General features: G+C 63.4%; 52 protein-coding genes, 1 other RNA gene and 1 pseudogene (1 of these 54 only partly in view). 36 read left to right on the forward strand and 18 right to left on the reverse strand.

The genetic code is table 11. The features are described from left to right. The 3 genes from FJ978_RS30190 to FJ978_RS30200 form a co-directional block, all read right to left on the reverse strand. On the reverse strand, positions 1-372 hold a 372-nt coding region (locus tag FJ978_RS30190), incomplete at its 3' end, for an isoprenylcysteine carboxylmethyltransferase family protein (protein WP_140576392.1). 105 nt (positions 373-477) lie between these two features. Beyond that, positions 478-876, reverse strand: a complete 399-nt coding sequence (locus FJ978_RS30195) for a glyoxalase/bleomycin resistance/extradiol dioxygenase family protein (protein WP_140576393.1) — start codon at positions 874-876, stop codon at positions 478-480. 19 nt (positions 877-895) lie between these two features. Further along, positions 896-1,318: a tautomerase family protein gene (locus tag FJ978_RS30200; protein WP_140576395.1), complete on the reverse strand. Its 423-nt coding sequence runs from the start codon at positions 1,316-1,318 to the stop codon at positions 896-898. A gap of 125 nt (positions 1,319-1,443) precedes the next feature. On the opposite strand from FJ978_RS30200, the gene FJ978_RS30205 reads away from it, so the two are divergent. Together FJ978_RS30205 and FJ978_RS30210 are read left to right on the forward strand one after the other, a co-directional pair. Beyond that, positions 1,444-2,085 (forward strand): TetR/AcrR family transcriptional regulator, encoded by a 642-nt coding sequence (locus FJ978_RS30205; RefSeq protein ID WP_140576397.1) that lies wholly within the window; start codon positions 1,444-1,446, stop codon positions 2,083-2,085. Positions 2,086-2,089: 4 nt separating this feature from the next. Beyond that, entirely contained in the window at positions 2,090-2,707 is a 618-nt protein-coding gene (locus FJ978_RS30210; RefSeq protein ID WP_140576398.1) for an MOSC domain-containing protein, read from the forward strand. A 50-nt stretch (positions 2,708-2,757) separates the two neighbouring features. On the opposite strand, the gene FJ978_RS30215 is transcribed toward FJ978_RS30210, so the two are convergent. The 4 genes from FJ978_RS30215 to tsaA all read right to left on the reverse strand — a co-directional run bounded on the left by FJ978_RS30215 (position 2,758) and on the right by tsaA (position 5,672). Beyond that, a complete protein-coding gene (locus FJ978_RS30215; protein ID WP_140576400.1) occupies positions 2,758-3,600 on the reverse strand; it encodes an SDR family oxidoreductase in 843 nt (280 codons plus the stop codon). 132 nt (positions 3,601-3,732) lie between these two features. Further along, positions 3,733-4,695 carry a D-amino acid aminotransferase gene (locus FJ978_RS30220; protein ID WP_140576401.1) on the reverse strand — a complete coding sequence of 321 codons (963 nt, stop codon included), beginning with the start codon at positions 4,693-4,695 and terminating at the stop codon, positions 3,733-3,735. 126 nt (positions 4,696-4,821) lie between these two features. Beyond that, positions 4,822-5,136, reverse strand: coding sequence for a DUF2293 domain-containing protein (locus tag FJ978_RS30225; RefSeq protein WP_140576403.1), 315 nt, complete (start codon positions 5,134-5,136; stop codon positions 4,822-4,824). Next, positions 5,133-5,672 (reverse strand): tRNA (N6-threonylcarbamoyladenosine(37)-N6)-methyltransferase TrmO, encoded by a 540-nt coding sequence (gene tsaA, locus FJ978_RS30230; protein ID WP_140576404.1) that lies wholly within the window; start codon positions 5,670-5,672, stop codon positions 5,133-5,135. The genes FJ978_RS30225 and tsaA overlap by 4 nt, the downstream gene beginning before the upstream one ends. 189 nt (positions 5,673-5,861) lie before the next feature. Between tsaA and FJ978_RS30235 the strand changes: the two genes are divergently transcribed. Continuing rightward, positions 5,862-6,884 carry a metalloregulator ArsR/SmtB family transcription factor gene (locus tag FJ978_RS30235; RefSeq protein ID WP_140576406.1) on the forward strand — a complete coding sequence of 341 codons (1,023 nt, stop codon included), beginning with the start codon at positions 5,862-5,864 and terminating at the stop codon, positions 6,882-6,884. Beyond that, positions 6,884-7,801, forward strand: coding sequence for a methylenetetrahydrofolate reductase [NAD(P)H] (gene metF / locus FJ978_RS30240; RefSeq protein ID WP_140576407.1), 918 nt, complete (start codon positions 6,884-6,886; stop codon positions 7,799-7,801). Before FJ978_RS30235 ends, metF begins: the two co-directional genes overlap by 1 nt. A gap of 370 nt (positions 7,802-8,171) precedes the next feature. On the opposite strand, the gene FJ978_RS30245 is transcribed toward metF, so the two are convergent. Further along, positions 8,172-9,101, reverse strand: coding sequence for a DMT family transporter (locus FJ978_RS30245; protein WP_140576409.1), 930 nt, complete (start codon positions 9,099-9,101; stop codon positions 8,172-8,174). Between the two features lie 223 nt (positions 9,102-9,324). Here FJ978_RS30245 and FJ978_RS30250 point away from each other — a divergent pair, with 223 nt between their 5' ends. Continuing rightward, positions 9,325-10,545, forward strand: a complete 1,221-nt coding sequence (locus FJ978_RS30250; protein WP_140576411.1) for an alanine racemase — start codon at positions 9,325-9,327, stop codon at positions 10,543-10,545. Positions 10,546-10,600: 55 nt separating this feature from the next. On the opposite strand, the gene FJ978_RS30255 is transcribed toward FJ978_RS30250, so the two are convergent. Both FJ978_RS30255 and FJ978_RS30260 read right to left on the reverse strand, forming a co-directional pair. Continuing rightward, entirely contained in the window at positions 10,601-11,779 is a 1,179-nt protein-coding gene (locus tag FJ978_RS30255) for a lytic murein transglycosylase (RefSeq protein ID WP_140576412.1), read from the reverse strand. 163 nt (positions 11,780-11,942) lie between these two features. Next, a complete protein-coding gene (locus FJ978_RS30260; protein WP_140576414.1) occupies positions 11,943-12,737 on the reverse strand; it encodes a GH25 family lysozyme in 795 nt (264 codons plus the stop codon). A 282-nt stretch (positions 12,738-13,019) separates the two neighbouring features. Here FJ978_RS30260 and FJ978_RS30265 point away from each other — a divergent pair, with 282 nt between their 5' ends. Beyond that, positions 13,020-14,399: a serine hydrolase gene (locus FJ978_RS30265; RefSeq protein WP_140576415.1), complete on the forward strand. Its 1,380-nt coding sequence runs from the start codon at positions 13,020-13,022 to the stop codon at positions 14,397-14,399. Positions 14,400-14,435: 36 nt separating this feature from the next. Here FJ978_RS30265 and FJ978_RS30270 read toward each other — a convergent pair whose 3' ends face one another. From FJ978_RS30270 to FJ978_RS30290, 5 genes are all read right to left on the reverse strand, one after another. Then, on the reverse strand, positions 14,436-14,744 hold the full coding sequence (locus FJ978_RS30270; RefSeq protein WP_013894649.1) for a HigA family addiction module antitoxin: 309 nt from the start codon (positions 14,742-14,744) through the stop codon (positions 14,436-14,438). An 8-nt stretch (positions 14,745-14,752) separates the two neighbouring features. Next, positions 14,753-15,049: a type II toxin-antitoxin system RelE/ParE family toxin gene (locus FJ978_RS30275; protein ID WP_140576417.1), complete on the reverse strand. Its 297-nt coding sequence runs from the start codon at positions 15,047-15,049 to the stop codon at positions 14,753-14,755. Between the two features lie 119 nt (positions 15,050-15,168). Beyond that, complete coding sequence (locus FJ978_RS30280; protein ID WP_140576418.1) at positions 15,169-15,852, reverse strand: class I SAM-dependent methyltransferase; 684 nt, start codon at positions 15,850-15,852, stop codon at positions 15,169-15,171. Beyond that, positions 15,849-17,147 carry a DUF3419 family protein gene (locus FJ978_RS30285; RefSeq protein WP_140576420.1) on the reverse strand — a complete coding sequence of 433 codons (1,299 nt, stop codon included), beginning with the start codon at positions 17,145-17,147 and terminating at the stop codon, positions 15,849-15,851. The genes FJ978_RS30280 and FJ978_RS30285 overlap by 4 nt, the downstream gene beginning before the upstream one ends. A gap of 133 nt (positions 17,148-17,280) precedes the next feature. Beyond that, complete coding sequence (locus FJ978_RS30290; RefSeq protein WP_140576421.1) at positions 17,281-18,114, reverse strand: C1 family peptidase; 834 nt, start codon at positions 18,112-18,114, stop codon at positions 17,281-17,283. Positions 18,115-18,345: 231 nt separating this feature from the next. Between FJ978_RS30290 and FJ978_RS30295 the strand changes: the two genes are divergently transcribed. Continuing rightward, the gene (locus FJ978_RS30295; RefSeq protein ID WP_140576423.1) at positions 18,346-19,497 is read left to right on the forward strand and encodes a hypothetical protein; all 1,152 of its coding nucleotides are present in this window, start codon (positions 18,346-18,348) and stop codon (positions 19,495-19,497) included. A gap of 28 nt (positions 19,498-19,525) precedes the next feature. On the opposite strand, the gene FJ978_RS30300 is transcribed toward FJ978_RS30295, so the two are convergent. Continuing rightward, a complete protein-coding gene (locus FJ978_RS30300; RefSeq protein WP_140576459.1) occupies positions 19,526-23,275 on the reverse strand; it encodes a hydantoinase B/oxoprolinase family protein in 3,750 nt (1,249 codons plus the stop codon). 180 nt (positions 23,276-23,455) lie between these two features. Between FJ978_RS30300 and FJ978_RS30305 the strand changes: the two genes are divergently transcribed. The 6 genes from FJ978_RS30305 to FJ978_RS30330 all read left to right on the forward strand — a co-directional run bounded on the left by FJ978_RS30305 (position 23,456) and on the right by FJ978_RS30330 (position 27,238). Beyond that, positions 23,456-23,665: a hypothetical protein gene (locus FJ978_RS30305; protein WP_013894655.1), complete on the forward strand. Its 210-nt coding sequence runs from the start codon at positions 23,456-23,458 to the stop codon at positions 23,663-23,665. 161 nt (positions 23,666-23,826) lie between these two features. Then, on the forward strand, positions 23,827-24,546 hold the full coding sequence (locus FJ978_RS30310) for a DnaJ family molecular chaperone (RefSeq protein ID WP_023778030.1): 720 nt from the start codon (positions 23,827-23,829) through the stop codon (positions 24,544-24,546). Further along, positions 24,543-25,298 (forward strand): N-acetylmuramoyl-L-alanine amidase, encoded by a 756-nt coding sequence (locus tag FJ978_RS30315; protein WP_013894657.1) that lies wholly within the window; start codon positions 24,543-24,545, stop codon positions 25,296-25,298. The genes FJ978_RS30310 and FJ978_RS30315 overlap by 4 nt, the downstream gene beginning before the upstream one ends. 212 nt (positions 25,299-25,510) lie before the next feature. Further along, positions 25,511-26,230 carry a lytic transglycosylase domain-containing protein gene (locus FJ978_RS30320; protein WP_140576461.1) on the forward strand — a complete coding sequence of 240 codons (720 nt, stop codon included), beginning with the start codon at positions 25,511-25,513 and terminating at the stop codon, positions 26,228-26,230. Positions 26,231-26,309: 79 nt separating this feature from the next. Beyond that, positions 26,310-26,709: RNase P RNA component class A (gene rnpB, locus FJ978_RS30325), an RNA gene on the forward strand. A gap of 166 nt (positions 26,710-26,875) precedes the next feature. Beyond that, positions 26,876-27,238 carry a type II toxin-antitoxin system ParD family antitoxin gene (locus tag FJ978_RS30330; protein ID WP_246678231.1) on the forward strand — a complete coding sequence of 121 codons (363 nt, stop codon included), beginning with the start codon at positions 26,876-26,878 and terminating at the stop codon, positions 27,236-27,238. Positions 27,239-27,464: 226 nt separating this feature from the next. Here the strand turns inward: FJ978_RS30330 and FJ978_RS30335 are convergent. Continuing rightward, positions 27,465-28,579, reverse strand: a pseudogene (locus FJ978_RS30335) (cystathionine gamma-lyase). A 409-nt stretch (positions 28,580-28,988) separates the two neighbouring features. Here FJ978_RS30335 and mraZ point away from each other — a divergent pair. From mraZ to FJ978_RS30455, 23 genes are all read left to right on the forward strand, one after another. Continuing rightward, positions 28,989-29,447, forward strand: a complete 459-nt coding sequence (gene mraZ, locus FJ978_RS30340; RefSeq protein ID WP_023765136.1) for a division/cell wall cluster transcriptional repressor MraZ — start codon at positions 28,989-28,991, stop codon at positions 29,445-29,447. Continuing rightward, entirely contained in the window at positions 29,444-30,460 is a 1,017-nt protein-coding gene (rsmH, locus tag FJ978_RS30345; protein ID WP_140576424.1) for a 16S rRNA (cytosine(1402)-N(4))-methyltransferase RsmH, read from the forward strand. The genes mraZ and rsmH overlap by 4 nt, the downstream gene beginning before the upstream one ends. A 4-nt stretch (positions 30,461-30,464) precedes the next feature. Beyond that, the gene (locus tag FJ978_RS30350; protein ID WP_013894663.1) at positions 30,465-30,860 is read left to right on the forward strand and encodes a hypothetical protein; all 396 of its coding nucleotides are present in this window, start codon (positions 30,465-30,467) and stop codon (positions 30,858-30,860) included. Further along, a complete protein-coding gene (locus FJ978_RS30355) occupies positions 30,857-32,566 on the forward strand; it encodes a penicillin-binding protein 2 (RefSeq protein ID WP_013894664.1) in 1,710 nt (569 codons plus the stop codon). Before FJ978_RS30350 ends, FJ978_RS30355 begins: the two co-directional genes overlap by 4 nt. Before the next feature lie 54 nt (positions 32,567-32,620). Next, positions 32,621-34,075 (forward strand): UDP-N-acetylmuramoyl-L-alanyl-D-glutamate--2,6-diaminopimelate ligase, encoded by a 1,455-nt coding sequence (locus tag FJ978_RS30360; protein ID WP_140576426.1) that lies wholly within the window; start codon positions 32,621-32,623, stop codon positions 34,073-34,075. Then, entirely contained in the window at positions 34,072-35,505 is a 1,434-nt protein-coding gene (locus tag FJ978_RS30365; protein ID WP_140576427.1) for a UDP-N-acetylmuramoylalanyl-D-glutamyl-2,6-diaminopimelate--D-alanyl-D-alanine ligase, read from the forward strand. Before FJ978_RS30360 ends, FJ978_RS30365 begins: the two co-directional genes overlap by 4 nt. A 23-nt stretch (positions 35,506-35,528) precedes the next feature. After that, positions 35,529-36,611 (forward strand): phospho-N-acetylmuramoyl-pentapeptide-transferase, encoded by a 1,083-nt coding sequence (gene mraY / locus FJ978_RS30370; protein WP_013894667.1) that lies wholly within the window; start codon positions 35,529-35,531, stop codon positions 36,609-36,611. A gap of 7 nt (positions 36,612-36,618) precedes the next feature. Next, positions 36,619-38,019: a UDP-N-acetylmuramoyl-L-alanine--D-glutamate ligase gene (gene murD, locus FJ978_RS30375; RefSeq protein ID WP_140576429.1), complete on the forward strand. Its 1,401-nt coding sequence runs from the start codon at positions 36,619-36,621 to the stop codon at positions 38,017-38,019. Further along, positions 38,019-39,170 (forward strand): putative lipid II flippase FtsW, encoded by a 1,152-nt coding sequence (gene ftsW, locus FJ978_RS30380; protein ID WP_013894669.1) that lies wholly within the window; start codon positions 38,019-38,021, stop codon positions 39,168-39,170. Before murD ends, ftsW begins: the two co-directional genes overlap by 1 nt. A gap of 1 nt (position 39,171) precedes the next feature. Continuing rightward, the gene (murG, locus tag FJ978_RS30385) at positions 39,172-40,299 is read left to right on the forward strand and encodes an undecaprenyldiphospho-muramoylpentapeptide beta-N-acetylglucosaminyltransferase (RefSeq protein ID WP_140576431.1); all 1,128 of its coding nucleotides are present in this window, start codon (positions 39,172-39,174) and stop codon (positions 40,297-40,299) included. Continuing rightward, positions 40,296-41,702 carry a UDP-N-acetylmuramate--L-alanine ligase gene (gene murC, locus FJ978_RS30390; RefSeq protein WP_013894671.1) on the forward strand — a complete coding sequence of 469 codons (1,407 nt, stop codon included), beginning with the start codon at positions 40,296-40,298 and terminating at the stop codon, positions 41,700-41,702. The genes murG and murC overlap by 4 nt, the downstream gene beginning before the upstream one ends. After that, positions 41,699-42,664, forward strand: coding sequence for a UDP-N-acetylmuramate dehydrogenase (gene murB, locus FJ978_RS30395; RefSeq protein ID WP_140576432.1), 966 nt, complete (start codon positions 41,699-41,701; stop codon positions 42,662-42,664). Before murC ends, murB begins: the two co-directional genes overlap by 4 nt. A 303-nt stretch (positions 42,665-42,967) precedes the next feature. Continuing rightward, positions 42,968-43,894, forward strand: a complete 927-nt coding sequence (locus tag FJ978_RS30400; protein WP_140576434.1) for a D-alanine--D-alanine ligase — start codon at positions 42,968-42,970, stop codon at positions 43,892-43,894. Beyond that, a complete protein-coding gene (locus FJ978_RS30405) occupies positions 43,882-44,823 on the forward strand; it encodes a cell division protein FtsQ/DivIB (protein ID WP_140576436.1) in 942 nt (313 codons plus the stop codon). Before FJ978_RS30400 ends, FJ978_RS30405 begins: the two co-directional genes overlap by 13 nt. Further along, positions 44,820-46,127 carry a cell division protein FtsA gene (gene ftsA, locus FJ978_RS30410; RefSeq protein WP_013894675.1) on the forward strand — a complete coding sequence of 436 codons (1,308 nt, stop codon included), beginning with the start codon at positions 44,820-44,822 and terminating at the stop codon, positions 46,125-46,127. Before FJ978_RS30405 ends, ftsA begins: the two co-directional genes overlap by 4 nt. A 66-nt stretch (positions 46,128-46,193) precedes the next feature. Further along, positions 46,194-47,882 carry a cell division protein FtsZ gene (ftsZ, locus tag FJ978_RS30415; RefSeq protein WP_140576438.1) on the forward strand — a complete coding sequence of 563 codons (1,689 nt, stop codon included), beginning with the start codon at positions 46,194-46,196 and terminating at the stop codon, positions 47,880-47,882. 280 nt (positions 47,883-48,162) lie between these two features. Further along, positions 48,163-49,113 (forward strand): UDP-3-O-acyl-N-acetylglucosamine deacetylase, encoded by a 951-nt coding sequence (gene lpxC, locus FJ978_RS30420; protein ID WP_140576439.1) that lies wholly within the window; start codon positions 48,163-48,165, stop codon positions 49,111-49,113. A gap of 252 nt (positions 49,114-49,365) precedes the next feature. Further along, on the forward strand, positions 49,366-50,235 hold the full coding sequence (locus FJ978_RS30425; RefSeq protein WP_140576441.1) for an outer membrane protein assembly factor BamD: 870 nt from the start codon (positions 49,366-49,368) through the stop codon (positions 50,233-50,235). Between the two features lie 217 nt (positions 50,236-50,452). Continuing rightward, positions 50,453-52,126: a DNA repair protein RecN gene (gene recN, locus FJ978_RS30430; protein WP_140576442.1), complete on the forward strand. Its 1,674-nt coding sequence runs from the start codon at positions 50,453-50,455 to the stop codon at positions 52,124-52,126. Positions 52,127-52,260: 134 nt separating this feature from the next. Then, entirely contained in the window at positions 52,261-54,465 is a 2,205-nt protein-coding gene (gene ligA / locus FJ978_RS30435) for an NAD-dependent DNA ligase LigA (RefSeq protein WP_140576444.1), read from the forward strand. Beyond that, a complete protein-coding gene (locus tag FJ978_RS30440; RefSeq protein ID WP_140576446.1) occupies positions 54,465-55,157 on the forward strand; it encodes a TIGR02453 family protein in 693 nt (230 codons plus the stop codon). Before ligA ends, FJ978_RS30440 begins: the two co-directional genes overlap by 1 nt. 270 nt (positions 55,158-55,427) lie before the next feature. Then, positions 55,428-56,156: an AzlC family ABC transporter permease gene (locus tag FJ978_RS30450; RefSeq protein ID WP_140576447.1), complete on the forward strand. Its 729-nt coding sequence runs from the start codon at positions 55,428-55,430 to the stop codon at positions 56,154-56,156. Further along, positions 56,153-56,449: an AzlD family protein gene (locus FJ978_RS30455; RefSeq protein WP_140495242.1), complete on the forward strand. Its 297-nt coding sequence runs from the start codon at positions 56,153-56,155 to the stop codon at positions 56,447-56,449. Before FJ978_RS30450 ends, FJ978_RS30455 begins: the two co-directional genes overlap by 4 nt. A gap of 90 nt (positions 56,450-56,539) precedes the next feature. Here FJ978_RS30455 and FJ978_RS30460 read toward each other — a convergent pair whose 3' ends face one another. After that, positions 56,540-56,832, reverse strand: partial view of an aminopeptidase P family protein gene (locus tag FJ978_RS30460; RefSeq protein ID WP_140576449.1) — the 3' end only. Its footprint extends 1,552 nt past the window's final position; only the last 293 of its 1,845 coding nucleotides appear in the window; its start codon lies beyond the right edge, outside the window — the gene reads right to left on this strand; the stop codon is at positions 56,540-56,542.

Here is a 56,832-nt window from a genome sequence, read left to right on the forward strand (position 1 = left end):
GGTGTAGATCGGGTGGCGAACGAGGCCGTAAGGCCCGGTGTCGATGACGCGGTGCTCGGCCTTGGCGGTGACCGTTCCCGACCACAGCCGGCCAAGGTGCAGCCGCGCCCACCATGAGAAGGCGAGGCCGATGGCGATCAGCGCGACGCAGGTCCAGGCCACGGCAAGGTTGGGGAACCACAGGCGAAAACGGCCGACATAGTTATGCGCCGGAATGAACAGCAGGATTGTGCCGAATATCAGCACCGCGCGGTACGGCGCCTCCGCCTGAAAGCCGGCGCGCTTCATTGCCGGGGCGGCCCAGAGCGCCGCAGCGGCCCACGATACCGCCCAGATCAACCAAAGCAGCGCGATTGCCGTGCCGGGGCGCATCACGAACCTCCGTCAATTTATCTGGACGTTACCATGAGGCCGGCTCGGCGCGGCAGCAATACGGCGCTGGTTCCATTTCCAGTAAGAAGATCGTGATCCTCGCCCTCATTCGCCCGAACAGCTGAACATCCACTGCACGCCAAAGGCGTCGACCAGCATGCTGAAAAAGGTTCCCCAATATTGCCTTGCCAGGGGCACGGTGATCCGTCCGCCTACGGCCATGCGGGCGAACAGCTCCCGCATGACGGCCAGGTCATCGAACTCCAGCATCATGGCGGAGCCTTTCATCGGCTCCGCATCGTCATTGTCGGAGGCATGGAACAGGACACCCGGACCTTCAAACCGCGCATGCAGAATTTTTCCGCGCATAGCTTCGGTCCGCACCGGCATGTCGTTGTCGCCCCAGCGCAGCAGGATCGTCCCCCGGCCAAAACCGCATTGTTCGTAGAAGGCCAATGCCGGTTCGCAGCCGGTGGTGAAGAACAGCGAAGGGGAGAGCCGCATCCTACCGCTCCTTGCCAGATCAGTGCGCGGCGGCGGTGGCGGCTGCGATGAGCGCGTCGCCTGAGTATTGCCTGTCACCAATGCCCCAGCCGCCGTCGGGCGCGTTGACGATGTTGATCCAGGTGTTTTCAGGTCTGTGGTCCGGCACGCAGAGCTCGGCGACAATCACGGCGGCGGCGAGGATGAAGTCCTTGCGGGCTTCGACCGAGCCAAGGCCGATGTTCGGCAATTTCAGTTCGACCATGACGACCGGCCGATTGGCGCCACCGGCATAGATGTGGTGAGGCGGTAAAATGTGGACCGTGCCGCCGACGATCGCGGTGAAGAAAGAATTGCCGGTGGCACCGGAGGCTTCGATGAGGGCGGCGCTGAGGCGTGGCAGGATTTGGCGCTCTCCGGCCGGGGTCAGTACGCCTTCGGGGGCGGTCACGGTGATTGGCATTCGGCTCTCCTCGTCCTCGGGTTGCACGGCCTTGCCAGTCGGATTGTCTTCCCGGCTTGCCATGTTTCGTATCGATTGGTACGTTATGCGTCGGAGGCGAGTCAACAGGTTTCGTATCGATCGCTATGGATAATTTGGAAAAGCCGCGCGGCGGCAGGCCGCGTGCGTTCAATGCCGATCAGGCACTGGATGCGGCGATGCACCTGTTCTGGGAGCATGGCTATGAGGCGACGTCGCTGGCCATGCTGCGCGAGGCGATGGGGCTGACGCCGCCGCAGATTTACAACGCCTTCACCGACAAGGAGACCTTGTTCCGCAAGGCGCTGACGCGCTACCACCAGACCGAGATCGGCTTTGCGCTGGATGCGCTGAGCGCGCCGGTGCCGACGCGGGAGGCGATCCGGCGGTTGCTGCTCGGCGCGGCGGAGGCCTATTCCAGGCCCGGCAAACCCGGCGGATGCCTGTTCGTCAGCGGTGCGTTGGCGGCCTCGCCGCAGGCGCAAGCCATTGCGGATGAACTCAAGGCCTATCGCAAGGCGAGCGAAGCGGCGATCGCGGAACGATTGGCCAAGGGCAGGGCGATGGGCGACTTTCCTGAAGCTCTCTCGGTCGAGGGCTTTGCCAAATACCTCGCCGGTGTCATGAACGGCATGTCGATCCAGGCGCGGGATGGCGCGTCGGTCGAAGAGTTGCGTATTTTGGCCCAAACCGCTCTTGCGGCTCTGCCGGCCGAAGGGCAAAACCAGGGCGTGTCATCCAAGGACTGAAGCCATGCTGGATCTCTTCCCCGAGGCCGAAAAGCCGGTCGAAATCATCCCGGCAAAGAAGCTTTCCGCACACGCGGCCGCTCTCTATGTCGCGCCGTCAGATCATTTCGAGACGCGTCCGGTGGAGGAGTTGCGGCTGGGCTTCGACGGCATATCGGGTGATTTCCACGCAGGCGCGACGCGACGCTCGGGCGGCCGCGAGCCTTGGTATCCACGCGGCACCGAAATGCGCAACGAACGGCAGCTGTCGATCGTGGCCGTGGACGAACTCGCCATCGTCGCCGAACGGATGGGCTTGGCCCAGATCAAGCCGGAATGGATCGGCGCCAATCTGGTGATCGAAGGCGTGCCGCATCTGTCGATGCTGCCGGCCGGCACGCTGCTGTTCTTCAAGGGCGGCGTGACCCTCAAGGTCGACGCACAGAACGGACCATGCCGCATCGCCGGCCGGTCGATCGCCGAACATGCCGGGATGGCCGACATCGAAGCCGGTGTGCTGTTGTTCCCGAAGGCGGCCAAGCGCCTGCGCGGCGTGGTCGCCTGGGTGGAAAAGCCCGGGACGATCAGGGCCGGCGAAGAGATTTCGGCGCGGGTGCCGGAGCAGTGGATCTATCCCACCTAGATCGGGAACGGTGCGGCTGCGCAGCCCTTGGCCGCGCAGCCGAGGCCCTGTCAGGCAGCCTTGCGGTTCTTCTTGGCGCCTTGCGCCATGATGGAAACCTCATCCCACTTTTCCCAGGTGGCGAGGCGGTTGGCGTATTCCTGGCGGATCATCGGCAGGCCGCCGTCGCCGAAGAATACCCTGAGCGGCGGCTCGGCGGCGTCGACGATGGCCAGCATCGCCGGGCCTGTCGCCTCGGGATCGCCGGCGACCGAGTTGGCGCGGCGCTCGGCCATCCTGGCGCGGGCGGGCGCATAGGCTTCGATCGCCTGGGAGACCTTGGCCGACGGGCCGGCCCAGTCGGTGGAAAAACCACCCGGCTCGACCAGCGTGACATGGATGCCGAATTCCGCGACCTCGATGCTCAGCGATTGGCTGAAGGCTTCCAGTGCCCATTTCGACGCGTGGTAAAGGCCGAGCGAGGCAAAGGCGTTGACGCCGCCGATCGACGAGATCTGGATGATGTGGCCGGACCGCTGCGCCCGCATGATCGGCAGTGCGGCCTGCGTGACCCAGAGCGCGCCGAACACGTTGGTTTCGATCTGGTCGCGAGCTTCCTGCTCGCTGACTTCCTCGATGGCGCCGAAATGGCCGTAGCCGGCGTTGTTGATGACGACGTCAAGCCGGCCAAAGCGCTTGTGCGCTTCGGCAATCGCGGCATCGACGGCTTTCTTGTCGGTGACATCGAGCTTTATCGCAGCGATGTTGTCGCCATATTCCTCGACGAGATCGGCGAGCGTGCCGGCATCGCGGGCCGTAGCGGCAACGCGGTCGCCACGTGCCAACGCGGCCTCGGCCCAGACGCGGCCAAAGCCCTTCGACGATCCGGTGATGAACCAAACCTTGTTTGTCATGATGTGGAATCCTTGCCCCTGCGGGCGCAATTTTCTGATGAAAGCGGAGGCTTCTCCGCTTTCGGGCATATACGGCCTATCCCGCGATTTTCCAGAGGCGAGGGGGAACTTTTTTGAATGAGACGTCTGGCGTCAGCGATAATTCACCGCACTCGACCACGCCGGATCGTCGTGCTTTTGCCAATAGAGCGCCATCAGCCGGCTGGTGACCGGTCCGACTTTGCCGCCGGCGATCGCTGCGCCGTCGATCTCCGTCACCGGCATGATGCCGCCGGCGGTCGAGGTGATGAAGACCTCGTCGGCTTCGCGCAGCGCGGCGACGCTGACATCGGCGGCCGTCGCGGCAAGGCCTGACTCGGCACAGAGATCGAATACGGTGCGCCTCGTTATGCCCGGCAACACGCCGATGGCCGGCGTCGACAATTTGCCGTCCTTGACGCAGAAGACGTTGAAGCCCGGGCCTTCGGCGACGTTGCCGTTGAAGTCGAGAACCAATGCGGTCTCTGCGCCGCGGTCATAGGCATCGTAGAGGCCGCGCACCAGGTCGAGCCAGTGGTAATTCTTGATCGCTGGGTCGATCGAGACCGGCGGAATGCGCACCTTGTCGCTGATGGCGACGCGCAGGCCGCGCCGCAACTGCTCGGCATTGGCGACGGAGCCGAACGGCACGGCGAACGCCATGAAGCGGTTGATCGCCTGGCGCGGGTCGCGGCTGAAGCTCGGCGAGGCGCCGCGCGTGCACAGCATTTCGACATAGGCGGCGCGATGGCCCGACAAGGCCACGCAATCGTGCAGGATCTCGGCCACGCCGTCGCGGTCGAAGGGTATCGTCATGCGCAGTTTTTCCAGCCCGCCGAAGAAACGGTCGAGATGCAGATCAAGGCGAAAGAAGCGGCCGTCCCAGACATGCACGGTGTCATAGGTGGCGTCGGAATGCAGGAACCCCCAGTCCAGCACCGATATCTTGGCTTGCGACATCGGCAGATACTGGCCGTCGAGGAAGGCGATGCCGTCGGGATAGGAATGCGGGTCAACGTGATGCTCGCTGACCGTGGGCAGCGGCTTCGCACCCTGTTTTGCCGTGGTCTGGTCCATCGGGGCCTCCTCTCGCGCAACGGATCAGCAGGCTATCGGCGCCAGGGAGAAGGCATAGAGCCACCTGCCCGGCGCTGTTTGTCCTTCAGGACGATCCGGCCGTGCTGACGAGGTGGTTGCGACGTGTCATTCTTCGTCGTCGTCGGCGTCAAGCAGCCGTGTCGCGCGCCAGCGGGTCAGCACCACGTTGGTCTGCTCGATGACGAAGAAACGCGCCGAGTCGCGGTCATAGCCGTCGGTCAGCAGTTTCTCGTAATCGGTGTGCATATGGCGGATATGGGCAATCGCGGCCAGCCACACCGCGATCGACGGCGGCAAGGTTTTCATATGCACCGAGCCGGCATCCGTGCGGATCTTTTCCATGTCGGCATAGGGCGCCAGCGGCAGAAGCGCTGTCAGCGCCTTGGCGATGGCGCGGCGGCGGCCTGTCGGCGCGGTCATCGCTGACTCCGATCGGATTCCTCTCGCCCCTCAACGGTCGCCTCGGCAATGGCATCGGTCGAGGCGAAGTAAGGCTTGATGTCGAGAACCGGCGTGCCGTCGAGCACGTCGATGGCGTCGAGATCGACGCGCCCGGTGGTGATGTCGAGTCCCACGAGCCGCGCCACATGCAGGCCGATCGGATTCGGGCGGGCAGGGGAGCGCAGGCCGAATATGCCTTTGGCTTCAGCCGCATGGCGCGGTTTCTGCACGATCAGATTCCGCGGCGCGTGATGCAGCCAGGACAGGATGACGACGTGACTGGCCCGCTCCAGGCCGCGCAGGCCTTCGCGATAAGGCGCATCGATGGTGAGCATGGCGGGCTGCCCGGTCTCACGCGCAGCGCGCATGTTCTTCGGGCAGCTTTCCCGCGTCGTCCATGGCGAGGCGATGCGGCCGATGAAGACGACGCCGGCATCGGGCGGCATTGTTGCCGGATCATGGTCCAGCCTCCGCTCGCCTTCTCGTGTCTCGAACATCTCACGCGGTCCGGTCATTCTACCATCTCTTGCTGGTGCATGTCATCGCCCCAAAACCGTTGCGCACTTTTGGGAGATATGCGCCGGGAAATCACGCATGCGGCATTTTCTTGTCCGGAAGCGACATAGCGCTTGCAAGGTTTTGAAAATCGACATAAACATATGTTTATATCTTTTTCAAAGTGAATAGCTGAAAAGAATACGCTGATGCACGTCTCACTCGACACCATGGTGGACACATTGAAGGCGGCGGCCGAATCCAGCCGCCTGCGCATACTGGCATTGTTGTCGCGCGGCGACCTCACGGTTTCCGATCTTACCGAAATTCTCGGCCAGTCGCAGCCGCGTGTCTCCCGGCACCTGAAGCTGTTGCTGGAGGCAGGGCTGATCGGCCGCTACCAGGAAGGCTCGTGGGCCTTCTTTCGCCTGTCGGATGCGGATTCCGCGCGTGACTTCGTCATGGGGCTGGTATCGGGCATTCGCGGTGCCGATCCGCAGGTCGAGCGCGATCTGGAGCGGCTGGCCTCGGTCAAGCGCAAGCGGCAGGATCGCGCCACTGAGTATTTCTCGGTGAACGCGGCGAGCTGGGACCATATCCGCTCGCTGCACGTGCCGGACCGCGCCGTCGAGGCCGCCATGCTGAAGCTGGTCGGCAAGCGGCCGTTCCAGTCGATGCTCGATCTCGGCACCGGCACCGGGCGGCTGCTCGAAATCTTCTCGCCGCTCTACCGGCGCGGCATCGGCATCGACATGTCGCGCGAGATGCTGACGGTGGCGCGCGCCAATCTCGACAAGGCCGGCGTTTCGAACGCGCAGGTGCGGCAGGGCGACATCTTTTCGCCGCCGGTCGAGCGCGACGCCTTCGATCTCGTCACCATCCATCAGGTGCTGCATTACCTCGACGATCCGGCCCGCGCCATCCACGAGGCGGCGCGGCTGTTGCGCCCAGCTGGCAGGCTGGTCATCGTCGACTTTGCACCGCACACGCTGGAGTTCCTGCGCGAAGAGCATGCCCACATGCGGCTCGGCTTCTCCGACCGGCAGATCGGCGAGTGGTTTGCCGAGGCCGGCCTCGACCTCGAGGACGCCCAGGAGTTCGAGCCGCGCGGCGGCAACGAGGCCAGGCTCACGGTAAAACTCTGGCTTGGCCGCGACCGGCGCCTGCTGATCGCCGATCCCGCCAATGACAGTCAGCAGACCAAAGTGACCTCGATAGGGGAAATCGCCTGATGAACCAGTTCCGTTTTTCCCGCCGCCCCGACATTGGCGACAAGGTCCGGGTTTCGTTCGAATTCTTCCCGCCTAAGTCCGACGAGATGGAGGCAAGGCTCTGGGACACGGTCACGCGGCTGGAACCGCTGAAGCCGAAATTCGTCTCGGTGACCTATGGCGCCGGCGGTTCGACGCGCGAGCGGACCGCGCGCACCATCAGCCGCATCCTGCAGGAAACCAGCTTGACGCCGGCCGCGCACATGACCTGCGTGGACGCTGCCCGCCATGAGGTCGATGCGGTCATCCAGGAATTCGCCGACATGGGCGTGAAGCGCTTCGTCGCCTTGCGCGGCGATCCGGCCGCAGGTGTCGGCACCGCCTACCGTCCGCATGCGGACGGCTATGCCAACGGGGCTGAGCTGGTCGGCGCGCTGAAGGGCGCCGGCGACTTCGACATCTCGGTCTCGGCCTATCCGGAAAAGCATCCGGAAAGCCCTGACTTTGCCACCGACATCGACATGCTGAAGCGCAAGGTCGACAATGGCGCGACGCGGGCGATCACCCAGTTCTTCTTCGACAACGATCTCTATGAACGCTATGTCGAGCGCGCGCGCCGCGCCGGCATCTACATCCCGATCGTTCCCGGGATCTTGCCAGTGCACAATTTCACCCAGGTCGCTAATTTCTCGGCGCGCTGCGGTGCGCTGGTGCCGGCATGGCTGGCCGAGCGCTTCGACGGCCTGCAGAACGACCCGCAGACGCATGCGCTGGTGGCGTCAGCCGTGGCCGCCGAACAGGTGCTGGACCTGGTCGAGCGCGGGGTGGGCGACTTCCATTTCTACACCATGAACCGGGCCGACCTGGTGTTCGCGATCTGCCACATGATCGGCATCCGTTCGCATGAGGCCGAGGTGGCGGGGTCGGCCGCGGCATAGGCACGCTGAATAGCAAAAGGCCGGGTAAAAACCCGGCCTTTCGAATTGTCTGGACTATTTGGTGCTGGTCTTCCCCGGTTTGGCGGGTTCAGGGAAGGACGCCCATAATGAGGGCGCCGATGAAAGCAAACGCAGCACAGATCATCAATGCGTTGATTGGCCTCGTAAGTCCCATGACATAGCCTCCTCTTAAAGAGCTATGAGTGGGAGTCTAGGTTCATTTGTGCCACAGGCAAGCGGAAAATGTGCTGCATTGCGACGTAATTGTGGAATTTGCGACCCCGGTTTTGCCGTTAGGCTTTGAAACTCCTGCGCAAAAACCCGCTTCAGGCCTGTGAATAAATTGTGGCGACGGCGTGTCGTTGCTGTGTCATGGCAGCGCTACCCTTTTGACAAATAGCCGCCCATCGATGGTGACAAGGCCAAGTGCGATCAGCACTACACCGCCGATCTCGAACAGTTCGAGCCGTTCGCCGAGGAACATGAAACCGAGCAGCATGGCGCTGGCCGGCACGATGAGCGTGACCAGCGAGGCGTTGGTGGCCCCGGCCGAGGCGACGAGGTTGAAATAGAGGATGTAGGCGAAGGCGGTGGACAGCAGCGCCAGCGCAAAGACGGCTGTCCATACGGGCGGCGAGGCCGAGAACAGGCCGACCGGGCCATGGGCGAAGAGCACGATCGGGATCATGATGATGGTCGAGGCGGTCATCTGTCCGGTGGCGATGACCGGCGAGGGCACGCCCTTGAAGCGGCGTGCGACCATCAGAGCGATGCCATAGGACAGCGAAGCGCCGATCAGCGCGAATTTGGCCCAGACCGGGCCGCCGAGCCCGGCGAGCAGGCCCGGTCCGATCATCACCGCGGTGCCGGCAACGCCAAGCGCAATGCCGGCAAGCTTGTTCCAGGAGAGCTTCTCGTCCGATGTCAGCGCATTGGCGAGGATCAGCGTCCAGAACGGCGTGGTGGCATTGAGCACCGAGGCGACACCGGCGCCAAGCTTCGTCTGGCCGGCAAAGATCAGCGAGAAGGGGATGACGTTGTTGGTGAAGGCCAGCATGAAGAACAGGCCGGCGTGAGGCAGGGCGAGGCGGAAGGAGGGGCCGCGCAGGCCGAGATAAAGCTGCAGCGCGATCGCGGCGATGGCGACGCGAAACAGCACCAGCACCAGCGGGTGAAGTTCCGCCACCGCTATGCGGGCGAAGAAGAACGAGCCGCCCCAGATCGCACCGAGCAGCAGCAATTGCCCCCAGTCGGTTAGCGTCATCGGTCCGCGTGGCGGTGCTGTCGCGGCCATTGCCATGTGAATCATCCTCCTCCAAGACGGGCTGAAATGCCGGTCTGAATCCCGACCGGTCAGGCAGATGGCATATCGGGTTCGGCGGCAAGGGCCACCCGAAACCTGATCGATGGCAAACGCTGCCCCAAAACTAGAGTCGCTGCGCCGGGCGCACGAGACACAGAATTGTTTTCATTGGCCGCTAGCTTGGATTAATTGTGCGCAGGCCGAAGTCGAGGATTCGTCAATGCAACGATTCGAGAATGCCCGCGAGGCGGCTCTGGCGCTTCGCCCGGACGATCCGGTCTATTGCTTCCGCCCGCAGGTGCTCAAGGCCGACGCCAGGCAGTTCATGGGCATGTTTCCCGGCAAGACCGCCTATGCGGTCAAGACCAATGGCGAACAGATCGTGCTGAAGACCCTGGTCGAGGCTGGTGTCACTGCCTTCGACGTCGCTTCGCCGGGCGAATTCGCCGCCGTGCGCGCCGTCTCGCCTGATGCCGAGATGCTCTATATGCACCCGGTCAAGGCGCAATCGGACATCAAGCTGGCGCTGGAGAAATACGGCATCCGCGTCATCTCGCTCGACCATGAGGACGAGATCACCAAGCTGACGCGCGTGGTGCGGGCGCTCGATATCGATCCGGGTGCGATCAGCGTGTTCGTGCGCATCCAGACGAAAGGATCGGCTGCTTACGAATTGTCGAAGAAGTTCGGCGCCGGACCGGCTTATGCGGTCGAGCTCGCCGAGCGGCTGAACCGCACCGGCTACCGGGTTGGGCTTTGCTTCCACGTCGGCAGCCAGATCGAGGACCCCGACACCTATGAACGGGCGCTGGCCTCGGCCGACTGGGTGCGCAACCGGCTGACCTTCGATATTGCCGGGCTGGATGTCGGCGGCGGCTTTCCCGCTGAATACGGCCATGATCCCAACCGCAAGCAGATCGAGATGCCGTCGCTCGGCCAGATCATGTCGCGGCTTTCCGGCGACCTGAAGGAATACCAGTTCGACCAGATTCCATTGGTGGCGGAGCCAGGCAGGGTGATCGTGGCGCGCTGCCTGTCGCTGATCGTGCGGGTGCTGTTGCGCAAGGGCAAGCGGCTCTACATCAATGACGGCATCTGGGCGTCGTTGTCGGATTCATGGACCGGCAAGATCACGCTGCCGGCCCGCTTCATTCCCGATCCGGCGATCCGCTCGCGCAATGGCGAGGAAAAGAACATCGTGCCGTTCAAGGTCTGCGGCGCGACCTGCGATTCCGTCGATATCCTGTCCCGGCCATTCTGGCTGCCGGAAACCGTCGACACCGGCGACTGGATCGAGATCGGCCATATCGGCGCCTACTCGCTGTCGCTCCGGACCCGCTTCAACGGGTTCTATCCCGACACATTCGTCGAGGTGACGACGCCGTTCGACGAGGGCGACGCGCCGCAGGGCTTTGCCAGTTTGGAGACGATGGCGGATTAGCGAATAGGGAATAGTGAGTAGCGAATAGGGCATTATCTTCCTCGCTACTCGCCATTCACAACTTTCCCAAGAGCTCCGGTGTCGGCCAGCCGTCCACGGGCATTCCCAGCCGCATCTGCTCCTTGCGGACGGCTTCGCGGGTGTTGGTGCCGAGGATGCCGTCGACCGTGCCGACATCGTAGCCCCTCGCTTCGAGCTTGGTTTGCAATGCCTTCATCTGATCATTGTCGAGGCCTGGTTCAGGATTGCGCGGATCAAGCGGAGGTGCGCCGGCGAGCCTTGCCGCGAGGTTGGCCGCGGTCAGCGCATAGGTGAAGGACTGGTTCCATTCGAGATAGACGTCGAAATTGTCGTAGGTGAGGAAGGCCGGGCCCTTGCGGCCCATGGGCAAGGCGAGGCCAGCCTTGAGACCCTTGTCGACGAGCGGCGAGCCGTCGGGATTGGTGATGCCCCACTGCGCCCACTGTGTCAGCGGCAATTTGTTGGTGCGCCCGGTCTGGTCCCACGGCATCTCGTCGGGCACGCGCACTTCCTGGATCCAGGGTTCGTCACGCTTCCAGCCGCGCGACAGCACCTTGTTGGCCGTGGTCATGATCACGTCGGGCGCGCTGCCGCGCAGGTCGATCTTGCCGTCGCCATCGCCATCGACGCCGCGGGCCAGATAGTCCGAAGGCAGGATTTGGGTCTGGCCGATCTCGCCGGCCCAGGCGCCGGTGACATCGGCCGGCAATACGCCGCGATCAATCAGTTCCAGCAGCGGCACGAGCTGCTGCCGGAACAGTTGCGGGCGGCGGCAATCATGCGACAGTGTGACCAGCGCGCTCAGCGTGTGGAAATCGCCCTGCACGGCGCCGAAGTCCGTCTCCAGTGCCCAGAAGGCGGTGATGACCGGCGCCTGGACGCCGAACTGCTGGTCGGCGCGGGCGAAGACATCGGCGTATTTCTTCATGTTCGCCGCACCTTGCTTCAGCCGGTAGGCCGAGATCATGCGGTTGGAGAATTGGACGAAGGTCTGGGTGAAGACGCCCTGGGCGCGGTCGCGCGCCAGCGCCCTCTCGTCGAAGTTGGCATCTTCAAGCGCATCTAGGCCGACAGGGCCGACGCCTGCCGCCTTGGCCTCGGCCGCGACGCCCTGTTTCCAGGTTTCGAAGTCGCCGCCGCATTCCTGCGCCACCGCCGGCAAGGCCATGGCGCACAGGAACAGCGCCGCGAGGGCTCGAGAACGCAGTCGCATCGGCTTCCTTTCGAAACGAAGAGGGGTAATGTGGTGGCTTGCCGGTAAGCCCAACGCCCTGAATTACCGGCGGTTGCACTCATTACCGCTGGCTGTGTCGAAAAGCAGGCGGCAGGCCCGGTGTCAACGGTTCTTCTGCCGCAGCCCGTTATAGAAGGTGATATCAGCGGGTGTTCTGCCGCAGCCACTTGTTCCAGGCGGCTTCGCTGCCGTTGAACACGTTGATGTCGGACTTGCCGGTCATGCCGGGAACGATGCCCGTGCCGGTGTACTGCCAGAAGGTGAAGGGGTGGCTGCCGTACTTCTCGCGCGGGTGGCCGGCGACGGAGCGCAGCCAGTAGGGATAGCCGCGGAAGGTCGACAGTTCGTTGTCGTCGAAGAAATCGACCGAGGTGTAGATGATCGGCTTCTTGCCGTAGTGCCGCTCGACGATTTCGAGGAAGGTGCTCATCTCCGCGCGCACCGTGGCCGCGTCCGGGCGCAGCCTGCAGGTCGGCGATTTCGGGTTCCATTCCATGTCAAGGACCGGCGGCATCGAGGAGCGGTCGACGGGGACATTCTGGATGAACCAGCGCGCCTGGACGGCCGCCGGCGTGCAGAAGTAGAAGAAATGATAGGCCGCGCGTGGGACGCCCGCGGCTCTGGTGCGCGCCCAATGCTCGTTGAAATATTCGTCGAAGCGGTCTCCGCCCTCGGTCGCCTTGATGAAGGCGAAGGAAATGCCGCTCGCCCTGGCTGCCGGCCAGTCGACCGAGGCCTGATACTTGGAGACGTCGGTGCCATGAACGGCATAATTCCACGGCGCCCCGCTGTCCCATTCATGCGGCTTGGAATCGCCGAAGCGCGGCGCGCGTACGGCGACCGTCGCGCTGCTGGATGGCGACAGTGGCGAGAGATCGTCCACGGTCGAGCAGGCGCCAAGCAGCGTCAGCATGAAAAGAGCCGCAAGACGGCGCATCACAACTTCCAAGCCGGATTCAGCCGGTCGCTGATGGGTCTGTGAATCGATGGCCGGTTTGGCCCCCTCCGAGCGATCGCCCCACAGCATCGCCCAGCATATCCATTTTCGTGCATATCGTTGTCCCAAAATCGCTGCGCAGCTTTGGGCGACACGCATCCATGTGATCGCCGATCATGGTTGATAATCGGTTGACGGCGCTCGACATGAGCTCCGATTTTGCGGAAGCAATGGCGGCAAATCGATGACATAAGGTTCGGGCGACAGCCTGGGAGGAAACAAATGCGGATCGTCGTCAAGATCGTCAAATGGCTGCTTGGCCTGAGCGTGCTGGCGGTCGCCGCTTTGTTTGCCTGGCTTTATATCGCGCCGCCGGAATTGATCCGCGTCGGCTCGGGCTATTCGGCCAAGATCGTCTGCTCCAATGTCTTCATAGCCGGGCGCGACCCCAACGAGGTGCTTGCCGTCGACGTGCAGGCGCCGGGCCATCCACTGCTGCGGCTGATGCGGGTTTCGGTCGACAAGAACCGCGGTACCGTTTCCGCTGGTTTGCTCGGCTTCCTCGGCAAGAGCGTCGCCGTCGCCCGCGACGGGCTGGGCTGCGCCTCCGTTCCGGACGGCGATGTCGGCAAGGCGCGGCGCACGGCCGTCCATGTCGAGCCCGCCGCGACCAGCCGGGACACGCTGTGGCCGGAGGGCGAGCGGGTCGACGCTTCACAGGATCCAGTGCTTAGCAAGCTGCTCGACGATGCGGCGCTGACCGGCGCCGGCATGCGGGCGATCGTGGTGGTCAAGAACGGCCGCGTCGTCGCCGAACGCTATGGCGAGGGGTTTTCCGCCAAGACGCCGTTGCTCGGCTGGTCGATGACCAAGACGGTGAATGCCGCCATCATCGGCACGCTGATCAAGGACGGCAAGATGACCATCGACAACAAGGGCCTGTTCGCGCCGTGGAAGACAGATGGCCGCGCCGCGATCAGCCTTGCCGACATGATGGCGATGTCGAGCGGGCTGGAATTCAACGAGGATTACGGCGACGTCGCCGATGTCACGCGCATGCTCTATCTCGAACCCGACATGGCAAGCTTTGCCGAATCCAAGCCGCTGACTGGCGAAGTCGGCAAGGTGTTTTCCTATTCGAGCGGCACGGCGGTGATGCTGTCGCGGCTCTGGCAGGACGCGATCGGCGACAAGGCCAAGGCGCTGACACTGCCGCGCAGCGCGCTGTTCGAGCCGCTCGGCATGCACAGTGCGGTGCTCGAAACCGATGAGCAGGGCACATTCGTCGGCTCGTCCTATCTCTACGCCACCGCGCATGACTGGGCGCGCTTCGGCCAGTTCCTGCTGCAGGGCGGCGTCTGGAACGGTAACCAGATCCTGCCGGCCGGCTTCGTCGACTGGATGCGCGAACCAGCACCGGCGTCCAATGTCTACGGCAAGGGCCAGTTGTGGATCGAAGCACCCGGCGACGAGGAGAAGCCTGGCGCTGGTGTCGCAGCGGGCCTGCCCAAGGACACTTACTGGATGCAAGGTCATGACGGGCAGACCGTCACCATCATCCCGTCCGAGCAGTTGGTGGTGGTACGGCTCGGCCTGACGCCTGCCAAGCTCGGCTACCGCCCGCGGACGATGGTGGGAGCGCTGGTAAAGGCATTGCATTAGAACGCGGCGGGGCCGCCGGTCGCCTCAAAGTCCTGTCTATGCAGCCGTCGCCAAAGGCTTGGCGCGATCGACACGCGCGCGCTCGTCGGGCGAATTCATAACCGCCCAAAGATCGCTGCGGCGTTGGACGTTCAACCAGAAGTCCGGACTGTTGCCAAACACCCGCGCCAAAATGAGCGCAGTCGCCGCCGTCACACTGCGGCGGTCGTTGCACAATTCGTTCACGTGCTTGCGTTGAACGCCCATCGCGTCGGCCAAGGCTGCCTGTGTCAGGCCGAGCGGCTGCATGAATTCTTCCGAGAGAATTTCACCAACCGTTGCCGGCTTGCGTGCAGTCATCAACATGTCTCACCTCACTTATAACCGTGGTCGTCCAGATAGATGTCCGACGCCTCACCGCGGCCGCCATCCCAGCGGAAGACCAGCCGCCATTGCTTGTTGACGCGGATGGAATGGAAGCCTTCGAGATTGCCGCGCAACTTCTCGAAATGATTGCTTGGTGGCACACGCAAATCCTGATCGACCATCGCGTCGTCAATCATCTGGAGCTTGCGGAACAAGCGGCTTTCGAGGTCGGACGGAAGATTGCGGGAGTGGGTATCTTCTACGAAAAAAGCCCGCAGCCATCCGTCCCTAAAGCCGACGATCATCACATGCTTTCAGCAGCATGGAGATAATGTACCACTCCTTGGGTCATCAGGCAATCTATCTTGCTGAGCGCGGTGGCTATCGTCTCACTGAGGGGATTGATCCCGATGGCTGCTATTTTTCAAATGGCGATCTTGATCACAGCCAGCCACGCGTAGCCGCGATAAAGGGTGCGAAAATGGAAGCTTGCATCGGTTCGCCGGGATTCCGATTCCAGCACCTCGCGCAACGACTCACGTGGCGTGACGTGGAATTTTCTGAGCCAGCCGCGCAGCAACGTCCGGAACCAGCCGGGTAGGCCTTCCTGCTGGCCGAAGTCGACGATATGCAGCGAACCGTTGGGGGCAAGCGCTGCCAGTGCCGCAGACACCGTCTTCTCCCAGCCGGGGATCATCGACAGCGAATAGGACACGAAGACGCGGTCGAAGCGTTCGGTGCCGAAGAGCGCGCCGGCATCGAAATCGGTCGCGTCGCCTCTTGCCAGCGTGACGCGGCTGGACAGGCCTTTGCGGTCGATCGCCTTGCCGGCCGTCTCCAGCATCTCGGCCGAAATGTCGAGGCCGAAGAAGCGGGCATCGGGATAGCGACGGGCGGCCAGGATGATGTTGCGCCCGGTGCCGCAGCCGAGTTCCAGCACGCTGCCGCCTGCTGGAACATCCAGCCCTGAAATCAGCCGGTCGCGGCCGAGAAGGTAATATTTGCGGGTCAGGTCGTAGATGTGGCGCTGCCAGCGGTAGACGCCGTCCATCAGTTCGGCATGGTTGGCCTTGAATTCGGGGCTGGCCGGCAGTTCCGTCGTGCTCATGCCTGACGCTTCACATAGAGGTGGAAGCCGCCATAGATGGCCGAGCGGTCGCGGGCCGAGAAGTCGCGCGATGCCTCGTTCTGGTAGTCCCATTGGTCGAGCAACGAAGTGGAGACGCGGCCCGGCAACAGGCTGGGCTCGGCGGCGGTGCGGAAGATGACGCGGGCGCCGGTGGAGGCGGTGCGGGTGATTTCCGACCACAGTGCATTGAGCTGGTCGTCGGTCATCCAGTCCTGGGCGTCGAGCAGGATGAAGCGGTCGACGGTGCCGGCATCCTTGCCGGCCAGGAACTCGATCAGATTGGCATGGTGGATGGCGACGCGATCGATGTTGCCGCGGATGGTGTCGTAGTTATGCTTTTCCAGATAGGCGGGCAGGGCGGCTTCGCCGGGCTCGGGATAGCGGCGGGCGAAAGCCTGCCAGGCGAAATAATTGTTTTCCAAGGGAAAATCGCAGGCGAGTTTTTCCAGCCGGGCCTTCAGCACGCTGGCCATTGTGCCGTCGCCGGAGGTGATCAGGGAATCGTACTGCGCCGGCGGAATGCCGAGGCCGAACAGGGAGGCCTTGCGCGAGGTCGCCCATTTCAGAAGCTTCCTGTCGAAGACCGGCGCCAGTTCCTCGTTGAAGAAGCGGCGCTGTTCGCCGATGTTGCGGGCCTGCATGATGCCCGCTGGGTCGACGCCGAAGAATTTCGCCGTGCGGTGGCCCATGGCGATGAACAGACCGAGCAGGCCGGTCTGGTAGAAATTGCGGTCGAAGACACTGATGCGCCTGATGCCGCGCCAGTTGCGGCGCTCCCAATAGTGACGGCTGACGGGGTCAAGATGCGGCGCGATGAAGCGGTCGTAGGCTTCCGAATTGTGGCGGGTGTCGGCGGCGCCGAAGAAGCGGAACAGATCGCCTTGCGAGGGCAGACGACGCACCGCCTCCAGCTTCATGCGGTTCAGCGCGATGTGGGCAGCGTTGAGGTCGACGGCGTCGACCCTTGCCGGCGAGCGGGTGAGGTAGGCCAGAATGTTACAGCCGCCCGAGGCGATGGTGACGACGCGGTGGCCCTGGCCAAGCTGCATGGCCTCCATGTCGACATCGGGGTCTTCCCAGATCTGCGGATAGACGAGGCCGGAAAACAGGAAGGCGAACAGCCGCTCGGAAATGCCGGCTTTCGAAAGCGGGCGGTTCTGGTAGACGGCCTTTCCAACTTCCTTGCCGCGGCGAAAAACCAGATCCGAGGAGACGTCCGTCATGGCCAAGTGATTCCCCATTTGCTTTGCCGCAAGCGGGTAACCCAGGGTCATGACAGGCCGGTGACAGTCGGTTGACGGGGGTTCAGGCCTTCAAATCCGATGAGGGGCGAAGCCGACGCGGCGCAGGTCCCGTTATCTCGTTGAGATAAAGCTCTTTGCTCTATGGGCAGCGTCGGGGGGATAACTACGCTTTTACAGCGTTAATTACCCAGAAATCCGAAGCCATGCTTCCATCGGTCAGATAAGCATATGGCATGAAGAAGTAGCCCTTCTTGCCGACACTGGCTCCCCAGGAATTTCTGATTTTGAAAAGGCTGGTTGCATTGTCGTATCCGACACACATCACGGCATGGCCACCGATTGCGCTATCGTTCGCGCCGGGCAGGGGAATGGTCGCCGGCCTGGGATTTTGAGAATACCAGCTGTCAAATACGGTGAATCCGAAGACAAACGGATATCCTGCCGCAAGGCAACCTCTCAGCTGATTGAGGATTGGGGTCAGCCGTTGATAGCTGGTAATGACATACTTGCTGGCGTCGTCATAGCAAGCCTTCTTGGGCGGGGTCGCCGGCTTTGAATTCTTGGGAAAAGGGCCGCCGTCGTAAGCGGCGGGCGTGTCGTCGTATGGCCATTCCGCTTCCGGGCAGGCTCCCTGTTTTTGCAGGGTTCTTATCCCGTCCCTGATCTGCGCTCCCGCGTCATTCGCGACATGACCTTCGATCTTGCGCTCGTTGTAGTAGATAAAGAGTCGCGACGGCACGAAATCGGGCATCTGCTTGCTCTTCAATCGGTCAAACTGCACCGCACCGGCCAGCGCGTTGGCTGTACAGGATCCAATGCGGCCCTGATCATAGATCGGAAACTCTGGCTTGAGGTCCACTGCTGCTGGAAGTGCCTTCAATACAGGGAGTGGGGCGCTGTATAGTTGATCTCTCGGATCTGGAAGATCCCTTACCCACCCGAGGCCGCTGATTTTTCTTTCTGTCGGAGCCGTAGTTGACGTGACGTTCTTGGCCATGGAAATCTCCCCCTCCTGCCGTTCAAAATAATACGCTACATCGAAACGATATTTACTTCTATAGTAACCAGTTGCCTGCGGTGGTATGTTGCTGTGGCTATGTGATAGAAATAATCATTATTTACAATAAAATATTGGCGCGCCTTAATGGTCCTATAGAGGCGATCACTTGCTTGTGATTTGTCATTTTTCTTCATAGATGCATCCTTATTTCAAGAGGGGATAAATGTCATGATCGCTGACCGTTCTTGGGTTCAGAGAAATCTTGGATTCGATCCACTCCGTGATCCACCGCCAGCGACAACTTTCGCTGTTCCATCTATCGCGAAGTCGAAGGGTACAGAGGATTTTCAGCGAGAGATCATAGAGTTCGACTCTGAATCTTCGTCGGGGCTGCAATTTCTTGCGTTTACAAAATCCACCGGCCTATCCCGATACAAGGACATTCCATGGCCGCAAGGGTTGGCTCCGCAGACAGCCGGCAACGCAGGCGGTAGCAGCGGCGGTCCTTTGCCCAAAGCGGATGTCCTGGTGGTGACCTGGACCGTCGATGAAGGCCACGCCTTGAGCCGGGTACTTACCCCGGGCAAGGACAGCCGCGACGACTATCTTTCCTATACTCATCGATTTGCGGAAATTTCCAAGAACATGCGGCCTGGGTGCCCAGCCCTTCAAGCCAAGCGTCTCGGGGCCTATTGGACGACAACCATCGGCGGGAAATCCGTCGTGGTTTTTAAGTCCGATTCCCATATGTCACAAGACGGTCCGAAGGTACCGAATATCGAAGTCTGGCGGCAGATCATCGAAGAAGTCGCACCCAAGCTGGTGATCACGACCGGAACTGCGGGCGGTATCGGTAAGCAATTCGAGGTCGGTGATGTCGTGGTGAGTGCGCTGGTTCGCTTCGATTGTCTTGCCAAATTCAAGAAGGAGCCGTTTGCGGGCCTTCATTATGCAAGCGCTGTTGCCGATACCAAATACTTCGCCAAGGCACGGCAGCTGTTCAAAACCAACGCATCGCAGCTGCCGCAAGACAACACCCGGGTGCCCAAGATTTTTGTTGCCGCGCCAAGCGCGCTGAAATCGTGCGTGGTCACGACCGATTTCTTTGGCTTTGACACCTCCGATAATCATTACCACCTCCAGGGCCTTGGAGCTGTTTCGGAAATGGGTGACGCCATCCTTGGATTGGTCGCTTCGGAAATGGGCCCCGCGGCGCCGCGCTGGCTCGCGATCCGGAATGTTTCCGACCCTCAGATCAAGGCGGACGGTTTGACGCTCAAACAACAAGCCACTATGGCCGCGCAAATCTACAAAGGTTTCGGACGGTGGAGTTCGATCTGCAGCGCGGTCACCTGCTGGGCCAGCATCGTCGCCGAATAGACGGGAAAGGTGGGCCCGATTAACGGACTCAGCCCTTGCCAAACCCACCCGGCGTCGGTGTCGTCAGGATGACGGCCTCGCCGGCCTCAAGCACCGTCTGATCACAGGCCTTCAACGTCTCGACGCGACCGTCCTTGCGACGCACCTTGGTCGAGCCGACCTCACCATCACCACCACCGTCCAGCCCTTGTGGCGGGCGGTTGCGATGCGAGGACAGGATCGCGCATTCCATCTTTTCGAGGAAGCGGATGGTGCGTTTGGTGCCGTCGCCGGCATTCCATTTGCCCTTGCCGCCGGAGCCTTCGCGGATGTGGAAATCCTCCAGCACCACGGGAAAGCGCAGTTCCAGCACTTCCGGGTCGGTGAGCCGTGAATTGGTCATGTGGGTGTGGACGCCGGAGGTGCCGGCAAAGCCGCGGCCGGAGTTCATCTGACCGGCCGGCGAGCCGGAGCAGATCGTCTCGTAATACTGGTACTGCTTGTTGCCGAAGGTCAAATTGTTCATCGTGCCCTGCGCATTGGCCATCGCGCCCATGGCGCCGAACAGCGCGTTGGTGACATGCTGCGAGGTCTCGACATTGCCGGCGACGACAGCGGCGGGGTAGGCGGGCTTCAGCATGCAGCCATCGGGAATGATGATGTTGATCGGCCTGAGGCACCCCGCATTCATCGGGATCATGTCCTCGACCATGACACGGAAGGCATAAAGCACCGCCGCACGGGCGACAGGCTCGGGTGCGTTGAAGTTGTTCTTCATGACCGGTGACGTGCCGGTGAAGTCGACCGTTGCCTCGCGTTTTTGCCGGTCGACCGATATCTTCACCTTGATGATCTGGCCGGTGTCGGTCGGGTATTCGTATCGCGACGTGCCGGGCAGCCGTTCCAGCACGCGGCGCACGCTTTCGGCGGCGTTGTCCTGGACATGACCCATATAGGCCTCGACGACATCGAGGCCGAAATGCGCGACCATCTTGCGCAGTTCGGCGACGCCTTTCTCGTTGGCGGCGATCTGCGCCTTGAGGTCGGCTATGTTCTGGTGCGGGTTGCGGGCCGGATAGCGGTGGTCGGTGAGCAGCGTCTGCAATTCCGTCTCGCGGAACTTTCCGCGGTCGACGATGCGGAAATTGTCGAACAAGACGCCTTCCTCGTCGACCGTGGTGGCGAGCGGCGTCATCGATCCGGGCGCTGTGCCGCCGATATCGGCGTGGTGGCCGCGCGAGGCAACGTAGAAGAGGATTTCCTCCCCCCTTGAGGGGGAGGTGCCGCCGAAGGCGGCGGAGGGGGTCGCCGAGGCAGTGCTCGACGTTCTTGCGGTGCCTTCTGAGAGGACCCCACCCGGCCGCTGCGCGGCCACCCTCCCCTCAAGGGGTAGGGAAAATACCGGCGTCACCACGGTGATGTCAGGCAGATGCGTGCCGCCATTGTAAGGGGCGTTCAAGGCAAAGACGTCGCCGGGGTGGATGTCGCCGGAGTTCAGCCGGATGATGGTCTCGACCGAACGATCCATCGAGCCGAGGTGCACCGGCATGTGCGGCGCGTTGGCGACCAGCGCACCGGTGTGGTCGAAGACGGCGCAGGAAAAATCCAGCCTTTCCTTGATGTTGACGGAGTAGGCGGTGTTCTGCAGCGTGACCCCCATCTGCTCGGCGATCGACATGAAGAGGTTGTTGAAGACCTCCAGCATCACCGGGTCGGCTTCAGTGCCGAGCGCTGCCTGACGGCGCTTTCTTTCGATGCGGCGCAACAGCACATGGTTCCTGGCGGTGATCTCGGCCTGCCAGCCCGGCTCGATGACGATGGTCTGGTTCGGCTCGATGATCAGAGCGGGACCGGCAATCCTGTTGCCCGGCTTCAGCGCCTCGCGGCGGAAAATGCCGGATGGACGCCATTCTCCCTCGGTGAAGATTTCGCGGCTCTGCGAAGGGCTTAAGGCGAGATCCTCGGTTTCTGAATCACTTTCGTCGCGGCCTCCGCCGCCGGTGTCGGTGCCCTCGACGCCGACTGTCTCGACGATCATCGGCTTGTCGTCATAGACGAAACCGAATTGCGCCTTGTGGGCGATCTCGAAGTCGCGCTTCGCCTGGAAAATCGAGTCACTTTCGAAATTCACCGGCAGCGTCGTGTCGGTGCCGTCGTAGCGAATGTGCAGCACCGGCCTGGCGGCAACCGCGTTCTCGGCGATGCCTTGCGCAGCGAGTTCGGCAATGACGGTGTTTCTCAAATTGGCAATGAGGCTACCAATCTCGGTTCGGGACTCCTCCGCAAGCGGCTTGAGCAGCGCCTGCTGGCGCGAGGCAAAGACGGACGCCAGGCCGATGCCATAGGCCGAAAGCAGGCCGGAGAAGGGGTGGATCAGCACCGCCTCCATGCCGAGCGCGTCGGCAACCAGGCATGCGTGCTGGCCGCCGGCGCCGCCAAAGCAGTTGAGCAGATATTCGGTGACATCGTAGCCGCGCTGCACCGAGATCTTCTTGATGGCGTTGGCCATGTTCTCGACGGCGATGGTGATGAAGCCTTCCGCGACCGCCTCCGGCGAGCGGCCGTCACCGATCTCGGCGGCAAGTGCGCTGAATTTCGCGCGCACGGCCTCGACGTCGAGCGGCTGGTCCTGGCCGGGGCCGAAGATCGCCGGGAAGAAATCGGGCTGCAGCTTGCCCAGCATGACGTTGGCGTCGGTGACGGCGAGCGGCCCGCCACGCCGGTAGGCGGCGGGGCCGGGATTGGCGCCGGCTGAGTCCGGGCCGGCACGAAAGCGGCCGGCCTCGTAATGCAGGATCGAACCGCCGCCGGCGGCGACGGTGTGGATGCGCATCATCGGGGCGCGGACCCGCACGCCGGCGACTTCGGTGTCGAAGGCGCGTTCATACTCGCCATCATAGTGGGCGACATCGGTTGATGTGCCGCCCATATCGAAGCCGATGACCTTGTCGAAACCGGCGGATTTCGCTGTCTCGACCATGCCGACGACGCCGCCGGCCGGACCCGACAGCAGCGCGTCCTTGCCCTGGAACATGTTTGCGGCGGTGAGACCGCCAGAGGACATCATGAACATCAGGCGGGGGGATTGGTCAGTCTCTCCCGCCGCACCCAGTTCTCCCGCCACCTTCTGGACATACCTCGACAGGATGGGCGACAGATAGGCGTCGACCACGGTTGTGTCGCCGCGGCCCACCAGCTTGATCAGCGGCGAAACCTCGTGGCTGACCGAGACCTGGCTGAAACCAAGCTTGCGGCAGACTTTTGCCACCGCCTTCTCGTGATCGGGATATTTCCAGGCATGCATGAAGACGATGGCTACGGCATCGATGCCGTCGGCCCTGGCCTGTTCGATCGCCGGCCGGCAAGCGGCGATGTCGAGCAGCCGTTCGACGCAGCCATCGGCCAGCACGCGCTCGTTGATCTCGATGACGCGCTCATAAAGCTGTTCGGGAAGGATGATCTCCTTGGCGAAGATGTCCGGGCGCGCCTGGTAGGCGATCCTGAGCGCATCGCGAAACCCCTTGGTGATGAGCAGGAGCACGCGGTCGCCCTTGCGCTCCAGAAGCGCATTGGTAGCCACCGTGGTGCCCATCTTGATGTCGCCGATCCGGCCGGGCGGAACCGCGGCGCCAGGTTCAAGCCCGAGCAGGTCACGGATGCCCTGGATGGCGGCATCGGCATAGGCTTCCGGATTCTCCGAAAGGAGCTTGCGCGGATGCAGCCCCCCTTGCGGATCTCGGCCGACGACATCGGTGAATGTGCCGCCGCGGTCGATCCAGAAGTCCCATTTCGCGGCCATGGCGGCTGTCTCCGGCATTTTTCGTTTCCAGCTTTGTTGTTAATGCGCCATGGCATCGGCGGCAACGCATCCCGTTGATGTTACACGCGGAAACGCAACGTTACGAAACTCATGGCGATGTGATGCATTTTCCCTTCGACCGTTCACTGCAACGTGAACGTGTGTTGAAGGAGAGATGTTATGAAAAAGCTCATTCTTGCGTCCGTGTCCGCGCTTGCCCTGCTGGGCGTCGCGGCCTGCAGCGACAGCGGCACAGGCACAGACAACACCACCACGCAGAGCACCAATCCGCCGGCCTCCGAGCCGATGAAGCCCGCGGCCCCGGCCGATAATTCGACCAAGCCTGCCGAACCGGCTCCGGCAACGCCTGCTCCTGCGCCCGCGCAGTAGCTTGTAAGCAGTAAGTGTCTTGGGAGAAAAGGCCGGCGTCATGCCGGCCTTTTCTCGTGGAGTCGATCGTCGAAACCGACGAGGCGCCTCTCTTCACGGACCTCGGACAGTGGCCGTTATTGGCTTGATAGCGGGGACCGGTTGGCTCTATGAAGCTGGCCATGTCGATTTGGGACCGCCTTGGCGAATTCATAACACGGGTTTCGTCTTCGACGACGTCGGGCGTCGCCGACGTCGTCGAGGCCGTGCGCACGGTGTTCTCCGGCGACGCGGACCTGCGCCGCCGCGTCGCCTTCTCGGTGGCCATGATTGCGCTTTCGGCCAAGATGGCCAAGGCCGACGGCATCGTCACCCAGGACGAGGTGCGCGCTTTCCAGGAAATCTTCGAAGTGCCGCCGAAGGAGACGCGCAATGTGGCGCGGCTGTTCGATCTGGCGCAGCGCGACGTGGCCGGATTCGAGACCTATGCCGAACGGATGGCGCAGATGTGCGGCTCTGGGCATTCCAACTGCGTGATGCTGGAAGACATACTCGACGGCCTGTTCCACATCGCCAAGGCCGACGGCTTGGTGCATGAGCATGAAGGCACCTTCCTGCATCGGATCGCGGAGATTTTCCGCATCGACGAGGCACATTACGAGGCCATCCTGGCGCGGCACGTCAATCTTGGCGCTGGCGACCCCTATGTCGTGCTCGGCATCGAGCGCGGCAAGCCGTTCGAGGAGGTCAGGAAGCGGTACCGCAAGCTGGTTTCCGACAATCATCCGGACCGGCTGATCGCGCGCGGCCTGCCGCAGGAATTCATCAAGATCGCGACGACCAGGGTCGCGGCGATCAACGCCGCCTATGAGATGATCGAGCGAGGCCTGCGGCACGTATGAGCGGCTTCCTGCCCGACGAGCCGCGCGCCGAGGTCAGGGTGTCGCCGAATTTCGGGCCAAGGCGCGACACGCTGAAACCCGACATGATCGTGCTGCACTATACCGGCATGGCGACGGGTGCCGGGGCGGAGGCGTGGCTGTGCGACCCGGAGAGCGAAGTCTCGTCGCATTATCTCGTGCATGAGAATGGCCATATCGTGCAGATGGTCAGGGAAAGCGACCGCGCCTGGCACGCCGGCAAGAGTTCCTGGTTCGGACGCAGCGACATCAACTCCTGTTCGATCGGCATCGAGATCGTCAATCCGGGACATTCGCTGGGTTATCGCGGATTTCCCCGGCGCCAGATCGATGCGGTGATCGGCCTGTGCAAAGGCATTGCCGCGCGGCATGCGATCCCAGCCACGCGGGTGCTGGCGCACTCGGACGTGGCGCCCGGGCGCAAAGTCGATCCAGGCGAGAAGTTTCCGTGGGGCGCGCTGTTCGAGGCCGGCGTCGGCCATCTCGTACCGGCCGCGCCGGTGAGGCGAGGGGCCACATTGGGACCCGGTGCCCGCGGCGCCGATGTCGAGGCGCTGCAGTCGATGCTGGCGCTTTATGGCTATGGCGTCGAGATATCGGGCGTTTTCGATCATCAGACACGGATTGTCGTCGAGGCTTTCCAACGGCATTTCCGACCACGCCTGGTTGACGGGCTGGCCGACGGCTCGACGATGCGTACGCTGCAAAAACTGCTTGCCTCCATGAGCCGCTGACCCAGGGTCAAGGCCCTGCCCAAGTAATCCTTTGCGCCTTTCAGGTTACAAGCTGTCACTTAAAGTGACTTGCCCCGCCTTCATTGGCGCCAATTCGGACTTCAAAGGGCAATTCGTACAGTTTGTCGGGCGTCTATCCCCCCGGATGTTCCGATATTAATCAAGGCGTGCCACGCGATGATCTTCGCGTGGTCCAAACAGAACAGGATCACATGCAGAAATTGACCGTTGTAACGGCAGCTCTTGCTGCCGGCGTAATGACTTTTGCCTTTGGTGCGGCCAATGCCGCGCCGTTAAGCCCACGGGCCGATCAAGGGCTCATAGTGGCAACCGCCAAAGGCAAGGCCATTTCGGCCAAAAGCAGCAGGAGTGTGAAGACGGCGAAGAAGCAGGCTTCCGCTAAAGTGGAAAAGGCAAGTTGGACCAAGGCGAAGAAATCCACCGCCAAAAAGCACACCAAGCGCGGCCGCAAGACCGTCGACATGACAACAACGGCATCGATCGGCCTCGGGAATGCAGCCGCGTCGATGGCAGCGGTGACCAGCAGCGGCCAGTATTCCGCGATCGTCACCCGCTATGCGGCGAGCTACGGCGTCCCGGTGTCGCTGGCTAATGCCGTCATCAAGATCGAGAGCAATTATCGGCCGAACATGGTCGGCGGTGCCGGCGAGATCGGCCTGATGCAGATCAAGCCGGCGACGGCGCGGATGATGGGCTACAACGGTTCGGCCAAGGGCCTCTTCGATCCCGACACCAACATCAAATACGGCATGAAGTATCTCGCCATGGCGCGGGATCTCGGCGGTGGCACGACCTGCGGCACGATCCTGAAATACAATGCCGGCCATGGCGCGACACGGATGAACCCCGTTTCGGCCGCCTATTGCAGCAAGGTCAAGGTGCAGTTGGCTGCTGTTGGTGCGCCTGCCTGAGAAGATCTGGCGTGAGAGAGCTGGCCGCAACCGGCTTTTTCGGTTGCGTTTTCTGGGCTGAACCCCTTTATACGCCTTGCCAGCTGGCCGGGCGGCCGCACTCGCAAACGCCGAAAGGCCGCGGGTGAGGAAAGTCCGGGCTCCATGGAGACACGGTGCCGGTTAATGGCCGGCGGGGGCGACCCCAGGGAAAGTGCCACAGAAAGCAAACCGCCACGGTTTCACCGTGGTAAGGGTGAAAGGGTGGGGTAAGAGCCCACCGCGCGACTGGCAACAGGAGCGGCACGGTAAACCCCACCGGGAGCAAGACCGAATAGGGGCGGTGCGAGGGGAAACCCTCGAGGGCTGTTTCCGGCTCACCGTCCGGGTAGGTTGCGTGAGGCGCATGGCAACATGCGCCCAAGATGAATGGCCGCCACGTTCTCGTCCCGCAAGGGGCGAGGGCCATACAAAACCCGGCTTACAGGCCGGCTGGCAGTTTTCCTTCGAAAGAAAGCGCTTGAGATCAGCAGGTTGCGCCCTCTAGCGCGCCTGCCGATTCAAGTCGGTGCGGCTTTCGCCGGCTGGATCGACACCAGGCCATTGCTTGAAGCTGGTACGATTAAATCGTACCATGGGATCGACGCAAGGCATCGGGAGCCTATCATGGGACATGTCGATAAACGCAGCATCACGCTGTCGCCGGAACTGGCGCAAGCGGTGGACGATGTGGTTGCCGCCGGCGAATATGCTTCGGCGAGCGAAGTGATCCGCGATGCGCTGCGGCAATGGAAGGACCGCCGCGATCTGCTCGGCTATACGGTCGAGGAACTGCGCAAGCTGGTGCAGGAAGGGATCGACAGCGGGCCTGGTCGATTTGCATCAAGGGATGAAATCAAAGCCGAGGCGCGCAAGTACAGGCTGTCCGATGCCCCTGAGAGCGGGAGGATAGTGGATGGGCCTTTATTTATGGAGCGCTTGCGGGCCAAATATGTTGCTGCGTCCGATGTAGGCGACTTTCAGAAATGAGACATAGCTGTCGCTTCAGAGGTTGGTGCTGCCCCTCATCCCCCTGCCGGGACCTTCTCCCCGTATAGTGACGGGGAAAAAGGGGGCTTTTTTCTGCAGTTTGGAAAACTGGCCAAACCGTCAAAGACAGCGCCTTTCTCCCCGTTCTCCACGGGGAGAAATGTCCGGCAGGACATTGAGGGGCGGCGCTGATGCCGGTCAATCTCGAGGATATCACAGCCAGGTTTCAGCCGCTGATCCCGTCCAGCGACGTTTCGATCGCCTTCCAAAGCTCTTCCACCGGTTCACAGCCGACCGAGAGGCGAACGAAGCCGGGCGGCACCGCGTCGCCTCGCTTCAAACGCCGCTCGGCCGAGGTGTGTACGCCGCCGAAGGATGTCGCTGCCTGCATCAGGTCGCAATTGTTGATGAAATCCTCGGCCCTCTGTTCCGAGGCGAGCTCGAACGAGATGAGAAAGCCGAAGCGCTCCATCTGGGCGCAGGCAAGATTATGCGACGGATCGCTCTCCAGTCCGGGAAAGCGCAGGCCGCTGATCGCCCGGTGGCCCTGCAGTCGCCGCGCGATCACCTCCGCGGAGGTGCACATGCGGTCGAAGCGCACATCGAGTGTCTCCAGGCCACGGTGCACCAGCCAGGCTTCGAACGGTCCGGGAATGCTGCCTGAAATTTCGCGCCAGCCGGTCACGGCGGCGATGATGTCGGCGTTGCGGCTGGCGACGTGGCCGAACAGCACGTCGGAATGGCCGTTCGGCGCCTTGGTGTCGGCGGCGACGACGATATCGGCGCCGTGGTCGAGCGGGCGCTGGCCGAACGGCGTCATCGTCGTGTTGTCGATCGCCAGCAGCGCACCTGCTTTGTGAACCGCCGCGGCAACGGCCGCTATGTCGCAGATATCCAGTCCCGGATTGGCCGGGGTTTCGACGAAAGCAAGCCGGTAGCCATCGAAGCCGCCATCGAGGAACGTCGAGGTCGGGCGGACATCGTAGCTGACGCCGAAAGGCTTCAGGAAACGATCGGCCAGTGCCCTTGTCGTGTGATAGCCGTCCGACGGCAGCAGGATACGGTCGCCAGTCTTGAGCAGTCCGAAGAACACGGCCGAGATCGCGCCCATTCCGGAAGGGAAGGCCATGCTGGCGCGTCTTCCAGATGCGCCAGCATGTGTTCGACCGCGTCCCAGGTCGGATTGCTGAAGCGGCCATATTGATCGTAGCCGGTGGCATCGCCAGGCGCATGGTAGATCGCGGCCATGGTCAGCGGCAGCGGGATCGGGTCGCCTTTGGCAAGTCCGCTGTTGCGCAGATGGGGAAGTGCTGCAGCGCGTGTGTTCGCTGATTCAGGCATCGATTCTCAAACCCTCCTGGTGACCGGTCGGACGCGAGCAAACGCTATGCCCGGCAACGCGCCCCAGCAAGCCGCCTCCGGTTGGGCCAAGCGCTCTAAACGCTTCGTTAGGCTTAATGATCCATAAAGACGAGACGTGCCGGAACGGCTGCCCTCATCGGTCGCGATGCGCGTGTTTGTGAAGCCTATTCCCGTTGACGCCCATAGTGCCCCATGATATCCCATTTCGATACTCAAGCCTTCGTTCCGCGTCAGGGTAAAGCGTACGCCAATCGGGCAGCCGCGGCGGCTGCGCGTTTGCCGGTTTTTGCCCGCGTAAACGAGGTGGGTGCGAGGCAGGGAACGCGCTGCGGCGGCGCGTGCGACACGATAAAGAGGGGTGCGGCGGCGCAAGCGGCTGTAACGCGTGATGGACCGGTTTCTGTCGAACACGGTGAGCAGGATCGATGCGAAGGGACGGGTGTCCGTTCCGGCGCATTTCCGCGCCGTCGTGCAGAAGCGCGGCTATTCGGAACTCTACGCGCTGCGTTGCCTGGATCTGCCGGCGATGGATGTCGGTGGGCTCGACCTGCTCGATCGGTACGAGCAGCGCATCGCGCTCGAGGATCCCTTCCTGCAGACGGCGGACGACATGTCCTTCTTCTGCCATGGCGATGGCGCATTCCTGAAACTCGACCAGGATGGCCGCATCACCATGACCGATTTCATTCGCGAGCACACCGGCATCTCGGCGGAGGTGACTTTTGTCGGCCGCGGCAATTTCTTTCAGATCTGGGAGCCGGGACGGCTTGCGGCCTATGGCGCGCAGGCGCGGGCCCGGCTTTTGCAGCTTCGGCAGGGGACGAAGCCTGGGGAGCGGCCGGAATGACGGCGGGCCACGGCGATGACATCCACGCCGTTGGCGGACCGGCCCGCCACATTCCGGTCCTCCTTGGCGAAGTGCTCGAGGCACTGGCGCCGGGGCAGGGCGACACCATCATCGACGGCACGTTCGGCGCCGGCGGCTACACCAAAGCCATCCTGGCGACGGGGGCCTCGGTGGTGGCCATCGACCGCGACCCGGACGCGATCGCTGCCGGACGCGATCTCGAGGCACAGTCGGGCGGCAGGCTGAGGCTGGTGCAAGCGCCGTTCTCGACGCTGGACGAATATGCCGCAGGCGTCGACGGCGTCGTGCTCGACATCGGCGTGTCCTCGATGCAGCTCGACCAAGCCGAGCGCGGCTTCTCATTCCGCAATGACGGGCCGCTCGACATGCGCATGGCGCGGGCGGGCCTCAGCGCCGCCAATGTCGTCAACAGCTTCAAGCCGGGCGACCTTGCCCGCATTTTCGGCTTTCTCGGCGAGGAGCGTCACGCCGGGCGTATCGCCCGCATGATCGAGGCGCGCCGCGAAAAGCGGCCATTCGAGCGCACGCTGGAACTCGCCGACGCCATCGAGACGCATATCGGCCGCGCGCCGAAGGACAAGGTCCATCCGGCCACCCGCGTCTTCCAGGCGCTGCGCATCTTCGTCAATGACGAGCTTGGCGAGTTGGCCAAAGCGTTGTTCGCCGCCGAACGCGTGCTGAAGCCGGGCGGACGCCTCGTCGTGGTGACGTTCCATTCGCTGGAAGACCGTATCGTCAAGCGCTTCATAGCCGACCGCGCCGATGCCGCGAGCGGTTCGCGCCACTTGCCCGAGGCGCAGGCGCGCAGCGCCACCTTCCGCAAGGATGGCGGCGGCGTGACGCCTGGTGACGCCGAGATCGCGGCCAATCCACGCGCCCGCTCGGCGAGGCTGCGCGCCGCGATCCGCACCGAGGCGCCGGCGCGCCCCTACGATTTTTCGATTTTCGGCCTTCCAAAGCTTCCCGGTGTCGATCGTCCGGGGGAGAGGTAAGCACGTGTTCCGTACCAGCGACATTGTCCTGATCGCCGTCATGGTTTCGGCGGCGGCCCTGACCTACAAGATCAAGCGCGAGGCCGAGGACCAACTGGCGGCGGTGCAGAAAATCCATACCCAGATACGCTACGAGGAGGAGACGATCGACCTGCTCAAGGCCGACTGGAGCCTGCTCACCCAGCCGTCTCGGCTGCAGAAGCTCGCCGAACTCTACAAGGCGCAGCTCGCGCTCGAGCCGGTCAGCGCGCGCCAGATCGTGGGCCTGAGCGACTTGCCGGCCAAGGCCCTGGACATCCAGGACATACTGAACGGCCGCCAGGGCGGCATGGCCGACAATTCCGACAAGGCGCCCCCTGGCGACAAGGATCCCGTCGTGACCGGAGGCATCGCCCAATGATCGGCAAACTGCTGAAGCGCCGGGCCAGGACGGTCGAGGACGGGTCCATCGTCGTCGATGGCGCCCGCAAGGCGACCGGCGGCAAGGGCAAGGCGCGTATTGTGATGACGATGGCGGTGTTCTTCGGCATCTTCTCGGTCATTTCGGGGCGGCTGGTCTATCTCGGCTTCCAGACGCCCGACCTGTCGGGCGGCCCGCAGAGCCGGGTCACCGCCTCGCGGCCCGACATTGTCGACCGCAATGGCGAAGTGCTGGCGACCGACATCAAGACGGCGTCGCTGTTCGCAGAGCCGCGCCGCATCGTCGATGCCGACGAGGCGATCGAGAAGCTGTCGACCGTGCTGCCCGAGATCGACTATGAGCAGACCTACCACAAGCTCAAGAGCGGCGCCGGCTTCGTCTGGCTGCAGCGCCAGCTGACGCCCAAGCAGCAGGCCGACATCATGCAGCTCGGCATTCCCGGCTTCGGCTTCCGCACAGAGAAGCGCCGCTTTTATCCGAGCGGCGAGACCTCGTCCTACATTGTGGGCCTGACCAATATCGACAACCAGGGCATCTCCGGCATGGAGAAATATATCGACGAGCAGGGCCTGAGCGACCTGCAGGCGTCGGGCTTGGCGGTGGCCAAGGATCTCAAGCCGGTCAAGCTTTCGATCGATCTGCGCATCCAGCATGTGGTGCGCGACGAGATCGCCGCTGGCCTGGAACGCTATCGCGCCCTGGGCGCCGGCGCCGTCGTGCTCAACGTCAAGACCGGCGAAGTGGTGGCCATGGCCTCGGTGCCGGATTTCGATCCGAACAATCCCTACAATGCACAGGAAAAGGACCGGCTGAACCGGATGTCGGCGGGCCTCTATGAAATGGGCTCGACCTTCAAGAGCTTCACCTCGGCCATGGCGCTCGATTCCGGCAAGGCGACGATGGCGAGCCGCTTCGACGCTTCGCATCCAATCCGGGTCGGGCATCAGGCCATTCACGATTTCCACGGCAAGAACCGTGTGCTGTCGTTGCCGGAGGTGTTCCTCTATTCGTCCAACATCGGGTCGGCCCGAGAGGCCGAACTGGTCGGTATCGCGGGGCACCGGGAATTCCTGCATCGTCTTGGCATCCTGGACAAGATGCAGACCGAACTGCCGGAAGTCGCCCGCCCGACGGAACCGAAGGTCTGGAAACAGGTCAATTCGTTCACCATCGCCTTTGGCCATGGCGTGTCGACGACACCGCTGCAGGCGGCTGTCGGCTGCGCGGCGCTGATGAATGGCGGCTACTTGATGGAACCGACGTTCCTGGTCCGCAGCGAGCAGGAAGCGATGGCGACGGCCAAGAAAGTGGTTAGCGACAAAACCGTCGAAGGCATGCGCTACCTCTATACGCTCAACGCCGAGAAGGGCTCGGCCAGAAACGCCAGGGTCCCCGGCTACCGCGTCGGCGGCAAGACCGGAACGGCCGAGAAGGTGATCAACGGCCGCTATTCTAAGGATTTGAATTTCAACACCTTCGTCGCAGCCTTCCCGATGGACGATCCGCAATACCTGGTGTTTACGATTGCCGATGCCCCGCACCCCGAAAAGCCCGGGATGACCGACGTCGCGGCCGCGAATGCTGGGGTTATAGCCGGCAATATCATCAGGCGTTCAGCGGCCATGCTTGGCGTGAAGCCAGATTTCAGCCATGAAAATGGTGCAACGCTGGTGTCCTATCAGTGATTCTTGGGGCGCGCCGGTAACTGCGCGCTATTTTGTTGCGGTGAACGGAACTCGATGAAGCTCAGAGATCTAGACGGTATCCTGCCAGTCGAAGGAACAGCTTCCGCCGATCTGGAGGTTACCGGCATCTCGTCGGATTCCCGGCAGGTTAAACCCGGCGTCATCTTCTTCGCGCTTGCGGGAAGCAAAGCCGACGGCTCGGCCTATGCCGCCGATGCCGCCAGGCGCGGTGCCGTGGCGATCGTAACAGCCAAGGGCACCGCCGTTGGCGGGCATCCGATTCCAGTGCTGGCGGTCGACGATCCGCGCCTGGCGCTGGCGCTGGGAGCCGCCCGCTTTTTCGGCAAGCAGCCACAAACCATGGTCGCGGTGACAGGCACCAGCGGCAAGACGTCGGTCGCCGCCTTCACGAGGCAGATCTGGGAGCAGGCCGGCTACGCCGCCGCCTCGATCGGCACGACCGGCGTGGTGGCGCCGGGCCGCAACGAATATGGTTCGCTGACCACGCCCGATCCGGTCGCTCTGCACCAGTTGCTCAAGGAATTGGCCGACGCCGGCGTTACCCACGCCTCGATGGAGGCTTCCAGCCACGGGCTCGACCAGCGCCGCCTCGACGGCGTCAAGCTCGCGGCCGGCGGCTTCACCAATCTTGGCCGCGACCACATGGATTACCATCCAACGGTCGAGGATTATCACCGCGCCAAACTGCGCCTGTTCGACACGCTGCTGCCGAAGGGCGCGCCGGCGGTCATCTTTGCCGACGATCCGTGGTCGGCGCCGACAATCCAGGCCGCGCGGGCCGCCGGGCTCGAGGTGCTGACCGTTGGCCGCCATGGCGATTTCCTTAGGCTGAAACGGGTCGAGCATGAGCGTCATCGCCAGCGCGCCGAGGTCGAGGCCAACGGTGTGCTTTATGAAATCGACCTGCCGCTGGCCGGCGATTTCCAGATTTCGAACGCGCTTGTGTCCGCGGGGCTTGCCATTTCCACGGGAATACCAACTGCCAAGGCTTTGATGTCGTTGGAGAAATTGAAGGGCGCGCCGGGCCGGCTCGACCTCGTCGGGACCACCGCCAATGGCGCGCCCGTTTATGTCGATTATGCCCACAAGCCCGATGCGCTGGAAAACGTGCTGACCTCGGTGCGGCCGTTCACCACGGGCCGCGTCATGGTCGTGTTCGGCTGCGGCGGCGACCGCGACCGGGGAAAAAGGCCGATCATGGGCGAGATCGCGACCCGGCTCGCCGATGTCGTCATCGTCACCGACGACAATCCGCGTTCGGAAGTGCCCGAGACGATCCGCGCCGCCATCTTGGCTGCGGCGCCTGGAGCCATCGAGATCGGCGACCGGCGCAAGGCGATCCACGATGCGGTCGCCATGCTTCATGCCGGCGACACGCTGATCGTGGCCGGCAAGGGCCACGAGGAGGGCCAGACGATCGGCTCCGAGACGCTGCATTTCTCCGATCATGAGGAAGTTCGCGCCGCGCTGCGGGAGCGTGCCGCATGACCCTCTTGTGGACTTCCGAAGCGCTGGTTACCGCCATGGACGGGCGGCCGCTCGGTCCGATGCCGGAAGGCATATCGGGCATTTCGATCGACAGCCGCAGCCTGCAGCCCGGCGATGCCTTCTTCGCCATCAAGGGCGAGGCAATGGACGGGCACGACTTCGCCACCGCTGCAATCAAGGCCGGCGCCGGCGTATTGGTGGTGGCGGAAGGCAAGCTGCCGTCGCTCGGCCGGCTGACGGCGCCGATTGTCGTCGTCGAGGACGTGCTGGTCGCATTGGAAAAACTCGGTGTCGCCGCACGAGCCCGTTCGCAGGCAAAAATCATCGCGGTGACCGGTTCGGCCGGCAAGACCACCACCAAGGAGGCTCTGCGCCACGTGCTGTCGGCGGTGGGCAAGGTGCATGCCTCGGCGCAGTCCTTCAACAACCATTGGGGCGTGCCGCTGACCTTGGCGCGCATGCCCATGGATTGCGATTACGCCGTGTTCGAGATCGGCATGAACCATCCCGACGAGATCCGGCCGCTGGTCAAAATGGTGCGGCCGCATGTCGCCATCGTCACCATGATCGCGGCGGCGCATCTCGGCTTCTTCCGCAACCTCGACGAGATCGCCAAGGCCAAGGCCGAGATTTTCGAGGGCATCGAACCCGATGGCGCGGCCATCCTCAACCGCGACGATGCGCGCTTCAAGCTTCTGGACAAGATGGCGCATGCCGCTGGTGTCGAGCATGTCTACGGTTTCGGCGAGAATACGCGCTCGACCTTCAAGCTCACCAAGTGCGAACTCCACGCCGACCATTCCGACATCGCCGCCAGGATCGGCGGTCATGATATGATCGCCCGTATCGGCGCGCCCGGCCGTCATATGGTGCAGAACGTGCTGGCCGTGCTGGGCGCGGCGCATCTGGTCAGCGCTGACCTCGACAAAGTGGTGCTGGCGCTGGCCGATCTCTCCGCCGAGCGCGGGCGCGGCAAGCGCCACGTGCTGCGCCATCCCGGTGGCCCGATCACGCTGATCGACGAGAGCTACAATGCCAATCCGGCATCGATGGCCGCCGCGATGGCGTTGCTCAACACGACGCCGGTGGCGGGCGAGGGTCGTCGCATTGCCGTGCTCGGCGACATGCTGGAGCTCGGTGACCATTCGGCCAAGCTGCATGCCGCACTTGCCGACCTCATCGTCGGTGCCGGCACGCAGACCGTCTTTCTCGGTGGCCCGGAAATGAAAGCGCTGGCGGAAGCGCTTCCGGCCGAGATCCAGACGGAATACCGCGCCGGCGCCGCGGAGTTGAAGCCGGTGCTGCTTGCCGCGCTTAAGCCAGGCGACGTGGTGATGATCAAATCGTCGAAGGGCATCGGTTTCGCAAAACTGGTCGATGCGCTGCTGGGCAAATTCCCGGCGGAATCCACAACCAGCAAACAGACCTAGACCAAGTCGGGGGACGAAAGCGCATGTTCACACTGCTCGTCGATTTTGCGGACAAGATCTCGGTCTTCAATGTCTTCCGTTACATCACCTTCCGTACCGGCGGCGCGCTGATCACATCGGCGCTGATCGTCTTCATCTTCGGGCCGACGATCATCAATTCGCTCAGGCTGCGCCAGGGCAAGGGCCAGCCGATCCGCGCCGACGGGCCGCAGACGCATTTCAAGAAGGCCGGCACGCCGACCATGGGCGGCCTGATGATCCTGTCCGGCATCATCGGCTCGTCGCTGCTGTGGGCGAACCTGTCGAGCATCTATGTCTGGGTGGTGCTTTTGGTGACGCTCGGCTTCGGCTCGATCGGCTTCTACGACGACTATCTGAAGGTGACCAAGCAGTCCCATCTCGGCTTTTCCGGCAAGGCAAGGCTGGCGCTGGAATTCGTCATCGCCGGCATCGCCGCCTGGGCGATCATGCACAACGGCCAGGCACCGTTCTCGTCGTCGCTGACGTTCCCCTTCGCCAAGGAATTCATCATCAACCTCGGCTGGTTCTTCATTCCGTTCTCCTGCTTCGTCATCGTCGGCGCCGGCAACGCGGTGAACCTGACCGACGGCCTCGACGGACTTGCGATCGTGCCGATCATGATCGCGGCGGCGTCCTTCGGCGTCATTGCCTATCTCTCCGGCAACGCGGTGTTCGCCGAATATCTGCAGATCCATTTCGTGCCGGGCACCGGCGAACTGGCGGTCGTGCTTGGCGCCGTCATCGGCGCCGGCCTCGGCTTCCTCTGGTTCAACGCGCCGCCGGCGGCGATCTTCATGGGCGATACCGGCTCGCTGGCCATGGGTGGCCTGATCGGCACCGTCGCCGTCGCCACCAAGCACGAGATCGTGCTGGTCATCGTCGGCGGGCTGTTTGTCGTGGAAATCCTGTCGGTCATCATCCAGGTCGGCTACTTCAAGATGACCGGCAAGCGGGTGTTCCTGATGGCGCCGATCCACCATCACTTCGAAAAGCTCGGCTGGACCGAAAGCCAGGTGGTGATCCGCTTCTGGATCATCGCCGTCATCCTGGCCCTGGTCGGCCTCTCCACCCTCAAGCTCAGGTAGGAACCCCTTGATCCCCGCCGCATCTTTCGCAGGCAAGCGCGTTTCGCTCTTCGGGCTCGGTGGCTCGGGGATCGCGACCGCGCGGGCATTGATCGAGGGTGGCGCGGAGGTGCTGGCCTGGGACGACAATCCCGACAGTGTCGCCAAGGCGGCCGCCACCGGCATTGAAACCGCCGACCTGCGCGGCGCCGACTGGGCGAAATTCTCGGCCTTCGTGCTGTCGCCGGGCGTACCGCTGACACATCCCAAGCCGCATTGGACGGTGGAGCTGGCGCGCGGCGCCGGTGTCGAGGTGATCGGCGACATCGAACTGTTCTGCCGCGAACGCACGCTCAGTGCGCCGGCAGCTCCCTTCATCGGGATAACGGGCACCAACGGCAAGTCGACGACGACCGCACTGACGGCGCATATCCTCAAATCTGCGGGCCGCGACACGCAGATGGGCGGCAATATCGGCCGCGCGGTGATGACGCTCGATCCGCCGAAGCCCGATCGCCACTATGTCGTGGAATGCTCGTCCTACCAGATCGACCTTGCACCCTCGATTAACCCGACGGCCGGCATCCTGCTCAACCTGACGCCCGACCACCTCGACCGCCACGGCACCATGCAGCACTATGCCTCGATCAAGGAGCGGCTGGTAGCGGGCAGCGAGACGGCGATCATCGGCATCGACGATTCCTGGTGCGCGCAGATCGCCGAACGGCTGGAACGAGCAGGGCGGCAGGTCATCCGCATCTCCAAGCGGCTGCCTTTGACCGACGGCTATTTCGCCGACGGCAGCAATTTGATGGAAGCCGTGCACGGCCGCTACAGCCGGGTCGCCTTCCTCGAGGGCATCGGTTCGCTGCGCGGCCAGCACAATGCGCAGAACGCGCTTGCCGCGGTCGCTGCATGCCTGAGGGTCGGGCTGGAGCTTGGCGAGATCCAGTCGGGGCTGGAAAGCTTCCCAGGCCTCGCGCACCGCATGGAGCAGGTCGGCCGCAAGGACCATGTGCTGTTCATCAACGATTCCAAGGCGACCAATGCCGATGCGGCGGCGCCCGCCCTGTCGAGCTTCAGCCGCATCTACTGGATCGCCGGCGGACTGCCCAAGGAAGGCGGCATCGAGCCGCTGCGCGGCTTCTTCCCGCGCATCGCCAAGGCCTACCTGATCGGCGAGGCGGCGCCCGCCTTCTCGGCGACGCTGGGCGAGGCGGTGCCCTACGAGATATCGGGCACCCTGGCCGCGGCCGTCGAACACGCCGCGCATGATGCGGCCAGGGACGACGGCGGCGAGGCTGTGGTGCTGTTGTCGCCGGCCTGCGCCAGTTTCGACCAGTTCAAGAATTTCGAAGTCCGCGGCGAAGCCTTCAGGCAAGCTGCGAATGCTATCGAGGGCGTGAAACCCATCGGAGGGGCACGATAATGCAGAGCCGTCTCGACAAAAGCCCGGTTGCAACCTGGTGGTGGACGATCGATCGCTGGTTCCTGGCGGCATTCCTGTCGCTGATGGGGCTCGGCATCGTCTTGTCCTTCGCTGCCAGCCCGGCGGTGGCCGAACGCATCGGTCTCGACAGCTTCCACTTCGCCACCAGGCAGATCATCTTCACCGTGCCGGCGCTCGGCGTGATGCTGGCCGTCTCCTTCCTCGATTCCCGGCAGATCCGGCGCATGGCACTGATCATGCTGTGCCTGATGCTGGTGCTGATGGTGGCGGTGCTCTACATCGGCATCGAGGTGAAGGGCGCGCGGCGCTGGGTGTCGATTGCCGGCCTGTCGATCCAGCCGTCGGAATTCCTCAAGCCGGCCTTCGTCATCATGTGCGCCTGGCTGTTCGCCGAACACAAGCGCCAGCCCGACATTCCCGGCAATCTGTTCGCCATGCTGCTCCTGGTGCTGGTCGTGTCGCTGCTGGTGGCGCAGCCGGATCTCGGCCAGACCATGTTGACGACCGGCACCTGGGGCATCATGTTCTTCATGGCGGGATTGCCATGGCTGTGGATCATCGTGCTGGGCGCGGCTGGCGTTGGTGGCGTCTTCGCCGCCTATACGGTGTTCCCGCACGTTGCCTTGCGTATCGACAAGTTCCTCACCGGCGAAGGCGATACGTTCCAGGTCGACATGGGACGCGACGCCCTGATCAATGGCGGCTGGTTCGGTGTCGGGCCGGGCGAGGGCACCGTCAAGCGGGTCATTCCGGACAGCCATGCCGACTTCGTGTTTTCGGTCGCGGGCGAGGAATTCGGGCTGATCATGTGCTTCTTCATCATGTCGATCTTCGCCTTCATCGTGCTGCGCGGCCTCAACACGGCGCTCAAGGAACATGACGATTTCACCCGCTATGCGGTCGGCGGCCTGGTCACCGTGTTCGGCCTGCAGGCGGTCATCAACATGTGCGTCAACCTGCAGCTGGTGCCGGCCAAGGGCATGACATTGCCCTTCATCTCCTATGGCGGCTCCTCGCAGATCGCCATCGCCATTTCGATGGGCATGGTGCTGGCGCTGACGCGCAAGCGGCCGGAAAAGCGCAAGCAGATGGGCTTTACGCTGCCGCAGCGCGCCATGCCGGCGGAGTGACATGGCGAGAGGCGTCATCCTTCTCGCGGCGGGCGGAACCGGCGGACACCTGTTTCCGGCCGAGGCGCTGGCGCATGAGCTGAACGAGCGCGGCTGGTCGGTGCATCTGGCGACCGACGACCGCGCCGAGCGGTTTGCCGGCCATTTCCCGGCCGCCGCCATCCATCCCATCCAGTCGGCGACCATGGGCTCGAAGAACCCCATTGCCATGCTCGGCGCCTTCTGGAAAATCTGGCGCGGCGTGCGCCAGGCGTCCGCTGTCATCGCCAGGATCAAGCCGGATGCGGTCGTCGGCTTCGGCGGCTATCCGACCTTGCCGCCGCTCTATGCCGCGACGCGGCGCAAGGTGCCGACGCTGATCCATGAGCAGAACGCGGTGATGGGGCGCGCCAACCGGGCGCTGGCCGGCCGCGTGGACGCGATCGCCGGCGGCTTCCTGCCGCAGGATACGACTGCCGCGGGCGCCAAGACGGTGACGACAGGCAATCCGGTCCGCCCGGCCGTGCTGGAAGCGGCCAGGACGCCTTACGTGGCATCGGCCGGCGAACAGCCGTTCCGCCTCCTGGTGTTCGGCGGCAGCCAGGGTGCGCAGTTCTTTTCCGACGCCATGCCGGGGGCCGTCGCGCTGCTTTCGGATGCGCAGCGCAAACGGCTTGTGATCACGCAGCAAGCGCGGGCGGACGATGTGGCGCGAGTGAAGGCGGCCTATGCCGCTCTTGGCGTCGCCGTCGAGGTCTCGCCCTTCTTCACCGATATGGCGGCGCGCATGGCGACCGCGCATCTGGTGATCTCGCGCTCCGGCGCCTCGACCGTTTCGGAAATCGCCGTCATCGGCCGGCCGGCACTGCTGGTGCCTTATCCCTATGCGCTCGACCACGACCAGGCGGCGAACGCGGCGGCCCTTGCCGCTGCCGGAGGCGGCGAGGTGCACCCGCAATCCTCGCTGTCGCCCGAGCGCATCGCGGCGCTCATTGGTGGGCTGATGGACAATCCCGAGCGGCTGGCCGCGATGGCTGCAGGCGCGAAATCGGCCGGCAGACCGGACGCGGCACGGTTGCTCGCCGATCTCACAGAGGCTATTGCGTCCGAAAAAACCGTCTCGGATTTCAGGAAGGGGACGCACGCATGAAGATGCCGCAGACCATCGGCCTTGTGCATTTCATCGGTATTGGCGGCATCGGCATGAGCGGCATCGCCGAAGTGCTGCACAATCTCGGCTACAAGGTGCAAGGGTCCGACCAGGCCGACAGCGCCAACGTGCAACGGCTGCGCGACAAGGGCATCGAATGCTTCGTCGGCCACAAGGCCGAGAATCTCGGCGAGGCCGAGGTGGTGGTCGTTTCGACAGCGATCAAGAAATCCAATCCGGAGCTGAAGGCCGCGCGCGAAAAGCTGCTGCCGATCGTGCGCCGTGCCGAGATGCTGGCCGAACTGATGCGCTTCCGCCAGGCGGTGGCGATCGGCGGCACGCATGGCAAGACGACGACGACCTCGATGGTCGCGACGCTGCTGGAAGCCGGCGGGCTCGACCCGACCGTCATCAATGGCGGCATCATCAACGCCTATGGCACCAATGCCCGTATGGGCGATGGCGAGTGGATGGTGGTCGAGGCCGACGAGAGCGACGGCACCTTCCTGAAACTGCCGGCCGAGATCGCGGTGGTCACCAACATCGATCCCGAGCATCTCGATCACTATGGCAGCTTCGACAAGGTGCGCGAGGCGTTCCGCCAGTTCGTCGAGAACGTGCCGTTCTACGGTTTTGGCGTGATGTGCACCGACCACCCGGAAGTACAGGCGCTGGTCAGCAGGATCGAGGACCGCCGCGTCATCACCTATGGCGAGAACGCGCAGGCCGACGTGCGCTTCACCAACCACCGCATGGCCGGCGCCATTTCGGAATTCGACGTGGTGATCCGCAACCGCAAGACCGGCGGCCAGACAGCGATATCGGACCTGCGGCTGCCGATGCCCGGCCGTCACAACGTCTCCAACGCCACCGCCGCGATCGCGGTCGCGCACGAACTTGGCCTGTCGGCCGAGGCGATCAAGAAGGGCCTGTCGTCCTTCGCCGGCGTCAAGCGGCGCTTCACCCATACCGGCTCGTGGAACGGCGTCGATGTGTTCGACGATTATGGCCACCATCCCGTCGAAATCGCCGCGGTGCTGAAGGCGGCGCGCAGCGCCACCAAGGGCCGCGTCATCGCCATTGCCCAGCCGCACCGCTTCACCCGGCTGCATGATCTGTTCAACGAGTTCTCGGCCTGCTTCAACGACGCCGACACGGTGATGGTCGCCCCGGTCTACGCTGCCGGCGAAGAGCCGATCGACGGTGTCACGTCAGACGAGCTGGTGTCTCGCATCCGTGCCGGCGGCCATCGCGATGCCCGCTACATCGAGGGGCCGGCGGCGATCGCGCCGGTTATCCGAGATCTGGCCAAGCCTGGCGACTTCGTCGTCTTCCTCGGCGCCGGCAACATCACCCAATGGGCCTATGCGCTGCCCAAGGAGCTTGGCGGGACTGTTTCATGATGCACGGCCAGGCCCTGATCGACAGACTTGGCGACCGGCTTGCGGGCCTGCGCGGCCGCATCACGCCGAATGCCGAGATGGACAAGATCACCTGGTTCCGGGCCGGCGGCCTTGCCGAGGCGCTGTTCCAGCCGGCCGACGAGGAGGACCTGGCCGCGTTCCTCAAGGCGGTTCCCGAAGAGGTGCCGCTGACCATCGTCGGCGTCGGCTCGAACCTGCTGGTCCGCGACGGCGGCATTCCCGGCTTTGTCATCCGGCTTTCAGCCAAGGGCTTTGGCGAGGCCGAAGTCATTTCGCCGATCAGGATCAAGGCCGGCGCGGCCACGCCCGACAAGCGGGTGGCCGCGGCGGCGCTCGAGGCAGGCATTGGCGGCTTCCATTTCTACCACGGCATCCCAGGCGCCATTGGCGGGGCGCTGAGGATGAATGCCGGCGCCAATGGTGTCGAGACACGCGAGCGCGTCGTCGAGGTGCGGGCGCTCGACCGCAAGGGCAATCTCCTGACGTTGAGCAATGCCGAGATGGGCTATGCCTATCGCCATTCCGGGGCCCCCTCCGGACTGATCTTCACTTCGGCCGTGTTCGAAGGCTTTGCCGAGGAGAAGGCGGTGATCAAGGCGGCGATGGATGCTGTCCAGAGCCATCGCGAGACCGTGCAGCCGATCCGCGAAAAGACCGGCGGCTCCACCTTCAAGAATCCGGAAGGCACGTCGGCCTGGAAGGAGATCGACAAGGCAGGCTGCCGCGGCCTGATGATCGGCGGTGCACAGATGTCGCCGATGCACTGCAACTTCATGATCAACACCGGCACGGCGACCGGTTACGATCTCGAATATCTCGGCGAGACCGTGCGTGCCCGCGTGCTCGAACATTCGGGCATCCGCCTGCACTGGGAGATCAAGCGCATCGGCAATTTCCGCTCCGGGCATGCCGTGCAGGAGTTTCTCGGCCAGCTCTTGTAGCCGCCGTTGAAGTTCATGTGATGCATGAACTTCAACGCGTTCCCAGAACGCGCAAAACCGTTGCTCCCAGGACTCACCGACACGGTTTTCGCAGCCATTTTCTCAGAAAGTGAATCTCTCGGAATCATAAGCACTTGCCAGTGAATCAACTCTCTGATTCTCTGCTCGAAAGCGTTTCCTGATTTGAGTCGTTCGACGCGTTACCCGCGTTTTCCGTCTGGGGGGGGGCAACCTGCCGGGAGACTCGGACTCAATGTTGCGGAAATCCTGGTTTTGGTCCGCCACGAGAGGGGATGACGGGGAATGAAGAGCAAGCATGTGGCCGTACTGCTGGGAGGTTTCTCGTCCGAGCGGCCCGTGTCCCTGTCCTCGGGAAAGGCTTGCGCCGATGAACTCGAGAAAGAAGGCTACCGGGTCACGCGTGTCGATGTCGGGCGCGATGTCGGCTCGGTGCTCGCCGAACTCAAGCCCGATGTCGCTTTCAATGCGCTGCATGGTCCGTTCGGCGAGGATGGCACCATCCAGGGCATCCTCGAATATCTCGCCATTCCCTACACCCATTCCGGCGTGCTCGCCTCGGCCTTGGCCATGAACAAGGAGCAGGCCAAACGTGTTGCCAAATCGGTCGGCATGCCTGTCGCCGAATCGAAGGTCACCAGCCGCTTCGCCATCCAGGACAAGCATCCGATGAAGCCGCCCTATGTGGTCAAGCCGGTCAGCGAGGGCTCGAGCTTTGGTGTCGTCATCGTCAGCGAGGGCCAGTCGCATCCGCCGCAGGTCATCGGTTCGTCCGAGTGGAAATATGGCGATACCGTCATGGTCGAGCGCTACATCCACGGCCGGGAGCTGACCTGTGCGGTGATGGGCGATGTCGCGCTCGGGGTCTGCGAGATCATCCCGACCGGCCATTCCTTCTACGACTATGATTCAAAATATGTCGCTGGCGGATCAAAGCACGAATGCCCCGCAAAAGTTTCACCGAATATTTACCAAAAAATACAAACACTGGCGCTCAAGGCTCACCAAGTGATCGGCTGTCGGGGCGTTTCCCGGTCGGACTTCCGTTATGACGATCGTCACTCCGAAAATGGCGAGGTTGTATGGCTCGAGGTCAATACCCAGCCGGGCATGACACCGACGTCCTTGGTGCCTGAAATCGCCGCCCATGCCGGGCACTCGTTTGGCGATCTGTTGAGTTGGATGGTGGAGGACGCTTCGTGTCTGCGTTGAAATGGGGACAAGGCAAGGGGAAGGGCGCGGCCGGGCCGTCGCTGCTTGGCCTGTCGCTTTCGTTCGACCATTTCGTCCTGCCGCGCATGCTCCGCCGCCCGGTGCGCATCCTGGCGCGCCTGGGTGACGGCGAGTTCCAGGCGCCGCGTTTCTCAGCCGCGATGATGTCCGCCGTGCTGCTCGCTTCGAGCGGCGCCTATGGCGCCTATCTTGGCGGCCATGCCGACGGCATCATCCAGAGCATCACCGCCCGTACCGGCTTTGCCGTCGATCAGGTCAAGGTGGTCGGCAACCGCCAGACCTCGGAGATCGATATTCTCGACAGGCTCGAACTCGACGGCTGGACGTCGCTGATCGGCTTCGACGCGGAGGCCGCGCGCGAGCGCATCTCGGGCCTGCCGTGGATCGAGGTCGCGGCGGTGCGCAAGGTCTATCCGCACACGTTGGAAGTGCGCGTCGGGGAGCGCGAGGCGTTCGCGCTCTGGCAGCAGGGCGACGCCCTTTCGGTCATCGAGAAGGATGGCTCCGTCATCGCGCCGTTCTCGGGCGGCAAGCAGGTGCTGCTGCCGTTGCTGATCGGGACCGGTGCGCCGGCCAAGGCGCCGGACTTCCTGGCCAAGATCGAAAAATATCCGAACCTTGCTTCCCGCGTGAAAGGCTACATCCGTGTCGGTGAGCGGCGCTGGGACCTGAAGCTGGACAACGGCATCACCGTCAAGCTGCCCGAGGATGACGAGGACCAGGCGCTCGCCGAACTCGTCAAGATGGACCACGACAAGGGGCTGTTGTCGCGCGACATCGCTGCCGTCGACATGCGCCTGACCGACCGGCTGGTCGTGCAGCTGACGCCCGAGGCGGTGACGCAGCGCGAGGCCGCACTCAACGAGAAGCCGAAAACCCTCAAGCGCAAGCCGGAGACGAAGATATGAGCTGGCTTGGCGGTCATGGCGATGCCTCGTCGCGCCGTTCCGGCACCTTGACGGTGCTGGATGTCGGCTCGAACAAGGTCTGCTGCATGGTGGCGAAGCTGAAGCCGTGCGACGACGGCAAGCTGTTGCGCGGCCGCTCGCACCGGATCCAGGTGATCGGCATCGGCCATCAGAAATCGCAAGGCGTGAAGTCTGGCGTGGTCGTCGATCTCGACCGGGCCGAGCATGCCATCCGGCTGTCCGTCGACGCCGCCGAGCGCATGGCGGGGCTGACGGTCGATTCACTCATCGTCAACATGACCGCCGGCCGGCTGAAGAGCGAAGCTTTCGCCGCGACCATCAATCTTGGCGGCCACGAGGCCGACGAAGCCGACATCAAGCGCGTGCTCGGCGCCGGCGCCAAACAGGCGCTCAAGGCCGAGCGCGAGGTGATCCATTCGCTGCCCGTCGGCTTCTCGCTGGACGCCGAGCGCGGCGTGCGCGACCCGCGCGGCATGGTCGGTGACGCGCTTGGCGTCGACATGCATGTGCTGACCGGTGACGCCGCCCCGATGCGCAATCTGGAACTCTCCATCAATCGCTCGCACCTTTCGGTCGAGCGCATGGTGGCAACGCCCTATGCCAGCGGGCTGGCGGCACTTGTCGACGACGAGCTGGAGCTTGGCGCTGCCTGCATCGACATGGGCGGCGGCACGACGACGATCTCGGTGTTTTCGGAAGGCAAGTTCGTCCATGGCGACGCCATCGCCATCGGCGGCAACCATGTCACGCTCGACATGGCCAAGGGGCTCTCGACCTCGCTCGATGCCGCCGAACGGCTGAAGGTGATGCATGGCTCGGCGCTGCCGGGCAGTGCCGACGACCGCGACCTGGTCTCGATCCAGCCGATCGGCGACGATGGCGACGTGCCGCTGCAGATACCGCGTTCGGTGATGACGCGCATCGTGCGCGCCCGCATCGACGAAACGCTCGAACTGCTGCGCGACCGGCTGAACAAATCCGGCTACGGCAATGCGGTGGGCAAGCGCGTCGTCTTGACCGGCGGCGCCAGCCAGCTCGCCGGCCTGCCGGAAGCGGCGCGCCGCATCCTGGGGCGCAATGTGCGCATCGGCCGCCCGCTCGGCGTGGCGGGCTTGCCCGAGGCGGCGAAGGGGCCAGCCTTTTCGGCCGCCGTCGGGCTTTTGATCTATCCGCAGATGGCGAGCTTCGAGAGCCATCCGGCGAAAGGAATTTCCGGTCTCAGGATGACCGGGACGGGCGGAAAACTGCATCGCATGAGTCAGTGGTTGAGAGACAGTTTCTAATTGACGGGGACAGCCCCATAGGCGGCCGCGGCGGCGACGCGGCGTGAAAGGCAAAGGACGGAGACAATGACCATCAATCTGCAGAAGCCGGACATCACCGAGCTTAAGCCCCGCATCACCGTGTTCGGCGTCGGCGGCGGCGGCGGCAATGCCGTCAACAACATGATCACCGCCGGTCTGCGCGGTGTCGAGTTCGTTGTCGCCAACACCGACGCGCAGGCGCTGACCATGTCGAAGGCCGATCGGCTGATCCAGCTTGGCGCGCATGTCACCGAGGGTCTCGGCGCCGGCTCGCAGCCTGAAGTCGGCCGTGCGGCGGCCGAAGAGTGCATCGACGAGATCATCGATCACCTGTCCAACACCCATATGTGCTTCGTTACCGCGGGCATGGGCGGCGGCACGGGTACCGGTGCTGCTCCGGTCGTGGCGCGGGCCGCCCGCGAAAGGGGCATCCTCACCGTCGGCGTCGTCACCAAGCCGTTCCATTTCGAAGGCCAGCGCCGCATGAAGACGGCCGACCTCGGCATCGAGGAGCTGCAGAAATGCGTCGACACCCTGATCGTCATCCCCAACCAGAACCTGTTCCGGCTGGCCAATGACAAGACCACCTTCGCCGACGCCTTCGCCATGGCCGACCAGGTGCTCTATTCCGGCGTTGCCTGTATCACCGACCTGATGGTCAAGGAAGGCCTGATCAACCTCGACTTCGCCGACGTGCGTTCGGTGATGCGCGAAATGGGCAAGGCCATGATGGGCACCGGCGAAGCTTCGGGCGAGGGCCGTGCGATGGCCGCCGCCGAGGCGGCGATCGCCAACCCGCTGCTCGACGAGACGTCGATGAGGGGCGCCAAGGGCCTGCTGATCTCGATCACCGGCGGTCGCGACCTCACCCTGTTCGAGGTCGATGAAGCGGCGACCCGTATCCGCGAGGAAGTCGACCAGGACGCCAACATCATCCTGGGCGCCACCTTCGACGAAGAACTCGAAGGCGTCATCCGTGTCTCGGTGGTCGCAACCGGCATCGACAAGTCGGCGGCTGAAATCGCCGCCGCGCCGATCGCGATCCGCACCGCGCCGCAGAAGCCGACCGCCCGTCCGGCGGTGGCAGCGGTGGAAAGCCGCCCGGCGCCGGTCCAGCAGGCCGCATACGAGCCGCGCGCCGCGGATCCGGTCGCCGAAGCCATCCAGCTTGCCGAGGCAAACGCCGCGGCGATGGCGCAGGCTCGTCCGGCTCCTGTCGCCCATGCGGACGATTTCCGCCCGCAGAGCAAGATCTTCCAGGCGCCGCCGGCACAGCCGCAGCCAATGGCACAGCCGGTGGTCCAGCAGATGATGCAGCCGGCTCCGCAGCCGCGCGAAATGCTGCGTGAAGTGCAGCAGCCGGTGGCGATGGCGCCGCAGCGCATGCCACGCGTCGAAGACTTTCCGCCGGTCGTGAAGGCCGAGGTGGATGCCAAGAGCCGCCCGGCCGACCATGAGAACAACAGCGGGCCGATGGGCCTGTTGAAGCGCCTGACCAACGGCCTGACCCGCCGCGAGGAGGAGCCCGCACGGCTGCAGCCGGCGCAACCGCGCGAGCCCAAGCTGCGCCAGGCGGCACCGGAAGTGCGCCGTCTCGCCAGCCAGGACGCCCAGCTCTATGCGCCGCGCCGCGGCCAGCTGGACGACCAGGGCCGCCTAACGCCGCAGACGCGGGCGACTCAAGACGACGATCAGCTGGAGATTCCGGCGTTCCTGCGCCGCCAGGCCAACTGAGCGGTTAACGGGCTGTAACAATTGTTAACAGGCAAGCAAGAAATTGCTTGCCTGTTAACGTTTAAAATGCTGCAAAAACAATCGGTTATAACGTCGTTCGTATTCCCGTTCGCGGTTACAAAGAGTAAGAAACCGTGATTTGGAGTCTCCCTGCCGGGACACTATCTTCGCTGCCTACCACAGTCGGTCTGCCGGGATTTCGGGGGAAGTCGCCCTGCCAGCCGATCTAACAAGAGCCGCGCCCTCGGGCTGGAGAAGCGGACCTAGGCATTACGGGCTTATGGGGATTGTCTTGCACGACTACCAGACGACAGTGAAGGCGCGCGCGTCGCTTACGGGCACCGGCGTTCACAGCGGCAAAGAAGTTTCCGTCAGTTTCGTGCCCGCGGATGCCGATACCGGTATCGTGTTCCAGCTTGTCAGCGAGGAAGGGCAGGGTCGTGAGTTCCGCGCGCTGTTTTCCGAGATCGGCGCCACCGACCTGTGCACCATGCTTGGCGATCCGGCAGGCGAGCATATCGCCACCGTCGAGCACATCATGGCCGCGTTGTTAGGCCTCGGCATCGACAATGTCCTGATCGAGATCGACGGTCACGAGGTTCCCATCCTCGACGGCAGCGCCATGGCGTTCGTGGAAGCCATCGACCAGGCGGGCATCGAGACCTTGCCGGTCAAGCGGCGCTACATCAGGGTCGTCAAGCCGGTCCGCATCGAGAACGGTGCTTCCTGGGCCGAGTTCAGGCCCTATGACGGCACCCGTTTCGAGGTCGAGATCGACTTCGAAAGCCCGGCGATCGGACGCCAACTCTTCGCTTCCGACCTCAATGCAGACATTTTTCGCCGCGACATCGCGCGGGCTCGCACCTTCGGCTTCATGAAGGATGTCGAGCGGCTGTGGGCGGCCGGCTATGCGCTGGGATCCTCGCTTGAGAATTCGCTGGTGATTGGAGACGACAACCGCGTCATCAACATGGGAGGCTTGCGCTTCCCCAATGAATTCGTGCGTCACAAGACGCTGGACGCCATGGGCGACCTGGCGCTGGCCGGCGCTCGTTTCATCGGCTGTTTCCGCTCCTATCGCGGCGGCCACAGGCTGAACGCGGCGGCGTTGCGGCGGCTGCTGTCGGACCGCACGGCTTTCGAAATCGTCGAGACGACGCGCCGCGAGCGCGGCCGCGCCGCCGAGATGAGCGCCGTCAATGCGCCGCTCTACGCACCTTGGATGATCTGAATTCCTCGACGTTTTCGGGACGGTGAGTGTTGCATGAATGCACCATCCTCCGGCGAAATCGCAGCGATACTCCGACTCGGTCCGGCCGCCACAAAAATGCGCGATTGGCTGGACATAGCGTTGCCGGGCAAGGCGGTTATGGTCTATGGCTGCTGCCGTCGATTAGTGCATGTCGCTCAAAAGTGGGGACCAGTTTTGGGACAACAGCATGCAAGAGGCATTAAAATAACGCCGAAAGGGCGCAATCCAATCATGTTTTTCAAGCGAGTCGGTCAATCGAAAGCGCCGCAGCGGTCTGTTTTCCTGGCGCTTTCGGTGGTTGTTCCATCGCTCTTTCTGTCGGCTTGCATGTCGTCCGAGAAAGACATCGACCTGTCGACCTATGTCGACCAGACCGAGCCGGCCGATGTTCTCTACAACCAGGGCCTCGCCAATCTGAATGCCGGTCGCCTGGACGAGGCGAGCAAGAAGTTCGACGCCGTCGACCGCCAGCATCCCTATTCGGAATGGGCCCGCAAATCGATGGTGATGGGCGCCTTCGCCGACTATCGCAAAGGCAGCTACGACGAAGCGATCTCGTCGGCCAAGCGCTATCTGGCGCTTTACCCGTCCACCGATGACGCGCCCTATGCGCAGTACATCATCGGCCTGAGCTACTACCGCCAGATCAAGGACGTGACGCAGGATCAGAAGGAAGCACGCCAGACCTTGCAGACGATGCAGGATCTGGTCACGCGCTGGCCGACTTCGGAATATGTCGACGACGCCAAGGAGAAGATCCGCTTCGCCAACGACCAGCTCGCCGGCAAGGAAATGCAGATCGGCCGCTATTATCTGGAGCGCCGCGAATACATCGCCGCCGTCAAGCGCTTCCGCACCGTGGTGGAGAACTATTCCAATACGCGCCATGTCGAGGAAGCACTCGCCCGCCTCACCGAAAGCTATTACGCGATGGGGTTGACCTCGGAGGCCCAGACGGCCGCCGCTGTGCTCGGCACCAACTATCCCGACAGCCCATGGTACAAGGATTCCTACAAGCTGCTGCAGAGCAACGGGCTTGCTCCGCGCGAGAATGCCGGATCGTGGATATCCAAGGCCGGAAAACTGATCACCGGCGCCTGACCGCCAGGCCTCGGACCGAAGCGCGCGTTTTTGGATTGATCCGACGCTGAAACAAAAAGATAGTGCGGCGCTGCGACTCCAACCGGGTCGCGTGCCGCTCCACAGCGGTTCGGTGATTTGAGTGAAGCGCTGAGCCGTCCTAACTTTTTGTTCTACGCAATTCCCGTGGGAAAACCGCTACGCACTTTTCCTCGAATTGCTTGAGGTCCGGGTTCTGATGCTTGCCAGACTGTCGATCCGCGATATCGTCCTGATCGAGAAGCTGGATATCGACTTCCAGCCCGGTCTTTCCGTGCTGACCGGCGAAACCGGTGCCGGCAAATCCATCCTGCTCGATGCCTTGTCGCTGGCGCTCGGCGCGCGGGGCGATGCCTCGCTGGTGCGCCATGGCACGGCGCAAGGCCAGGTCATCGCCGTGTTCGATGTGCCGCGCAACCATCCGGTGCGTGCGCTGCTTGCCGAAAATGCCATCGAGGATGACGGCGACATCATCCTGCGCCGCGTGCAGACGGCGGATGGCCGCACCCGGGTGTTCGTCAACGACCAGCCATCCAGCGTGACCTTGATGCGCGATGTCGGCCACGCGCTGGTCGAGATCCACGGCCAGCACGATGAACGGGCCCTGGTCGATCCCGGTGCCCATCGGGACGTGCTCGACGCTTTCGGAGGCCATCTCGGCGCCGTCCGCTCGACCGGTGAGGCATGGCGGCACTGGCGCGCCTGCGAGCAGGAACTTACGCGCCACCGCGCCAAGGTGGCGGCGGCGGCGCGCGAGGCCGACTATCTGCGCGCGGCGGTCACTGAGCTGACCAAGCTCGATCCACAGCCCGGCGAGGAAACGGAACTTGCCGAACTGCGCGCCCACATGATGCGCGCCGAGAAGATCGCGTCCGAAATTCATGACGCGCAGGACGTGCTGTCCGGCCCGTCCTCGCCGTTGCCGCAACTGGCCAGCCTGCTGAGGCGCCTGCAACGCAAGGCGACGGAGGCGCCCGGCCTGCTCGAGGACGTCGTCAAGTCGCTGGACGAGGCGATGCTGTCGCTCGATGCGGCGCAGTCTGGCGTCGAGGCCGCATTGCGGGCCACCGAATATGACCCGCAACGGCTGGAAAAGGCGGAGGAGCGGCTGTTTTCGCTGCGTGCCGCGTCACGCAAGCACAGCGTCGCCGTCGATGACCTGGCGCAGTTGCGCGACACGATGGTTGCCGATCTTGCCGATCTCGATGCCGGCGAAGAACGCCTGCACGGGCTGGAAAAGCAGGCCGCTGCCGCATGCGAGGCCTATGACATTGCCGCCGCACAGCTTTCCTCGCTGCGCCACGCGGCGGCGATCGGCCTGACCAAGGCCGTCATGGCCGAACTGCCGGCGCTGAAGCTCGAGCGCGCCGCCTTCATCGTCGAGATGAAAAGCGAGGCCGAGACCCGCATGGAAGAGGGCATCGACCAGATCGAGTTCTGGGTGCGCACCAACCCCGGCACGCGGCCCGGCCCGATGATGAAGGTGGCTTCCGGCGGCGAGCTGTCGCGCTTCCTGCTGGCGCTGAAGGTCGCGCTGGCGGACCGTGGCTCGGCGCCGACGCTGGTTTTCGACGAAATCGACACCGGCGTGGGCGGCGCCGTGGCGGACGCTATCGGCCAAAGGCTGGCGCGGCTGTCGAAGCGCGTGCAGGTGCTCTCGGTCACCCATGCGCCGCAGGTGGCGGCGCGCGCGGCGACGCATTTCCTGATCTCCAAATCGGGAGGCACCGATCGCGTGGCGACCGGCATTGCCGAGATGGACAGGACGGCGCGGCAGGAAGAGATCGCCCGCATGCTGGCCGGCGCCACGATCACCGATGAGGCACGCGCCGCCGCCGAGCGGTTGTTGCGCGAAAACACAAACGCGGCATAGGAATATCCGGCGTGATGGATCGAGTCAGGATATGGCTCCATCCTGCTGGTCAGGAATGATCTTTTCCGAAAACCGGTTCCCACTTTTCGGGATCATGTTCTATTGTGACGCGGCATCGTTCGGGGACGAAAAACATGGCCGAAAAACCTGTCGATTCGCTCAGCGAAAGCGAGGCCGAAGCCGAGCTCCAGCGGCTGGCCGAGGAGATCGCCGAGCATGACCGGCGTTATCACACGGAAGACGCACCAACCATCACGGACGCCGAATATGACGCGCTGAGGCGTCGAAACCTGGCCATCGAGGAGCGCTTTCCCGGCCTTGTACGCGAGGATTCGCCGTCGCTCAGGGTAGGGGCCGCACCGGCGGAAGGCTTCGCCAAGGTACGCCACGCGGTGCCGATGCTGAGCCTCGCCAAGGCCTATACCGACGAAGACGTCACCGATTTCATCGAGCGCGGCCGGCGGTTCTTCGACCGCGACAAGGACCTCGACATCGCCTTCACCGCCGAGCCGAAGATCGACGGGCTGTCGGCATCGCTGCGCTACGAGAAAGGCGTATTCGTGCAAGGCGCGACGCGTGGCAACGGCACTGTGGGCGAGGACATCACCGCCAATCTGAGGACCATCGCCGACATTCCCGCGAAGCTGAAAGGCTCGGGCTGGCCGGAAATCATCGAGATACGCGGCGAGGTCTACATGACCTATGCCGAGTTCGAAGCGCTGAAGGCACGTTCGGCGGCGGCCGGCGGCCAGGACTACGTCAATCCGCGCAACACGGCTGCCGGCTCGCTGCGCCAGAAGGACGCCTCCGTCACCGCCAGCCGAAACCTCAAATTCTTCGCCTATGCCTGGGGCTACACGACGGAAGATCCGGCGCCGACCCAGTACGGTGCGGTGCAGAAATTCGCGGAGTGGGGGTTCAAGATCAGCCCCTTGATGGTGCGGGCGAAGTCTGTCGAGGAACTGGTCGCGCACTATCACCGGATCGAGGAGCAACGCTCCTCGCTGGGCTACGACATAGACGGCGTCGTCTACAAGGTCGACCAGCTGGAACTGCAGCGCCGGTGGGGATTCGTCACCGGCGAACCGCGCTGGGCTATCGCGCACAAATTCCCCGCCGAACAGGCAATGACGACCGTGCAGAAGATCGACATCCAGGTCGGCCGCACCGGCACGCTGGCACCGGTTGCACGGCTGGCGCCGGTGACCGTGGGCGGCGTGGTGGTCGAGAACGTCACGCTGCACAATGAGGATTACATCAAGGGTTTCGACAGCAACGGCCAGCCGATCCGCGACGGCATCGACGTGCGCATCGGCGACACGGTGGTGATCCAGCGCGCAGGGGACGTCATTCCGCAGATCGTCAGCGTCGTCATCGACAAGCGTCCGGCCGACGCTACCCCTTACGAGTTCCCGCACACCTGCCCGGTTTGCGGTTCGCCGGCGACCCGCGAAATCAACGAGAAGACCGGCAAGGAGGATTCGCGGCGACGCTGCACGGGCGAATTGATCTGTGCCGCGCAAGCCGTGGAACGATTGCGCCATTTCGTCTCGCGCGGCGCTCTGGACATCGAAGGCCTTGGCGCGGAAAACATCGATACCTTCTTCAATGCCGGATTGATCAAGACGGCCGCCGATATCTTCACGCTCAGGGATCGCCGGCCAGCCGTCACCAAGGCGCTGGCCGAGCGGCGCGAGGAGCAGGCCAGGCAGCGCGAGGCGGCATCCGGCAAGACGCGCAAGAATGTCCGCAGCGTCGAGGACCGCAACTATGAGGGCCTGGACAAGCTCTTCGCAGCCATCGATTCGCGCCGCGAACCGGAACTCGACCGCTTCATCTTCGCATTGGGCATCCGCCACATCGGCGAGACGACGGCGGCTTTGCTCGCCCGCACCTTCTCGACCATCGAGGAGCTGATCCGCGTCGGCAAGGAGACGGCCGCGGCGGAAGATCCGCACACCGTGTTCCCGTCGATCAACGGCATCGGCGACACGGTGATCGACGCGCTGCGCGATTTCTTCGGCAATGAGCGCAACGACGACGTGCTTGAGAAGCTGCTCGAGCAGGTCAAGCCGAAGCCGTACATCGTCACCGTCTCGGCCGACAGCGAGGTCGCCGGCAAGACGATCGTGTTCACCGGCACGCTGGAGAAGATGACCCGCTCCGAAGCCAAGGCGATGGCCGAACGGCTCGGCGCCAAGGTCGCCGGCTCGGTTTCGGCGAAGACCGACCTGCTGGTGGCCGGGCCTGGTGCGGGCTCGAAACTCAAGCTTGCCAGCGAACTCGGCGTCGAGGTCATCGACGAGGACACCTGGCTGCAGCGGGTCGGCAAGTCCTGATGGAAAGCACCTTCAAAGGGTTCGGCCAAAAGGCCATTCCGTTCCTGAAGGCGCTGGATTTCCACCAGAGCCGGGAATGGTTTTTGGAGAACCGCGACCTGTTCGAAACGGAATTGCGCGATCCACTGGGCGATCTCGTCGACACGCTGACGCTGCGTTTTGCAGCGGCGGGGTTGGATTTGCGCGGCGACCGCAAGAAGTCGCTGTTTCGCATCAATCGCGACGTGCGCTTCGCCAAGGATAAGCGACCCTACAACCGCCACCTGTCGGCCATCCTTTCGCCGGACGGCACCAAGATGGAACAAGGTGTGTTCTATGTGCATATCGGGTTGGAGGGTTGCTTCGCCGGCGTCGCCTGGTGGCAGCCGGAGGCCGCACTGCTGCTGGCGATACGCCGTTCCATCGAGACATGGCCCGAGAGGTTTCGCGCCATGGTGAAGGCGTTGAACAAGAATGGCCTCGAACTCGATGCCGAAGGCGCCATGAAACGCACGCCGCGCGGCTTCGAACACGTCATCGACAAAGACCTTGCCGCAGCCATTCGCAACCGGCATTTCGTCGTTCGCCACGTGATCGATCCGGCCGGCATTCACGGGCCGGAACTGGTCGAGGAGCTCGTCGATTTCACCTTGCGCGCCAAGCCGCTGCTCGATTGGGGCAGGGCTATCGAGGGCAAAACCGCGAAGGATTAAGCGTTACTCGAGCGCCGCCACGATCATTTCCGTTGATCGTTCGGCTCAAGCGAATTCGTGTGACAAGGCTGGGCATGCCACCTACATACCGCCACTCCTAAAGCGCGTCGCGCTGAAGCGGATTCATGCGACGCGCTTTAGGTCTTTGTTTTTGTGCATGTCGTTCCCCCAAAACCGGGTCACTTTTTGGGCGACATGCATTAGTTGTTGTGCATGTCGTAATCCCAAAACCGCTGCGCACGTTTGGGTGACATGCATCAGGAGTGGTTTATGGCGACGGACGTGATTTCGCAGAGCGGCGATCGAAGCGATTTCTGGCAGGGCGTGCGGCTCTCGATGCCCGTCGTGGTGGCGTCGGCGCCGTTCGCTGTCCTATTCGGGGCACTTGCCGTCGACAATGGCTTCTCGGTCTTCGAAGCCTTCCTGATGAGCGCGTTGATCTATGGCGGCGCCAGCCAGATGGTCGGCATCCAGCTGTTCGGCCAACATGTGGCGCCGTGGCTGATCGTGCTGTCGATCTTTGCCGTCAATTTCCGCCATGTGCTCTATTCCGCCGGCATCGGCCGGCGCATCGCGCACTGGCCGATCATCCAACAGGCGCTTGGCTATTTCATCCTCACCGACCCGCAATTCGCGGTGGCCGAGGCGAGGGCGCAATCCGGACAGACGGTCGGTTTCGCCTGGTACCTGGGGCTGGGCCTGCCCGTCTACGTGTTCTGGGTGATCGAAAGCGCGCTTGGCGCGATGTTCGGCAAGCTGATCCCCGACACGCAAGCGCTGGGCATCGATTTCCTGCTGCCGATCTATTTTCTCGGCCTGGTGATGGGCTTCCGCAAGCGGCCGCTGTGGCTGCCGGTGGTGATCGCCAGTGCCGCCGCCTCGATCATCGCCTACAAGACGGTCGGCTCGCCCTGGCACGTCTCGATCGGCGCCATTGCCGGCGTGCTCCTCGCCGTCATCCTGCCGCCGCACCATAGCGGCGTGGAGACAAGGCCATGAGCACGACGTTCTGGATCATCATCGCCGGCGCGATCGCCACCTATCTGACGCGCATCGGCGGGCATCTGGTCATCTCCCGCTTCGACAACATCCATCCACGCGTCGAGGCAGGCCTCAACGCCGTGCCGGCGGCGGTGCTGACGACACTGGTGGCACCGGAACTGTTGAACGCCGGACCGGCGGAATGGGCGGCATTGGTGGTCACGGCAGTGGTTTCGCTGCGCGGCGGGCTGATGGCGATGTTTCTGGCGGGGGCGGCGATGCTGATTTTGGCGCGGCAGTTTGTGGGGTGATTTTGCCGGCGCGAACGTTTCAAACTCCGCGCCGCCCTTCATTGTCCTGCCGGGCATTTCTCCCCGTAAACGGGGAGAAAGTAGCTCATCTCAAATCTTGGCGTCGTGCGGCAATGGCGCGGTTGCCTTTTCCAGCCAGGCCAGCGTTTCGCCGTCGAGCATCGGGCCGATCTCGGCCAGCACGCGGGCATGGTAGGTGTCGAGCCAGTGCAATTCATCGCGCGTCAGGAGATCGCTGCGCACCAAACGGGTATCGATCGGCGCCAGCGTCAGCGTCTCGAAGCCGTGCATGGCGATGTCGCCGCCCTCGATTTCTGCCGCTGGCGTCACCAGGATCAGGTTCTCGATGCGAATGCCGTAGGAGCCTTCCTTGTAGTAGCCGG

The organism is Mesorhizobium sp. B1-1-7 (assembly GCF_006442705.1).
In the GTDB taxonomy this organism is placed as follows: domain Bacteria; phylum Pseudomonadota; class Alphaproteobacteria; order Rhizobiales; family Rhizobiaceae; genus Mesorhizobium; species Mesorhizobium opportunistum.

Bases quoted from the DNA above. Each gene is read 5' to 3' on its own strand.
- ftsA (WP_013894675.1), top strand. From the start codon at position 44,820: ATGAGCTGGCTTGGCGGTCATGGCGATGCCTCGTCGCGCCGTTCCGGC.
- ftsW (WP_013894669.1), top strand. From the start codon at position 38,019: ATGCAGAGCCGTCTCGACAAAAGCCCGGTTGCAACCTGGTGGTGGACG.
- ftsZ (WP_140576438.1), top strand. From the start codon at position 46,194: ATGACCATCAATCTGCAGAAGCCGGACATCACCGAGCTTAAGCCCCGC.
- FJ978_RS30285 (WP_140576420.1), bottom strand. From the start codon at position 17,147: ATGACCCTGGGTTACCCGCTTGCGGCAAAGCAAATGGGGAATCACTTG.
- tsaA (WP_140576404.1), bottom strand. From the start codon at position 5,672: ATGACCGGACCGCGTGAGATGTTCGAGACACGAGAAGGCGAGCGGAGG.
- FJ978_RS30425 (WP_140576441.1), top strand. From the start codon at position 49,366: ATGTTTTTCAAGCGAGTCGGTCAATCGAAAGCGCCGCAGCGGTCTGTT.
- lpxC (WP_140576439.1), top strand. From the start codon at position 48,163: ATGGGGATTGTCTTGCACGACTACCAGACGACAGTGAAGGCGCGCGCG.
- FJ978_RS30320 (WP_140576461.1), top strand. From the start codon at position 25,511: ATGCAGAAATTGACCGTTGTAACGGCAGCTCTTGCTGCCGGCGTAATG.
- recN (WP_140576442.1), top strand. From the start codon at position 50,453: ATGCTTGCCAGACTGTCGATCCGCGATATCGTCCTGATCGAGAAGCTG.
- FJ978_RS30455 (WP_140495242.1), top strand. From the start codon at position 56,153: ATGAGCACGACGTTCTGGATCATCATCGCCGGCGCGATCGCCACCTAT.
- FJ978_RS30215 (WP_140576400.1), bottom strand. From the start codon at position 3,600: ATGACAAACAAGGTTTGGTTCATCACCGGATCGTCGAAGGGCTTTGGC.
- FJ978_RS30305 (WP_013894655.1), top strand. From the start codon at position 23,456: ATGAAAAAGCTCATTCTTGCGTCCGTGTCCGCGCTTGCCCTGCTGGGC.
- FJ978_RS30250 (WP_140576411.1), top strand. From the start codon at position 9,325: ATGCAACGATTCGAGAATGCCCGCGAGGCGGCTCTGGCGCTTCGCCCG.
- murB (WP_140576432.1), top strand. From the start codon at position 41,699: ATGATGCACGGCCAGGCCCTGATCGACAGACTTGGCGACCGGCTTGCG.
- FJ978_RS30260 (WP_140576414.1), bottom strand. From the start codon at position 12,737: ATGCGCCGTCTTGCGGCTCTTTTCATGCTGACGCTGCTTGGCGCCTGC.
- ligA (WP_140576444.1), top strand. From the start codon at position 52,261: ATGGCCGAAAAACCTGTCGATTCGCTCAGCGAAAGCGAGGCCGAAGCC.
- FJ978_RS30295 (WP_140576423.1), top strand. From the start codon at position 18,346: ATGATCGCTGACCGTTCTTGGGTTCAGAGAAATCTTGGATTCGATCCA.
- FJ978_RS30235 (WP_140576406.1), top strand. From the start codon at position 5,862: ATGCACGTCTCACTCGACACCATGGTGGACACATTGAAGGCGGCGGCC.
- FJ978_RS30355 (WP_013894664.1), top strand. From the start codon at position 30,857: ATGATCGGCAAACTGCTGAAGCGCCGGGCCAGGACGGTCGAGGACGGG.
- FJ978_RS30270 (WP_013894649.1), bottom strand. From the start codon at position 14,744: ATGTTGATGACTGCACGCAAGCCGGCAACGGTTGGTGAAATTCTCTCG.
- FJ978_RS30450 (WP_140576447.1), top strand. From the start codon at position 55,428: ATGGCGACGGACGTGATTTCGCAGAGCGGCGATCGAAGCGATTTCTGG.
- mraZ (WP_023765136.1), top strand. From the start codon at position 28,989: ATGGACCGGTTTCTGTCGAACACGGTGAGCAGGATCGATGCGAAGGGA.
- FJ978_RS30315 (WP_013894657.1), top strand. From the start codon at position 24,543: ATGAGCGGCTTCCTGCCCGACGAGCCGCGCGCCGAGGTCAGGGTGTCG.
- FJ978_RS30245 (WP_140576409.1), bottom strand. From the start codon at position 9,101: ATGGCAATGGCCGCGACAGCACCGCCACGCGGACCGATGACGCTAACC.
- rsmH (WP_140576424.1), top strand. From the start codon at position 29,444: ATGACGGCGGGCCACGGCGATGACATCCACGCCGTTGGCGGACCGGCC.
- FJ978_RS30265 (WP_140576415.1), top strand. From the start codon at position 13,020: ATGCGGATCGTCGTCAAGATCGTCAAATGGCTGCTTGGCCTGAGCGTG.
- FJ978_RS30360 (WP_140576426.1), top strand. From the start codon at position 32,621: ATGAAGCTCAGAGATCTAGACGGTATCCTGCCAGTCGAAGGAACAGCT.
- FJ978_RS30300 (WP_140576459.1), bottom strand. From the start codon at position 23,275: ATGGCCGCGAAATGGGACTTCTGGATCGACCGCGGCGGCACATTCACC.
- FJ978_RS30290 (WP_140576421.1), bottom strand. From the start codon at position 18,114: ATGGCCAAGAACGTCACGTCAACTACGGCTCCGACAGAAAGAAAAATC.
- FJ978_RS30330 (WP_246678231.1), top strand. From the start codon at position 26,876: ATGGGACATGTCGATAAACGCAGCATCACGCTGTCGCCGGAACTGGCG.
- FJ978_RS30200 (WP_140576395.1), bottom strand. From the start codon at position 1,318: ATGCCAATCACCGTGACCGCCCCCGAAGGCGTACTGACCCCGGCCGGA.
- FJ978_RS30275 (WP_140576417.1), bottom strand. From the start codon at position 15,049: ATGATCGTCGGCTTTAGGGACGGATGGCTGCGGGCTTTTTTCGTAGAA.
- FJ978_RS30195 (WP_140576393.1), bottom strand. From the start codon at position 876: ATGCGGCTCTCCCCTTCGCTGTTCTTCACCACCGGCTGCGAACCGGCA.
- FJ978_RS30205 (WP_140576397.1), top strand. From the start codon at position 1,444: ATGGATAATTTGGAAAAGCCGCGCGGCGGCAGGCCGCGTGCGTTCAAT.
- FJ978_RS30255 (WP_140576412.1), bottom strand. From the start codon at position 11,779: ATGCGACTGCGTTCTCGAGCCCTCGCGGCGCTGTTCCTGTGCGCCATG.
- FJ978_RS30280 (WP_140576418.1), bottom strand. From the start codon at position 15,852: ATGAGCACGACGGAACTGCCGGCCAGCCCCGAATTCAAGGCCAACCAT.
- FJ978_RS30440 (WP_140576446.1), top strand. From the start codon at position 54,465: ATGGAAAGCACCTTCAAAGGGTTCGGCCAAAAGGCCATTCCGTTCCTG.
- murG (WP_140576431.1), top strand. From the start codon at position 39,172: ATGGCGAGAGGCGTCATCCTTCTCGCGGCGGGCGGAACCGGCGGACAC.
- FJ978_RS30365 (WP_140576427.1), top strand. From the start codon at position 34,072: ATGACCCTCTTGTGGACTTCCGAAGCGCTGGTTACCGCCATGGACGGG.
- FJ978_RS30310 (WP_023778030.1), top strand. From the start codon at position 23,827: ATGTCGATTTGGGACCGCCTTGGCGAATTCATAACACGGGTTTCGTCT.
- FJ978_RS30210 (WP_140576398.1), top strand. From the start codon at position 2,090: ATGCTGGATCTCTTCCCCGAGGCCGAAAAGCCGGTCGAAATCATCCCG.
- murC (WP_013894671.1), top strand. From the start codon at position 40,296: ATGAAGATGCCGCAGACCATCGGCCTTGTGCATTTCATCGGTATTGGC.
- FJ978_RS30400 (WP_140576434.1), top strand. From the start codon at position 42,968: ATGAAGAGCAAGCATGTGGCCGTACTGCTGGGAGGTTTCTCGTCCGAG.
- mraY (WP_013894667.1), top strand. From the start codon at position 35,529: ATGTTCACACTGCTCGTCGATTTTGCGGACAAGATCTCGGTCTTCAAT.
- FJ978_RS30225 (WP_140576403.1), bottom strand. From the start codon at position 5,136: ATGACCGCGCCGACAGGCCGCCGCCGCGCCATCGCCAAGGCGCTGACA.
- FJ978_RS30220 (WP_140576401.1), bottom strand. From the start codon at position 4,695: ATGGACCAGACCACGGCAAAACAGGGTGCGAAGCCGCTGCCCACGGTC.
- metF (WP_140576407.1), top strand. From the start codon at position 6,884: ATGAACCAGTTCCGTTTTTCCCGCCGCCCCGACATTGGCGACAAGGTC.